Source organism: Planktothrix sp. PCC 11201, assembly GCF_900009135.1.
Classification (GTDB): Bacteria; Cyanobacteriota; Cyanobacteriia; order Cyanobacteriales; family Microcoleaceae; genus Planktothrix.
Map to the genome: position 1 here is coordinate 416,813 of NZ_LT797711.1, position 57,671 is coordinate 474,483.

Genomic DNA, 57,671 nt, shown 5'->3' on the forward strand with positions numbered 1-57,671 from the left:
GTCCCGTGTCCCAAGGTAGAATCCGTCGTGATCGCGCCCCGAATATCGGTTAAGCTGGTACGCACCACATCCATTCCCACCCCTCGACCCGCGAATTCATCCGCCACATCCTTCGTACTAAAGTTGGGCAAGAATAACAGGTCATAAATTTCTGGGTTACTCATACTTTCGGCGTCTTCGGCGGTAATGATTCCTTTCTGAATCGCCTTATTTTTCACCCGGTTGACATCAATACCACCCCCATCATCGGAAACCGCAATAATCGTTTGGTTTCCTTGGTGAAATACCCGAATCGAAATTCGGCCCACCGCCGATTTCCCCGCCGCCGTCCGAACATCCGCCGGTTCAATCCCGTGAGTAATAGCATTATTCACTAGATGAATCAAGGGGTCGTGGAGTTTACCCAGTAACATTTTGTCAATTAAGGTATCTCGACCCTCCACAAATAACTCCGCCTGTTTCCCACACTTGATCGAAATATCCCGCACGGGACGTTTCAGGGCGTCTGCCTCACTGCCAAAGGGTTCCATGCGGGCGCGATTTAACCCTTCTTGTAACGCTGTTGTAATCCGTCGCAACTCCCGAGTTACTTGGTCGGCTTCTTCAACTAAAAATCCAATATCTGCACTGGACTCCCGCACCCGCACAATTAACTCAATAATCTCTTGGGACAGGGTATGGAAGGGCGTAAACCGATCCAGTTCCGTTGAGTCTAAATCATTATTGGAATCATCATCATGAATCGAGGAACTGTCCGAAAACCAGAAGGGTTTGCGACGGTGGGACAGTAGGGAAATTTCCAAGAGCGATCGCTCATAAAAATCCTGCATCCGTTGACCCACATCTCCCAATAAAGAAACCTGATGCAGCAAATTATCCAAAAACTGTCGCATCCGTTCTTGGTCTTGTTCCAAACTGTTGCGGTTAACGACCAGTTCCCCCATCAAGTTACTCAGACCATCCAGTTGTTTCACCGGAACCTTGACAATTTGTTCGGCAATGGGTTTAGCAAATGTCCCCCTAGGAGGAGTGGTGGTTCGAGATCGAGGAGGAGCATCTTCAATCAATCGAATTAATGCGATAAATTCCGAATCCTCCTCCGAGAGTTGTGATTCTGTGTTAACGGCTTTGCGGGCGGTCTGGGAGTTAATATTTTTAGGAGGATCGGGTGTCCAGGGTTCAGCCACGGGGGTATGGAGCAGTTGATCCAAATCCAAGAAATCCTCATCTTCCACCGTCGTTTCAGCAGCCGTTGGCTGACTATCTGCCCCTCCTAAATTGAGTAGGGCATCCAAACTGGCAAAATCATCCTCCGGCAGTTCTAGGGTGGGCTGCACCGTCGCTACAGGTTCTAATTTTGGGGACATCCGGGGGAGTTGAGTGGGACTTGGCTGATCCAGGGTTACATCCGCGGCTTCTTCGAGTTCTCCTTGTAAAAGTTCTTCAAACCAATCTTCTTGAACATTCATCTGACCCGATGTGCTGCTGTCGGTTTCCCGACTGGCTTGGATTTTGGGGTCAAACTGGTCAAATAGATCATCTAAATTTTCCGCATCTTCCAATAACTCCGTAATTTGAGCCGGGGAAAGATCGACAGAACGGGCAGATGGCATCCCCTCTTGGGGATTAATCGCTAACAACTCATCAAATAAATCCCCAAAACCATCTACCGGGTCATGCTGTCGGGTTTCTACCGACATCGGCTTGGTTGCTGTTCCCGTTTCTGGGATGGCTGACTCCCCATCACTGAGGTGATCAAAGAAACTCAATAGATCATCATCGGCTCCAGAAGTCACTAAACCGGGTTTTTGTTTGGTTTTACCCTTCTGGGTTTGGGGTGGATAGCCAGAGGTTGACCGTTGATTGAACTCAGGTTTTTCGTCTCCCAACAAATCAAAAAAGTCCCCCGATATTGATTCTGTTTCGGTTTCCAAGGACGGGGAAGTTGACGCGGGGGCTTCTTCCGTCACCTCCTGCTCCCATTGATCCAAACCTTCAAATAAATCTCTGAGACTGTTATATTCTTCGGGGGTAATTTCTGGGCCGTTTTGTAAACGGGCTGGGGTATTACTGGGGTTGGTCACTGAATCTGACCAGTTCACATCGGAGAAAGAATTGTTGGGTGCTGCTACTTTAGGGTTTTTTTTCTTACTATTTCCCTGTTTCAACTGACCCGATTTTGTGGCTGTCTCCGTCGTAGTTTTAGGCGGTTTAGATTGACTTGGAGATGTTTCAGGAGATGATGTAGATGGAGGCGACGATTTGGTTTTTTTATCTGTTTTTGCCGGGCTAACCGTCTTGGGCAAAAGTTTTGTAATCCCTTCTGTTACAACAATTTCCCCCTCTCGATTCACTAAAACCAGTTCTTGGGCTTCTTTAATAGATTTAATCACAATCGGAGCTAGACTCCGATAAGTATTATCAGGATTGGCAATCACTTTTTCTAGGATCTCAATAAACTTAACCCAATTGGGCAAATCAAAGAGTTCCCCCGCCCGGGCTAAACTCCGACAGGTTTCGATTAACCCTTGACGAGTTTTTGGGGTTTCTGACTGTTTGAACTGTTGCAACATTTCTCGCAGACGTTCGGGAACATCACTGCGAAATACCAAGTCCTTCGCACTACTAGGAGGTTCTTTAGATATAACAGGAGTAGGAATGGGGCGATTAGATACAGAGGACGTAGGCCCGGTTTCTACTTCAGATGATCGCTTTGTCCCCTGTTGTTGAACCACTTTAATATGGTAATTTAAGGCTTCAAAAACAGGCTCAACATCCTGCAAAATAGCACTAGCTGCTTCTTCCGTTAAGCCATAGGGCCCTGATAACTGATCGATTAAGGCCTGTAATGTATCAAAAACCTGTAAAAATAATGATTCTAATTGTTGATCGATAAATTGAGTCGGAAGACGGTTTTCTTTCAGGATTTTAAAACTATCTTCTAACCTGTGAGCCGTTTGTTGAATACTATTAAGTCCCAACATCGCCGCCCCACCCTTGACCGAATGAGCCGCTCGGAAAACTTCATTGAGCAGTTCTGGATCTTCAATCGTCGTTTGTAGATTGAGTAATCCCTGTTCAATCGTATTGAGGTGGTCTTTCGCCTCCTCAATAAAATAGCCCATAATCCGTTGTTGCTGTTCAAGTTGCATATAAGTTATCCGTAATCAGTTATCAAAAAAGGCGGGCAATGGGGAATAGGGAATGGGCAATGGATAAGAGTTTTCTTCCAACAAATAACCGGGTCTGTTTCTTCCCTATTGCAAGAGTGCCCATTCCCCTATCTGCATTATCAGTAATCAGTTTGTCAATGGTTAATTAATTCGTAATTCATAATTCGTAATTCGTAATTTTCCGAGGCTAACCTTTCTCCGAGGAATCAACGCGGAAGCGTTCCACCGATGTCAGCAGGTCTCGCGCCACACCCACGAGTTTAGTTAAGGCACTGGACACCTTTTGGGCTTCGGTAGAAGTTTCTTGGGCGCTATGTTCCACCGCTCGCATCACCTGGGCGACGGCGCGGGCGGTTTCGTTTTGTTCAACGGTATCCGCCGTAATTGAACGGACGAGAACGTCAATCCGGTTGGTCACCTGAATAATGTCATCCAGGGCTCGTTTAGCTTGTTCCGCGAGGCGAGTCCCCTCAATCACCTGTTGATGACCTTGGGACATCGCCATCATCACCGTGTTGGTTTGGCTTTGAATTTGCATCACAATTTGTTCGATATCCTTTAAGGATTTCGCCGACTTATCTGCCAACTGTCGGACTTCATCGGCAACGATCGCAAATCCCTTACCCGCTTCTCCAGCCCTGGCTGCCTCAATACTAGCGTTTAAAGCCAGTAAGTTAGTCCGGGAGGCAATTTGAGAAATCAGCCCCACAATTTTAGAAATTTCCTGAGACGATTCTCCCAAACGCTTGACTTCTCGGCTAGTTTCTGCTACGGTTTCTCGAATTTTTAGAATCCCGGCCACGGTCATTTGTACCGCTTCCCCGCCTTTGGTCGCTAAGGCGGCCGCCGACCGAGCCACTTCTTCAGCTTCCCGCGCACTTTCAGCCACCCGTTGAATGGCATCGGTCAGTACCTGCACCGAGTTTAAGGTAGCAGCGAGTTCCTCCGCCTGGCGGAAAGCATCCCCGGCCACATCCTTGGCAAAGGTCGCACTATCGGTAGCTCCCTTACTCACCTGACGGGCGGCTTGTTTCACCTGTACCACAATTTCCCGCAGGTTTTGAATGGTTAAGTTAAAGGAATCCGCCACTGCCCCCAAAACGTTCGCCGTCACTTCTGCGGTTACAGTTAAATCTCCTCGGGCCGCCCCTTCCACGTCATCCAAGAGCCGAATCACCTGACGGTGTAAATCATCCCTAGCGTCTTCCTGTTCCTTAGCCTTGCGTTGGGCTTCTCGGGTAATACTTTGGATAAATTGGGCTGCATGGTTGAATTTAGAAGACATTTTCCCAAACTCATCCTCGGCAAAAACCGTGGCCCGGGCATCTAAATTACCCTTACTGATGGCATCAAACTGAGCTTGTAAATCGTCTGTGGCCTTAGAAATTTGTTGGGCACTGATCCGACCCAATCCCCAGGTCGCCAGAAAACTAGTCGCCCCAGCTACTGTGGTCAGCAGCCATCCGGTGCCTCGCAGATAGTCTACGACTTCGGACTTATTATTCAAGGAAGCGGTACGAGTCGCAATATTGGTGGCCGTTGCCACTAAAATCAGGGTCACCAGTCCCGTCCCCATCGCCATATACAAGGGTTTCCGCTTCAAGGAGGCATTTTCCAAGAAAGAGAATGGCCCCTGCTCGGTGGTGACCATCGTATCTATCCCTTCTCCGAAGTCTGGGGTTAGGGTGGTTACAGCCGATGCAGCGTAAGCCGTATTAAAAATCTCATCATCCCGAATCGCTGAACTGTCACTGTCGATGGTACTATTGCTGGTGGTATTACCAAATTTACTATCGACACTACTAAAATCTGAATCAACGTACAGGTCATTGTCCCCACTGTCGGTGATGCCAAAATCCCCAATATCATCAAATTCTTCAAAATCCTCTAAGAAATCATTGGGGGTCTGAGCCACCACCTGGCCATTTTGAGAACGGCCATTGGTATCATGGCTCTCCACCGTGACATCAAAGGAATCTCCAAAGGTATCTTCATCAAAGGTATCGAGATCAAAACTATTGGGAATGTCCGCCGAATCGAAAACCAGATCATCGGGTTCTTCATATTCTTCCGCATCAACATAATGGGAACGGTCGGCACCATTTATACCTGAGAGGGGGCCAGAGTCGTCGGGGTCGGACAAATAGGGATCATTGACCGCATTATTGGTTAATAGTGTTTCTTCTTCGTTGCTTTCTTCAGCATCCAGAACCTTATAGTTAGCCGTCATATTAGGAGTGTTCGGGGGTAGGGTAACAGCAATCTTGGCATCATCAACGAAGGGTTCATCTGAAAAACTAAAAGCTGAATCCAAATCAGGGTCAAACTCATCTTCCTCAAATAGTGGAGTTTCCTTGACGGAGACGAAACCATTTTGGGATGGGGGTTCATGATTAACAAACTCCTGATCTGAATCGGCTGCATCTTCTAAAGGGGCAAAAATATCATCAAGTTCTGCTTCAAAGTTCGAGGAAGCCATCACCCCTGTAGAGTTACCATTAGAGGACTCATGACTAGCACCGTTGAGTTCTCTTTGATCTGCTGGATGAGATCCATAGGCTTCTGGATCGTTTAACCCCCCCAATTCATCGTCATCCAAGCTATCAAATTCTAGGAATTCCGTCGGTTGAGATAAATAATCTGGGGATGACCCATTCAGAGTTTCCGGTGATTGGACTGAATCCGATTCGTCTTGGGGGTTTTCGGTTGGGGAATCGAGCCAATCTAAGACCTCATCCTCGGAAGAAAATAAATCCCCACTTAACTGTTCGAGATCACTGGTGTTCGATTCATCACTGGCAAAGTTTTGCCCCAAGAGGGGTTCATCTTCTTCTAGTGTAAACGGATCGGCTTCTAATTCAGTGAAAGAATTTTCTGGGTCTAGGGGGTTTAAAATTTCTGTACCTTCGTCTAAGTCTCCCCCTGGAGCAAAAGGATTATCTTCGGTGAAGGTTAGGGGAGATTGACTGCCATTGGACTGTATATAATCGGGTTCATCCTCTGAATTGTCGAACTCTAAACCGATGGCAGCATCCAGATTGGAAGTGGATAAATCCAAGTCAGCATCGTCTAAGTCTGGGAAATCAAAGTTATCATCCGGCAAATCATTAAAATCCGACCGGGTTCCTTCGGTGGCTGCCCCATTCAATCCATGGGTATCGGCGGATTCTAGGTCTAAATCAGGCATGGAGGATTCTTCTGATAGCCAGTCTAAATCTTGGGTTAAATCAACTTCCCCATCCTCGATTTCTTCATCTACTAAAGCATTAAAAATTTCTGGGGAATCGGAGCTATCATCGAAACTGCCCGCAGGAGATTCGAGTAAGTATTGATCTGTATCGGCTAAGGCTTGATGGGCTTGTTCGAGTAATTCGGAGTCATGGGTCAAGTTGATCACTGCCTCATACTGCTCACGGGCGACATCATACTGCTGCAACCCATAGCCATAGATGTGACCACAGAGAAGACGGGCCGATGGATCTTCTGGATAATCTTCCAACAGTTGATAAACCAGCGCCGCCGCCTGTTCGTAATTTCCCTGACAGTATGCTTCCTCGGTTTGCTGATACTCTTGTAGGAAGTCTGTGCTTGTTGCCATGAGCGATTCCCCTTTTGACTTTCAAGTTTAGTGTTGCTCGTGCTTAATAGTTAAGATTTCAATGTAGAAACACGGATCATAAGGATGTAACCCGGTCTGTAGTAGATTTTCTAATAATCCCGACCCTCGGCTGGGTGAGTGGGGATTGAAAGTTTAATCCTAGGGTAAAAAAACCGCTGGTGGGGGTTTTTGATTTCCCAGGTTAACAGCTTTAGCTTAAGCAGTTTTATAATCAATTGATAGATCGGTTTCCTCAACGGTTATAGGACGAAACCGGCTGCTGACGGGTCACGTTGCCCAACGAGCCGAGCGCAGAATGGCGATTTGGTCTAAAAGTCGCAGGACGCTGCCTTCGGTTCCAACTTGCCACTCTCCTTTGATAAAAGGAGTCATACTATCGCTGACTTGGGTGGGCATTTGCATTTTATCAGGGTCAAGCCATGCCATGTCATTGACTTCATCAACGGCTAATCCTAATATAATGTCTTGATCTTCAACGGCAATCACATGGATCTCTGTTCGATCCGTATTCAGGGGAGTTGAATCACCTAAAAACTGACCTAAATCGGCGACCCAAATCACTCGACCCCTAAGATTGAAGGTTCCCAGTAACAGGGGGGAAACATTAGGAATTGGGGTCATCCGGTCTGGCGATTGAAAGAGTACCTCCCGAATCCCGATGGCGGGAAGGGCAAACTCACTCCGTGAAGGAACGAAAAAGCGAAGATGGGGTTCACCTTCGGGGGTTTCCAGTTCTTGAAATCCTGGACTGTCTGTTCCTGGCCCGGTTAAAAAATCAGGATTCCCAACCATGGTTATTTTTCACCTATCCTCTAAGTAATTGTTTAACGGTTCCGACTAATTCTTCAGGTTGAAAGGGTTTAGCAATATAAGCATCTGCCCCTTGTTTCATTCCCCAATAGCGGTCAAATTCTTCCCCTTTAGAGGAACACATCACGATGGCAATATTACGGGTTTTGGGATCGGATTTTAGGCGACGACAGAGTTCATAGCCGTTCATCCTGGGCATGACAATATCTAGCACCATTAAATCGGGGCGGTTTTTTTGCACTTCTTCGAGTGCTTCCACACCGTCAGTGGCGATACTGACTTTTAACCCATTCTGCTTGAGAAGACCACAAATCATCTCCCGTTGAGTGACACTATCTTCCACAACCATAACTGTATTCATCTTTCTTCTCCCTTAGAAACTCCCAAATTACCTGTAGTCAGGTTGGCGGTTTGAGTCCAAGTGGAACGAGGTTTATGCTGCATTACAAATTCATCGTAGAGTGTAAGAAAACCTAAGTATCTCAAAAGATGTGATTCTATTTCGATTATACAAATCTTTGAGAGCCGAAATTGATCCGGCTGGGGGTTTTCTGTTTCAGGGGATGTCGCGGTCGCAGAAACGGTCAATGGATTCCATTGCCGGAGATCAGCCAGGTGATATTAGGTCAAAGGGTTTCTAACTCTGTCATAAATTCATCTTCTAAATCTGTATTAACAGAAGCATCTATTGTTTTTCCTGGCCCAATATAGGTTTCAACTAATGTTAATAATTCGGCATCTCCAAAGGGTTTTGTTAAATAATTTGTCGCCCTCACCATACGGGCTTTAAGTCGGTCAATAAATCCATCAATTCCTGTTAACATAACAATCGGAGTTTGACGGAAAGCCGTAGAATTTCTTAACATTGCACAGATTTCATACCCATTCAATTCAGGCATAGCAATGTCACAAAGAATTAAATCAGGTTTTAGCTGAAAAACTAAACTCAATGCTTTTAAAGGGTTGCCAATTGCTGTGGCTTCATAGCCCTGTTCTCTTAAAATGATTTCAACACTTTCCCGAATTACTAGATCATCATCAATACAAACAATTCTCGGAGTTCTATTCCTATCAGTAAAGGTTTCTGGCTCGTTAAAAATGTTTTCAGGATGGAGAGCCAACAATTGTACAAGTCCCTGTTGGACAAAGGGATAAATAGCCTTGGCTACCGTGACAATATCTCGGTGTAAGTAACGGGAAATTTGACGAATTGAGGTTTGACCATCCGCCCAATGATTTAGGCTTTCAAATACTTTGGGTCGGACTGTTTTTTGTAATTTTGACCGATCGGTGATCAAGGGACATTGGTTGGGGGAGGTAATATGGGGATGGAATTTTTTCCACTCTTGAACTTGTTTGAAAATATCGGCTAATAAGGGACTAATTTCTAAGGTGGTTAACTGGGGGGCTAATCCCGATCCCATTTCAAAAATAAAAGCACCTTGATGTAAACTCAGCAAGTCAAATAGGGTTTCTTGAACCATACAATGAATGATATTACGGGCGATGTTTGGGGTAATTACTTGATTTTCTAGCAACACCCATAAATATCCGTATTCGGGCGCATTGACCGACGTGATCGAAGGAACTTCTAACTCTGAAAGCACGGTTTCGGCCTGATAGCGCCGTAAGTAATCCCGTAATCTCTGGAGGCTTCCTTCGCTTTGGCCGGCATAGATAATTCGACCATTCCAAGAAAACACTAACCAACATTGTCCCGTGAGACGAATGGGATGGCGTTCCATTTCCATCGTCGTCTGGGATGAACTGTAAGCTTCTACCATGAGTTCCCCTGTCCTCTGGCCAAGCTCAATCAGTTGTAAAATACTACGAATATCAATTTCGTTTAAAGAGCCTTGCATTTAGCAAGTTGCCTCCTGCAAATCAGTTTCAGTTTATATATAGCAGGGAACATTCGCGGTGGAACATCCAAACGGCTTTTAGCCAATATTCCACAGCAAGTTGTCTTCAGGTTCAAATCATAGAGCCAAGATGCCCCTTTGTCCCGTCGCAAAGCCTATGGGTTCTAAGAAAGTTCTAAGAAAGTAGAACTCACATTGAGCATACCAGTCCGAGGCTTGGAATACAACTTAAAGGGATTGATAGTTCTGGTGTGGGAACTCCGATTTTCTGGGTATCTTTTCCCTAGCAAGGGTCTGATGCTGGTAATTCGGAGGTAACTTAGGGTGATTTGATGAAAAATTTGCGAAATATAGGCAGGGAATCTAGTGAAAAGTCCCTGGAGATGTTAACTTTTATAAACGCCCTCTGGAAACAAATTACGATTCTGACCGGGTAAACTGTCCATCCATCATGATTTTCAAGCAAAATGCAAGCAGCGATCAATCCCACCCTAGCTAATTTGTCCATTGTTCCCCAACGTCAGCCTCTGAAAGTTGTGGTATTAGGAGATAGTCTCGTCTATGGATTTGGTGATCCTGAAGGGGGTGGCTGGGTGGAGCGACTGCGGCGTCAATGGATGTCACCGGAGGCAGTTGGCCCGATTCTTTACAATTTGGGGGTACGGGGAAATCGGGTGATTCAAGTTTGCGATCGCCTAGACCAAGAATTGCGCCATCGGGGAGAATTACGCAACCGTTTACCTGACGTGAGTGTTTTTTCTGTGGGATTAAATGATTCGGCGCGGGTACAATCGTTTCAAGGTCGCAATTATACGGAATTTGATCATTTTGAAACCACCCTACATCGTTTATTGGATAAAGCTCAAAAAATGTGTCAGGTTGTATTTGTGGGAATGGTTCCGGTTGATGAAAGTAAAATGCCCTTTCAAGGCTGTTTATATTATACTTTGGCCGATCAATTTCGCTACAAAGATGCCACTCGTCTCGCCTGTTTAGAGCGCAATATTCCCTATTTAGATTTATTGGAAATTTGGCTAGATCGAGGGGAACATTGGTGGAAATCTCGGTTATGTTCGGATGGTTTACACCCGAATGTTGCTGGATATGAGGCGTTATTACAGGACATTCACCAATGGGAACCTATTCAGAAATTAGCCCATTAATCTAGGAACTCCAGGGGTAAAATCTTTCCCTCCGGTGTTCCCTATTCCCTATTCCCTATTCCCTGCTATAAACTCCGAATCACCCGACAAGGATTTCCCGCCGCTAAAACCCCAGGAGGAATATTATCAACCACCACACTCCCGGCGCCAATGGTGGTATTGTCGCCAATTTCTACCCCTGGACAAATAATCGCACCGCCACCAATCCAAACATTATCACCTATTTTAATCGGTGCTGCTAATTCTTTTCCGGTTAGGCGTAATTCGGGATCAATTGGATGATAGGCGGCATAAATTTGAACATTGGGCGCTAATAAAACATTATCCCCAATTTCAACATAATTGCAGTCTAGGATAATACAATTAAAGTTCATATAAACATTATTCCCCAGTTTAATATAACAGCCATAATCACAATAAAATGGGGGAGTAATGCACAGATTATTTCCGATTTTATCGAATAACTCCAAGAGAATTAGTTGACGAGTTTCTAACTCATCTTCTGTGGTACTGTTATATAAACGAGTCAGTTTAGAAGCGCGTTTACGTCCTAAAACTAACTCGGGATCGTTACCGAGATATAATTCTCCCGCCAGCATTTTTTCCTGTTCGGTTTTGGGTATATTATCCATACTAATCCGCATTAATCCAACGAAACACAGAAGCGATCGCCCGGTTCACAAAACTATTGGGTTTCTCCCCAATAATTTTACGTTGAGCTTGATCCCGTTCTAATTCTAATTTAGCAATTAATCGTTCTCCTTTTTGTTCACGAATCAAAGCCACCAAATAATCATGGGTAAGTTGATATCGATCATCGGGGATATCCGGGAGGTGTAGAATTAATCCTTCCTCTACTAATACTTCTAACAAAGGTTCAATTTTACTAAATTCTGTATTTAATTCTTCGGCGAGTTCTTTGCTAGTTTTCAGGGGACGGTGTTCTTGTTCACTGGTCAAAACATTGAGAATTTTAATTACTATTCGTTCATTTTTGGTACTACAATCTCGAATGATTTCATCCAAAAACTGCTCTAACATTTTTTGTCTGGGATATTCTCCCAGTTTTCTGTATTGTTCTAGGGTTTGAATATCATTGGATTGTAATTGGGTTCCAATCAATTGTAATTCAATCGGTCTAATTTGATCAATATTAACAGTTAAATCTTGAATTAATTGATTCATTAAATCAGGTTTTATATTAAATTGAGCTCGCTCAACTTGATTTTGAATTAATTTTTTTGCTTGAATTAAAGTAAAGTTATCTAAGCCATAAAGCACTTTTCTTGAGAGGATTTCAGCCTGAATAACATCTTCTAAATTAGTTCGGCGATCGCATTCTAACAAATAATGTAAAGCATCATCTCTTAATGAGAGTAAAATCTTAATTGAATCCAAGCTCAAACTTTCTTTTAAAAATTCATAAAAGGGTAATCGTTGTTCTAACTGTTTACACACCACAAAAAATTCTTCAAATTGATCAAAAATTAATATCGTGGGAATTTGATTTTGATCATTGCGTTTGAGTAAATTGATCACTGAATTTAAGTTCCAGGTTTTCGGGTTGGGTTCGCGTAACCAGTCGGTATAAATTCTGAGTAAAATTGGTGTAGCAACTTGAGGATTACGCCCCTGTTCTTCTAAGAGCTTGGGTATAATTCCTGCATTCAGTAATGAACTTTTTCCTACCCCGGACTCTCCATGCAAAATAATCAGTTTATGTTGCGGGTCTTGAATCCGTTCAAATAGGGCTTGAACATCCTTTAAACGGTCGGAATTTTCAATTTCTACAGCGATAGATTGTTGTTGTTCATTCGGTTTAGATTGGGCTTGTAAGGTGCGAACCCCAATAAAGGCGCGTAACCCATATTGATATTCTATTTTAATTTTTTCTTCCTTTAAACGGGAGGCTTGAATATATAAATCTTGATCAAAATAAAGTTTGTGTAAAGCGGTCAAAATTCTGAGATAACCCTTGGGATCATCTTCAAGACTGGTTCTTTTTAAGGCTTCTTCGAGTTGACTAACCGTAGTTTCCCACTGTTTTAATTCCTGTTTGGATTCCGTGAGTAAATAAAGATAGGAATTATTAGAACTGGCGGTGGTGCTCATCGGGTCACTGTAGGTAGATTGACCTTGAATGGCTAAGGCTAACTCCGCTAATTGATTGGCGTGCGCCCATTTAGATTCATGTAACGCAGCTTCGGCCAAGAAACCATAATCCTTGGCTAACTGGGTTTCTGAACCATAGGAAATATGTAATTCAATGGCTTTTTTGGCTGCTTTTTGCAGTGCGTCCCATTCCTCTAATTGTCTTAAAACCGTGGTTAATTCCCCAATAAATTTAGACATTAAATCAGGGCGATTGACTTTATCAAAAATTTCTAAGCTTTTCTCAAAATAGTTTCTAGCTTCTTGCAAGTTTTGAGTATTTTTTGAGGGATTATCGGACTGACTTAGGGTGACAAAACATAACCCCAAATGGAATAAAACCCCCCCCATTTGTTCGATAAATTGATTGGGTAAAATGGTTTCTCGGTTAGCCATAGAAAGCATCTCTAAATTGCCTTTAGCTAAAGCCGATGGCCAATATTCCAAACTGCGACGATAATGGTAAAGAGTCGCTTCTAGGTCGTGATTATCGTAGGCTTCTCGACCCAAAATAAATTGTAATCCGGCGATTAAGGTGGGTAATAATTGCTGGTAGTTGTTTTGTCGAACTTGCTGAAGAATGACTTTAAATTCAGCATAGGAGTCTCCCAAAAGCGTAGCATTGCTTTGGAATAGCTCCGTATTGGGATCTAAAATTCCGGTAAACACCTGCTCAACACAGCGATTGAGAAATAGAATAGATGGGGAGGAAGGATTACCAGGAACAGTTTGGGGGGGAGTAATGTCGCTCATACGATTGCCTCAGACTGGGTGTAGTCTTAGAAGTATTAATAGTGTGGCATTTTTTGGATTAAAAAACAATAGTTGGGAAAAGCATCGAGGTATCCCTGGATATTTTCAAGGATACCCGTTTAAAGATTAAACCTTGGGGTGGGTTGGGCTAGAAATTTTGCCTGTTTATGGTAAACATTTATTATGAGCCGCTTCGAGGGTTTTTACATAATCTGAATCTTTTCCATATAGTCCCGTTAAAATATTAACTGTTTCTTCGACTAAGATCAAAGAATTTACCGTATTAATCCAAGATATATCTCCGGCGGGAAGAATCATGCCATAAAATTCACAGGTTAAGGGTTCCTTGGGAATTAAAGCATAATCTTGAGGTTTGATGGCTGGATTTCTCAGCACTTCTCCAATTAATAATAATCCGTCACTGGCGAAGGCATTTAAACGACCCTGAACCACATCTTCCACGGCATTTTTTCGACCGTCAACTCCTGGGTATTCTACAACTTTTGCTAAGGAATAACGACTGCTAATAAACTGTTGGGTTAAGGAAGCGGGTAAGACCCCAATGGAAATGGCTTCTAAAGCTCCCGAGGGTTGAATATAAGATTGATTATCCGGTCGAACTAATAAATGAACACCTGTGGCTAAAAACCGATCAGAATAGGTAATACCGGATTCTGGATTCCGCAAAATTGTATTAGGGCCACATTCTAAATGAACTTTTCCTTCCCTGACCAGTTGTTCCCGATTTTGCAAATTTGAGGGAATTAATTGTACTTCTATGGGTTTACTTAGTTTTAACTGTTTTTGCAATCTTTCTCCTAATAAATCCATTAATTTAATACAATATCCCTCCCATTTACCATCGGCGGAAACAAATCCTAATGGGGGTGCATCTTCTCGAACTCCTACTTTTAAAACTCCGGTTCTTTTAATTTCTTCTAAAACTGTTCCAGCAAAACTTTGTGCTGGGAAAAGTACCGATAAAATCAGACTTAATGTAATAGTCGCGAGTTTGGTTTTCATGTGATAATCAGGGTGAAAAACACAGTAATCGAGTCTAGCTTACCGCAAAAAGCCGGGGGCAGACCAAATAATCTGGCTTTTGTAAAGGCGATTGAGTTGGCAAGGGACAGGGAAAACGGTAATATTTTTTAATCCCAATAGAGTAGTAACAGAATATGGATTACGATTTAGTGATTATTGGTGCGGGAGTGGGCGGACATGGTGCTGCTATCCACGCCGTTGGTTGTGGCTTGAAAACCGCAATTATTGAAGCGGGGGACATGGGGGGAACTTGTGTTAACCGAGGCTGTATTCCCTCTAAAGCCCTATTAGCCGCATCGGGACGAGTGCGAGAATTACATAATACCCATCACTTAAAAAATTTGGGCATTCAGTTAGGACAAGTCAGTTTTGATCGCGAACAAATTGCCAACCATGCTGATAATATTGTAACTAAACTTCGGGGTGATTTAACCAATAGTTTGAAGCGGTTAGGGGTTGATGTAATCCAAGGTTGGGGCAAAGTTTCAGGGGCGAATAAAGTGACCATTGAAACCACTAATGGGGAAAAAACTATTACCGCTAAAGATATTATTTTAGCCCCGGGTTCTGTGCCCTTTGTTCCCCCTGGAATTACGATTGATCATCAAACAGTTTTTACCAGTGATGATGCGGTTAAATTAGAATCCCTACCCCCATGGATTGCTATTATTGGAAGTGGCTATATCGGATTAGAATTTTCTGATATTTATACGGCTTTAGGTTGTGAAGTTACCATGATTGAAGCCTTGGATCAATTAATGCCAACCTTTGATCCTGATATTGCTAAATTAGCTCAAAGGGTTTTAATTAATCCCCGGGATATTGAAACCAAAGTCGGAAAATTAGCTTTAAAAGTAACGCCGGGTTCTCCGGTTATTATTGAGTTAGCCGATACCAAAACTAAAGAAGTAGAAGAAGTCCTAGAAGTGGATGCTTGTTTGGTCGCCACTGGACGCATTCCTGTGAGTAAAAATTTAGGTTTAGAATCGGTTAATGTTGAACCTATTCGGGGCGGTTTTATTCCTACAAATGATCATTTAGAGGTATTATCCGGGGGTGAACCTGTTCCCCATTTATGGGCGATTGGAGATGTGACGGGTAAAATGATGTTAGCCCATACCGCATCCGCCCAGGGGGTCGCCGTTGTGGAGACTATTTGCGGACGTCCTCGGGCTGTGGATTATCGGAGTATTCCGGCGGCGGCTTTTACCCATCCTGAAATTAGTTATGTGGGTTTAACTGAACCGGCGGCGAAGGAATTAGGACAAACAGAAGGGTTTGAAATTGCAACGGTGAAAACCTATTTTAAGGGGAATTCTAAAGCCATTGCGGAGGGAGAAACCGAAGGGATGGCTAAAATGATTTATCGTAAAGATACGGGGGAACTTTTAGGGGTTCATATCTTTGGTCTTCATGCTTCTGATTTAATTCAGGAAGCGGCAAATGCCATGTATCACCGTCAATCTGTCCATGATTTAGTGTTCTCGGTTCATACCCATCCTACCCTTTCTGAAGTGCTTGATGAAGCCTACAAACGGGCTGTTTTTAGTGTTGGGGGTCATTAGAAAATATCAAAATTATCCTGTAGGGGTGAGGCGCGCCTCGCCCCTACAACGAATGGGATGTCAAACTATTGATCCAATTGATTTAGACTTGCTATATATCTTGATTAACGTTAAATTTCATATCATGATATCATTGATTTTAGATCAATTAAGAGGATTAATCTATGTCTTTTTACTATCAAAACCTAGAGGCTTTTTTGAAATTATTAGAAGAACAGCCTCAATTATTTAATAACTCACACCGTCAAGATCTGATTGAGTTGATTGAACCCTTACCCGATGATATTGAAACTTTGTCAATTGCGATCGCCAGTTGGTATGAAAACTATGATGATATTGTGGATGCTCAGTTAGAAATTCTGAATAGTGCTATTTTAATTAATAACGATTCTGAACAAACAGCAACTTCAAAATTAGCATTAGCTCGTTTACCCCTAACTAATATTAGTTCTGTTCCCAAACCCAAACTTGAGTTAAACAAGGAAACTTTAAAAAATGCCATTCAACCCTTATCGGGAACAACTCCTCCTCAATTATAATTGATGGCGTAAAAAATCTCGGTTGATTTCATATCAATCTATTCGACAAATGATTGAAGTTTACGCTAAACTATATCTATCTTAATTGGGTTAACCTGTTTATGTTTATTGTTGATCACGAACCCGCTAACCTTCAAAGATTAGAACAACCGGGAGAATTTGATGATATTATATTTCCACCTAGTGATTTATGGAGTGAGGAACCTCCCGTGGAAAGTGATTTACACCGCAGACAAATTGATCTCCTGATTCATCTTTTAGAGTGGTGGTGGCGAAACCGTCAAGATTTTTATGTTTCTGGAAATTTAACTATCTATTTTAACCCGAATCAAAAAAAATCACAGGATTTTAGAGGGCCAGATTTCTTTGTGGTTTTAGACACAGAACGCAAACCCCGGCGGAGTTGGGTGATTTGGGAAGAAGGCAAATATCCTAATATTATTATTGAACTTTTATCCCCATCCACCGCAGAAATTGATAAAGGATTAAAGAAACAACTCTATCAAGATAACTTTCGCACCTTTGATTATTTTTGGTTTGATCCTGATACCTTAGAATTAGCCGGATTTCATTTAGTAGAGGGTAAATATCAACCCCTTGAACCTAATGCTCAAGGATGGTTATGGAGTCAACAATTAGAATTATTTTTAGGTCTTTATAACTCCCAATTGCGTTTTTTTACCTCAGACGGTCAACTCCTCCCCACTCCCGAAGAAGCAGCAATAGCAGCAGAAATATTATTAGCAAAATATCGCGAACAATTTGGGGAGTTAACCTAATCTTTTAAGTCGGTGGTCATAAAACGTTGTTGGGTTTTAGCCCTCCCCTGAACACCCAAGCCCCACCCCTGACCAAGATTAGCCGAATAATTTTGCTCATTTAAGATTTGTTACGAAAATTAAGGTCTAATCAAGGTAAAATAAATTCCGTTCAGAACCCGCAGTTTAGGTTATTATCCCCAACCCTGATATTTGCGATTCAGTTTGGGGTGAAAACACAACTCGGGACTACTCATTCAGATTCAATTACAATATCTGTGCAATCATCCAATAAGTCTAACCAGGCCACCCTTAGTGCCTCAGCAACCAGAAAATCAGAGTTACCCTTTACTCTCCAAGATATCAAAGCGGCCATTCCCGCCCATTGTTTTGAACCCTCAGTTGGGAAATCTCTAAGTTACTTCTTCATTGATATTTCGATCATTGCCGGTCTGTATTTTGTAGCCTATAAACTCGATTCTTGGCTGTTTTTCCCCATTTTTTGGGTGATGCAAGGAACGATGTTTTGGGCGTTATTTGTTGTGGGCCATGACTGCGGCCATGGGTCTTTCTCCAAAATCAAATGGCTGAATAACTTAATTGGCCATCTGTCCCATATTCCGATTCTAGTTCCCTATCACGGTTGGCGCATCAGCCATAGAACCCATCACGCCAATACCGGAAATATTGATACCGATGAAAGTTGGCATCCGGTAACGGAAAGTACGTTCAATAATATGGTTTGGTATGAAAAGCTGTTGCCCTTTTATATCCCCTTAGTCGCCTATCCGGTTTATCTGTTCCGAAGTTCTTCTCCCCTTCGTAAAGGCTCTCACTTTTTGCCGAGTAGCCCTATGTTTAAAGAGTCCGAAAAATGGGATGTTATTACCAGTACATCTTTAATGATTGTAATGGTTAGCTTTTTAGGGTTGATCACTTATCAGTTTGGATGGGTGTTTTTCCTGAAATACTATTTCATGCCCTATTTCGTGTTTGTGATGTGGCTGGATTTAGTCACCTACTTACATCATACCGAGGCTGATATTCCCTGGTATCGGGGGGAAGATTGGTATTTCCTCAAAGGAGCTTTATCCACAATTGACCGGGATTATGGCTTTATTAATCCCATTCATCATAATATCGGAACTCACGTTGCTCATCACATTTTCTTGAGTATGCCCCACTATCATTTAAAAACAGCAACAGAAGCGATTAAACCCCTACTGGGTGAATATTATCGGTCTTCTAATGAACCGATTTGGAAAAGTTTTATTAAATCCTATCGGTCTTGTCATTTTGTTCCTGATAACGGTTCAAAAGTCTATTATCAATCGGCTTGGAATTCTGACAAAACCGTTGATTAGATCCTGTAAATCTTTAAGAAACCGAGTTTTAAAACCATTGTTTAGAACCCGGTTTTTTTCTGGGAATTATTGAATTTTAACGGTTAATTGATAACTAGCATTCCCCCGAGTTCCACCAACGATAATTTCATAATTTCCGGTGGCGGGTAATTTCAAACTAGACTGGGTGGCTTCAGTTTTCAAAACCTGCCCATTGGGAGCAATCACATCAAAAACAGCATTATTTTCTAAAGCGGTAATTTTTAGATCCATTCTTTGACCCTGGTTGGCTTTTAATAAATAGATATTGCGAGTTCCTCGCACCACCGACTGACTCACAGTTGCCGAATTTTTCCCTGGGGCAAAACGAACTTGAGAGACTAAACAGGGTTGTTTTTTATAAACTGTTCGTCCCGTATTTAAAGAGTCTGAATTTAATGTCCAAGTTTCCTTGGTTTTTTGAGTATCTAACTCAATTTTTGTAGTGATATTTAAGTTTAATTTATTGCCATTTTTCGTCCCTTCTAATATTTGAGTATAGGACGTATAATAGGATTCTTTTTTGTTATGAATGGTGGCTTCAACTCGACCCGTGACTTTATTCCCATCAATATAAATCCGGGCAGTAGAGTCCATATTATCATCAGCAACAGAAAAACAATATCCTTGAATTGAGGAAGCAGAATTAGAATTTTGAGCTAATTGGACTGAAGAATTAGAGATCACAGAATCCAATGTTAAACTATTAAGATTAGGACTCAAGCTAAGAATTGTTCCAGTCAAAACAACAAAATTGAATAATTTGATCATAAAAAATTTGGGTAGAAACTCCGTATTTTGGGGTTTAGGGGGATGGCTTTTTCCATTATATAGCAATCCGTATAGGATTTGTGATCAAAACCTGTAGGGGTTTGGTCTCCAAACCCTCTTTACGCCTGGGTTTGGAGACCAAACCCCTACGATAAAATATTTAGGATTGCTATATCTTAAAAATGATTATTTCACCCTAATCCGATCGCCCGATTTCATATTAATTTCCGATTGCTTTTTAATATAATCAATCACCACATCCGCCAATAAAAATCCGGTGTCAACTTGATTTTTTCCTGATTTCATCACTTCATAACCATCTCCTCCGATGGACATGAAATTATTGGCAACCACTCGATAGGTGGCGGTTAAATCCAGGGGTTTTTCTTGCCCTGATTGATCAATAATGGTAACGGAAATAACCCGAGAACCCGCCGGAGCTTTTGGATCATAAATGAACCTTAATCCTGAAACTTGGGGGAATCTTCCCTCTCCTAATTCTACTTGACTGACGCCATGTTCTAAGGCTTGTTTGAGTTGTTCTCCGGTTAAATCTAAGCGAGCAATTGTATTCCCAAAAGGCATGACTTCAATCACTTGACTCACACTAATATTTCCGGCGGGAATACTAGACCGAATTCCTCCAGAATTTAATAGGGCAATTTCAGCGCCATCGGGTCTTAATTTATTTAACATAGCATCGGTAATTAAGTTCCCTAAATTAGTTTCTTGAGTTCTAACTAAATCTCGACTTCCTTCTAAGGGGGTGAGGGTTTTTCCAATAATAGTTTGGCGTAGGACTTCTAGGGAAGCGGAAAATTTTGCTAACTGTTGGGCAAAGCTGGCATCCGGCTGAATTTGAACATCAATGGCGTGGGGTGTGCCTGTCCAAGAAGTTACTTCCCCTCGGCGATTAAATTTAACTTGTAAATCCCCTAAATATTTGCCCCATTCCCAAGACGTCACCACTAAAACCTTCTGACCTTTCGGGGTGGTTTCAACAATAGGATAGGGTTGTTTAGCATTGGGCATGGAACCTAACGGCGTGTGGCTATGTCCCCCGATAATAATATCAATATCATTGACGGTTTTAGCCAGTTCTAAATCCGATTCTAAGCCAATATGAGTTAATCCAATAATTTTATTCACTCCTTGTTTTTTTAACTCAGAAACCGCCTTTTTTGCCGCTTGAATAGCATCGGTAAAACCCACTCCTTCCCCGGGACTCGACATATTAGCCGTGGCTTCTGTGGTTAAACCAAATACCCCGATTTTTTTCCCTTTAACCGATAGAATCACCCAAGGTTTTACTAACCCAGCCAAGGGAGAATTAGGTGCGATTTCCAGATTGGCCGAAAGCATAGGAAACTTAGCTTTTTTAATAAAATTAGCTAAAACGGTTTGTCCTCGGTCAAATTCATGGTTTCCCAGGGTAACCGCCTGATAATTCATCTGATTATAAAAGGGTAAATCCGCTTGACCTAAATATTGGTTAAAATATAAAGTGCCTTGAAAAATATCCCCCGCATCTAGGAGGAGAGTTTCTCGGGGATTTTGGATTTTTAAGCGATCAATTAGGGTTTTACGTCGGACAATGCCTCCTAGTTCTGTCTCATTAACGGTGATGGGTTCTAGGTGGGCGTGATGATCATTGCTATGGATAATTCTCAGGTCAAATCCAGGATTGAATAATCCTAAACTGGGGGGAGCGATCGCTAAAATTATCCCGACAAAAAATAGAATAAAACTGTATTTTAGTATTCGTTTCATAAGTTTAATAAAAATTGAGATTTCTCTACAGAATGAATAATTTTAAACACTCCGTAGAGAAATGTAGCATAATTCTGAGACAGTTTTAGCTAAAATTTTAACTGAGGGTGATTTGAGTGTGATTCTACTCCTGAGTCGGTTTTTCTACTGGGGTTTCTGGAGAATGGGATTGTTCATTACCAACTTGGGGAACTTCATAACTAATATCGCCAAACACTGAAATAAAATTCCCCATTTCCGGGGTATCATTAACGACAGAAAACTGATCAGGATACAAAATTACATTCTCATATTCAAAACCCGATTCTCCAGTTTCACTAAGAATAGTTAGGTCAACCGCATATCCCTCTTTAGGACGTTCATAACATTCGATTATTGTTCCAATTGTTCCTTTGGGAATTAGGGATTTTCCAAAATCTGCGGGAATATCCACTAATGTTTTAATCCGATCATAGGCTTGTGCTTTCATTTTAAATCCTAAAATGGAGTTAATCTATCATACCGGATCGGATATGAAGCAGCCAGAAGTATTATCCCCATTCCCTATTCCCTATTCCCTATTCCCCATTCCCCATTCCCCATTCCCCATTTCTATGACCTTATACAAAGTTGGTGGTAGCTTAGAAAATCATGATCCTACTTATGTGATGCGAAGTAGTGACCAGCACCTTTATCATGCCTTAAAAGCGGGACAATTCTGCTATGTTTTTAATTCCCGACAAATGGGCAAATCTTCCTTAATGGTTAGAACTAAATACCAACTCGAAGCGGAAGGATATGCTTGTACAGTGATAGATATGACCCTAATTGGTAGCCAAGATACCACTCCGTTACAATGGTATAAAGGAATAGTAATGGATTTATTACGGGGATTTGGATGTTTTGATAAACTTAATTTAAAGATCTGGTGGCAGGAACAAGAAGGAATTTCTTTATTACAAAAATTAAGTGAATTTTTAGAAATTTTATTAGTCCAGCAATTTCCTGAACAGAATCTCTGTATTTTTATTGATGAAATTGATAGTATTCTGAGTTTAAACTTTCCCACGGATGACTTTTTTGCCCTAATTCGAGCCTGCTATAATCAACGGGCGATTAATCCCGCCTATAAACGTCTAACCTTTGCCTTATTTGGTGTGGCGACTCCTTCGGATTTAATAGCTGATAAAAACCGAACTCCCTTTAATATTGGCACAGCAATTAATTTAAGCGGATTTACCTTAACAGAAGCTGCCCCTTTAGTCCAAGGATTAACTGGAATTTTTGAACAACCGGAAGCCATGCTTCGAGAAATCTTAGCCTGGACAAATGGGCAGCCATTTTTAACCCAAAAACTATTAAGATTATTGGTGTTAAATCGGCAACTAAAAAATGATCTGATTGCTCAAAATAGTCCGATATTATGGATTAAAAAGATCGTGCGATCGCAAATCATTGAAAAATGGGAATCCCAGGACGAACCCGAACATTTAAGAACCATCCGCGATCGCTTACTGCACAACTCCCAGCACACCGGACGCCTGTTAGGAATTTACCAATCTATTCTACAAGAAATAAAAATAGAGATCGATGACAGCCCCGAACAAGTAGAGCTTTTATTATCTGGTTTGGTACTCAAAGATCAGGGATTTTTAAAGGTCAAAAACCTAATTTATAAAGAAGTCTTTAATTTAGTTTGGGTACAACAGCAATTAGCAAAAATTCGTCCCTATTCCCAGACCTTTGAGGCTTGGATCACTTCAAATCAAAAAGATGAATCACGGTTATTAAGAGGACAAGCCTTAAAAGATGCTCAAATTTGGTTCCAAGGAAAAAGTTTAAGCGATTTAGATTATCAATTTTTAGCAGCTTCAGTAGAATCGGATAGAAAAGGAGTCCAACTAATTTTAGAAGCTGAACGTGCTAAAGCCATTGAAGCCAAATTAGCCGAGGAAAAACAAAGATTATTACAGGAACAAAAAACTGCTAAATTACAACGATTATTTTTAGGAGCAATGAGTATTGCTTTTCTAATTGCTTCCGGCCTAGGATTATTCGCCTTCAAACAATACAGAGAAGCCAGAGTTAGCGAAATCAAAGCCTTAACTTCCTCCTCAGAAAGCTTGCTTGGTGCTAATCGTCAATTAGATGCCATGATCGCCGCCATTAAAGCCAAACGCAAATTAGAAAGTTTAGGGAATGTTGATCACCAAACCACTAAAAATGTTGAAACTGTTTTAAATCAAGCGGTTTATGGCAGTTATGAATTTAACCGTTTAAACGGACATAAAGACAGTGTGATGGCGGTTGCTATTAGTCCCGATCTTCAGTTAATTGCCACAGGAGGGGAAGATCAAACCGTGAGAATTTGGAAACCCGATGGCAGCATTCTGCATATCTTAAAACATAGCGGAGCAGTCTGGCGGGTTGTATTTAATCCTGATAGTAATTTGATCGTTTCTGCTAGTTTAGATGGCAGTGTCAAACTTTGGCGGGTTGATGGTACATTAATCAAAAGTTTTCAAGCCCATAAACTGCCAGTTTGGGGCGTTGCTTTTAGCCCTGATGGTCAACTCATCGCCTCATCTGGTGGAGATGCAAAGGTTAAATTATGGACGTTAGATGGGCGACTTTTAAAAACATTTATTGGTCATCAAAATTTTGTGAGAAGTGTGGCTTTTAGTCCAGATGGCCAGATGATTGCTTCCGGCGGAGCCGATAATACTATTAAATTATGGAGCGTTGATGGTAGATTACTCAAAACCCTAGAAGGACATCAAAAAAACGTCTGGCATTTAAGTTTTTGCCCCTCTAAAAATTTACTGATTTCTGCCAGTCAGGATCTCACCGCTAAAATCTGGAAACTGGACGGAACTTTAGTTAAAACAATTACCAATGATCGGCCATTTTTTGGGATTTATTGTCAGGATAAACAGATTGTCACTATTGACGAAGAAAACATCATTAAAACTTGGAAATTTGACGGCACATTGATTCAAGAATTAACCCAGTTTCGCAGTTTTATTGGATATGTGGCAATAAGTTCAAATGGTTTAATCGAAATTTCTGCTAATAATGAGGGCGTGATTAAACTCTGGCATCTCAATAACAATTTATTAAAACCTCTCACCGGACATCAGAATACAGTTTGGGACGTGGCGACTAGCCGGGATGGTCAATTAATCGCCTCAACCAGTGTAGATCAAACCCTGAAATTATGGCGCTCAGATGGTACACTTTTGCAAACCCTCAAAGACCAAGGATCTCCGGTTTTTCGGAGTGTGGTTTTTAGTCAAGACAGTCAAATATTAGTCACGGGTAGCCTAAATCAGAAGCTGCAACTTTGGGATATCCGTAATCCTGAAACCTCCGAGATCAAACTTCTAAAAACCTTGGTCGGACATCAAGCTCCGATTAATGGTTTAGCGATTAGTCCCGATGGAAAAATGATTGCTTCTGGAGATCATAAAAGCATCAAACTTTGGAATTTTGACGGGAAATTGCTGCACAGTTTTCCAGCCCATAATGAAATTATTTGGAAGTTAGCCTTTAGTAATGATGGACAATTTATCGCCTCTGCTAGTGCCGATCGCACGGCTAAAATTTGGACACGAGAGGGTCAATTAGTAGCAACACTTCCCCACAATAGTTCAGTTTGGGGAGTCGCTTTTAGTCCTCAAAATGATTTTGTCGTCACTTCTAGCCGAGATGATACCCTCAAATTTTGGCAGTTGGATGGAAAATTAATTAGAAGTATATCCGGTGAAGGTAAAGGGTTTAACCGCCTCGCCATTAGTCCTGATGGTCAAACCATTGCCACCGCCGGAGTTGATACGAATGTTAAGTTATGGAGTGCTACCGGAGACTTACTGGCGACTTTACCCGGACACCAAAGGATGGTTTTTAGTGTAGCGTTTACTGCTGATGGGAATTCCTTAGTTTCTGGATCGGATGATCAAACACTAATTATCTGGAATTTAAAAAATATTCGCACTCTTAATCAACTTAATTATGCTTGTAATTGGGTGCGGGATTATTTAAGAACTAATATTGAGGTTGAGGAAAGCGATCGCTCTTTATGTCAGTAGGAAATAGGAAATAGGCAATAGGCAATAGGCAATAGGCAATAGGTTGTAACATTTTAATACTGACATGAAACAGCCAGAAGTGTTACCCATTACCTATTCGTAATTCGTAATTTGTAATTCGTAATTCCCTATTCCCTATTCCCTATTGCCTATTCCCTATTCCCTATTCCCTATTCCCTATTCCCTATTTCCTATTATTGTTTAAATAGGTTATAATAGTAAATATAAATTTAATAAGAGGGCAACATGACCAACTCCGAAACAACAGGGAAAACCCTTAACCCTAACCCAGAGCATCGTAGCGACGGTAGCGAACTCATTCCTGCCGAAATTGCAACAAATGATCCTCAATCTCCTGATGTAGTTCCTGGAACTGGCTACACTAAAGATGATGAAGGTCTGATCAATAACTTCGCTGTTGAACCTGATATCTACCCCTCGGAATATCCCTCACCTGGACAACAAAAACGATATATTTTTCTAGGGGCGGGAGCAGTTTTGTTCGTTGTTATTTTGCTAATGATTACCTTTTCTGTTAGCTAAATATTAATGGACGATGGTCAATAGGTAGTGAGCAATGAGCGATCGAGAATGGGCGATAGTCAATCTTGGAATAGGTCATAGGTAGTCCGTATAATGTTGATATAATTGAACCGTAGCCAACTCAATTAGGATAAAATCATGGAAACTACTACAATACCCACACCCTTTGAGTTAACTATTGAACTAACAGATGACCAGTTTTTTCAGCTATGCCAAAACAACCGGGATTTGAGATTTGAACGCAGTGCATCGGGAGATTTAACTGTTATGCCACCTACAGGTAGCGAAACGGGCAACCGGAATATCAAAATTAGTGCTCAATTAGAAATCTGGAGTTCTCAAAATAATTTAGGATTAGCCTTTGATTCCTCAACGGGTTTCAAACTTCCAAATGGGGCAAATCGCTCCCCCGATGCCGCTTGGGTCAGTAACCAAAGATGGGAGGTTTTAACCACAGCAGAAAAAGAAAAATTTGCTCCCCTATCTCCAGATTTTGTCGTCGAATTACGCTCAAAAACTGATTCCTTAGAAAAGCTACAAGCGAAAATGCAAGAATATATAGAAAATGGGACAAAATTAGGATGGTTGATTGATAGACACCATCAGCGTGTAGAAATTTATCGTCCGAATCAAACAGTAGAAATTATTCTATCTCCCCAATTTTTATCGGGAGAAAATATCTTACCAGGATTTGTATTAGATTTGAAAAATATTCTCTAAAGTCTTGTACCATTAAGGAACAGTTACCATGAATATTCAATTAGTAGAATCTTTGGCAACAATTATTAATACTTTGAGTGTAGAAGAACGCCAACTATTACAAAAAAAAGTAAAAATTAATGGCGAAATGTCTCCAGCTAATATTACTGTAGATCATCAATCTGCCCAAGATTGGATAGAAAAACTACAGAATTGGAGTATGAGCCATCGGCAAAATACCCCGTTATTATCAGATGAAGCTGTGAGCCGTCAAGGAATTTATGAGGAACACACGAGATAATAGATTATGAGTCTGTTTAAGGATAAAAAATTCTGGCAAAAATAATTAAATAAAAATTAAGTTTGTTGACAAAAGTGTTTATTTGAGTTATTATTTTATTTTATTTTATTTTATTTTATTTTATTTTATTTTATTTTATTTTTTGAAAACCATTTGTTGATGTGTTCATAGAAAGTTATCTGACTAATAAATAAAATTTTAATTCCTGTACCAATCCCTTTTAATTACCTTCCTTAATATGACACAAAATACCCAGAATAATAGCCCTGAAACGCCAGAAAAATTTTTTGTGGTAGCCATGGGTGCGTCAGCCGGGGGTTTACAACCTTTAGAAGAATTTTTTACCCATTTACCGAATAATCCCGGTGCCGCTTTTGTGGTTTTACAACATCTTTCTCCCGATTTTCCCAGTTTGATGCCCGAATTAATTCAAAGACGCACCTCAATGCAAGTTGAACCGATAAAAGATGGGGTACAGTTACATCCAAATCATATCTATGTATTGCCACCGCGTCACACTTTAACAGTCGAAAAAGATTGCTTACGATTAGAACAACATCTTTCTGAGCGGGTAAATTATCCGATCAATATTTTCTTCAAATCCCTCGCCACCGAATGGGGGGAAAAAGTGATCGGAATCCTGCTATCGGGAACGGGAAACGATGGCACAGAAGGATTACAAGCTATTAGTCAAAAAGGCGGAATCACCCTAGTTCAATCCCCAGAAACCGCCCAATTCACGAGTATGCCAAGTAGTGTGATACCTTGTGATTGCTTGGATGGGATTTTATCCCCTGAAGATCTAGCCCAGGCCGTTTATAGTTTAGTGGGCTATTCCCTGAACTATCCCATTTCTCAAGTCAAAGGCGGAGATTTAATTCCCGTAGAACAATTTGAACAAATCCTGGGGATTTTATCCAAATATGAAAAGATTGATTTTTGTCAATACAAAATTAGCACCCTCAGTCGTCGGATTCTGAATCGTTGTGGTGTCACCCAATCCCCAAATTTAACTCAGTATATTACCTTATTAAATCAATCGGAAACGGAAAGAAAATTACTCCGTCAAGATTTATTAATTAGTGTTACCCAATTCTTTAGAGATCCTCCCGCCTGGGAATTAATAGAACAGCAGGTTTTACCGGAGTTGATCAACTCCTTAGCACCCCAGGAACAATTGCGAGTCTGGGTTCCCGCCTGTGCGACCGGAGAAGAAGCCTATTCCTTAGCCATATTAATTGATGAAGCAATTCAGGCGGCTAATAAAGAGATCACCGTCAAAATGTTTGCCACCGATATTGATAGTAAAGCCCTGGAAGTAGCCTCTCAAGGAACTTATAACGAAAGCATTAAAAATAATATTACTCCTGAACGTTTAGAGAAATACTTTATCTATAAAGCCGGCTGTTATCAAGTCAAACGGCATTTACGCGAGATGTTAATTATTGCCCCCCATAATTTAACTAAAAATGCGGGTTTTTCTAAAATGAATTTGATTAGTTGCCGAAATGTGCTGATTTATATGCAGCCTCTACTTCAGCAACAAGTATTACGCTTGCTGCATTTTTCTTTAGCTTCCCAAGGGATTTTATTTTTGGGAAATGCCGAAACCTTGGGAGAAATCGAAACAGAATTTATTAATATCGATCAAAGATGGAAAATCTTCCGCAAACACCGAGAAATTCAACTGAGTTTAATGCCCGTATCCCAGCTACCCCTATTAGCTCCAGTCACGATACCACCCACCTCTAATCGAAATTTATTTCAGTATGAACGGATTTTAGATTCAGTTTTTAATCTTTGTTTTACAGAACAACATTTGACCTGTGTATTAATTAATCAAGACTGCCAATTACTGCATATCTTTCATAATGGTGCAGATTTGCTATCCTTCTCCACAGGCAAGCCTAAATTGGATATTACGGAACTGGTTCCCACCCCTTTACGATTACCCTTGAAAACCGCTATCCATCGAGCCAAACGGGAACAACAAAATGTTCTGTATACAGGCATTAATTTGTTCAGAAATGGGGTGAATGAGATCCTCAGTTTAAAAATAGCATTTCCCAATAAATACCCAATCATAAATGAATTTCTATTGGTTTTATTGGAGATAAAAACCACAGTAGAAAACAAATCTAATCAGATTGAGTTTCAGGTTGATATTGAAACCGTCAAACAAATCACCGAATTAGAATATGAACTGCAACAAACCCGAGAAAATTTACAAGCGACTATTGAAGAATTAGAAACGACCAATGAAGAACAACAGGCTACCAATGAAGAATTACTGGCTTCTAATGAAGAATTGCAAAGTACCAATGAAGAATTACAGTCGGTAAATGAAGAACTTTATACCGTTAATTCAGAATATCAGATTAAAATTCAACAACTCACCGAACTAACGAGCGATATTGATAATTTACTTCGCAGTACCGATATCGGGGTGATCTTTCTGGATAATGATCTGAATATTAGAAAATTTACCCCGACGACCAGTAATATTATTAATATTCTTCCCACTGATATTAACCGCCCCCTCAGCCATTTTACCCATAATTTAGACTGTCCTAACTTAGTTGAAATTTTATCGAATTTTGTCGTGACTCAAATTCCCTTAGAATTAGAAGTGATCAACCAAAGGACTCAAAAACAACTGTTGATGCGAGTGAACACCTATAAAGGGGAAAATAATAACAATAATGGATTAGTTGTTACCTTTGTTAATATTAATGAGTTGAAAAAAATTCAAAATCAACTCCAAGCTAGTAATAATTGGTTAGAGAATATTTATATTAATAGTCCTGTGGGGTTATGTTTACTGGATCAAAATCTAAAATTTGTTAAAGTTAATGAAAACTTCGCCAAGATTAATCATTTGTCCGTAGGAGAACATATTGGCAAAACCGGGCAAGAGTTATTTCCTGAATGGGCAAGTATTTATGAACCCTTGATGCGTCAAGTCTTAGAAACGGGTGAAACCCTGAGAAATGTCGAATTTCAAACCCTAACCCCTGTCTTTTCACAAACTCGATATTGGGTCAGTAGTTTTTATCCAGCTTTATTACAAGATGGACAGTCTGGAGTCGGAGGAGTCATTACAGAAATTACCGAACAAAAAGAGACTCAGAAAGAGGTAAAAAGAGCAAAAGATCGCCTAGAAGAAGCTCAAAGTATTTCCCAGATAGGAAATTGGGAATTGAATCTTCAGACTCAAAAAATGCGCTGTTCAAAGGAATTATTTAAGATTCTTGGCTTTGATTTTAATTTAGGAGAACCCACATTATCCCAGTTAATTACTCGCATTCATGTTCAGGATCAACCTAAATTTTTAGAGGCTTTAGAACAACTCAAAACCCAAGGGATTAGTTATGATCTAGATCTCAGAATTATTCGTCATAATGATGGGGTAATTCGATATATTAATGCTATAGGTAAGGCTGGTTATAATCAACAGCATCAGATTACCGATATCTATGGCACAATGATGGATATTAGCGATCGCAAACAAGCAGAAATCGCCCTATCTGAAGCCAAGGAAGGCGCGGAAGCCGGAACCAAAGCCAAAGGTGATTTTTTAGCTAATATGAGTCACGAAATCCGTACCCCGATGAATGGTGTGGTGGGGATCGTTCAACTTTTGTTGATGACCGATCTTTCCCAGGAACAAAAAAAATTAGTCGATATGATTCAAGATAGCGGGAATCTGCTTTTAACCATTATTAATGATATTCTTAACTTCTCAAAAATTGAATCGGGGAATTTGGAACTAGAAGAAAATCCTTTGGTTTTAAGAACTATATTCCAGTCGGTATGTGATCTCTTACACAAAAAAGCTGTAGAACGAGAAATTGACCTCACCTATTTAATTGATTCTGATATTCCTAATTATTTTTTAGGAGATAGTTCTCGTTTGAGACAAATTTTATTAAATCTAATAGGAAATGCGGTTAAGTTTACTAGTCATGGCAGTGTTTCTATTCGGGTAATGGGTCAACCTATTTCTGGTCAGAAATATGAATTAATCATCTCAATTCAAGATCAGGGGATTGGGATTAATTCTGATCAAATTAATCAACTCTTTCAACCCTTTACCCAGGGAGATATTTCCATTAATCGTAAATATGGCGGTACGGGTTTAGGATTAGTGATCAGTCAGAGTTTAGTTAATTTAATGGCAGGAACAATTTGGGTGGTAAGTCAGGGTGAGATTGGGGGAAATCCTCCCCCGGATTTTTTCTTAGATCCCGAACAACCTCAGACCCAAGGTTCAACTTTTTATTTTACCCTGCAATTAAAACTCGCTGCTGAGAGCGACATTAATTTACTAACAAATCCCGCTTTACCTCAAGTCGAAAAAATTTATGATCAATCGCAATTAAAAGTTTTGATCGCCGATGATGATCAGATCAATCAAGAATTTGGATTATTACTTCTGAAATTATTTGACTATGATGCGGATATTGCTAACAATGGATTAGAAGTATTAGAAATGTTAGAAAAACAATCCTATGATATCATTTTGATGGATATGCAAATGCCAGAAATGGATGGTTTAACCGCAACAAAAATAATTCGTGAATCCGCCCAAACCCAACCCTGGATTATTGCGGTGACGGCTAATGTTTTAGAGCGCGATCGTCAAAGATGTTTGGAGATAGGGATGAATGATTATCTGAGTAAACCGATCATGATCGAAGATTTTAATAAGGCTATTTCTAAATATTTGGAAAGTTTAGGGAATGGGGAATGGGGAATAGGGAATGGGGAATAGGGAATGGGGAATGGGGAATTACGAAGTGATTTCTTGCCAAAATCAGCTATAGTATTTATTTGATTAACCCAAACCTTCCCTATCGAGCACAGGATTAAAACATTCAGTCAACTGTAAATCCAATTCAGTCTCTAATTTAACTAACACCGCCGGGAAGTCCCCCGCTCTACAATAACCCAGGTGAGCGGTGGGATGAAAGGCGGGTCAACGTAGGTACGGAGTTGACCAAATCTTTTTTATTATGTAGTAAGATATTCAGACCAGGAGGTGATATTGAGTGCCACACAAAGCTGTACAAGTCCGTCTGTATCCAACTGCATTGCAAGAAGCACTACTAGCCCAAACATTTGGATGTTCGCGGTGGTGGTGGAATTATGCTTTAAATAAATCGATTCAGGTTTATCAAGATACGGGGAAAGGGCTGGGACAGGTAGCACTCAACGCCCTACTACCTAAGCTCAAAAAAGCCGAAGATACTATTTGGTTAGCTGATTGTTATAGTCAGGTTTTACAAGCTACAACACTTAATCTAACCACAGCATACAAAAACTTTTTTGATAAACGTGCAGGTTTCCCTAAGTTTAAGTCTAAACATGGCAAACAGTCAATTCAATACCCTCAAAATGTCAAAATTGTTGATGGTAATGTCAAACTTCCTGGCAATATTGGGATAGTCAAAGCTAAAATACATAGACCAATTGCCGGGAAAATCAAGACTGTAACTGTTAGTAAAACTCCTTCTGGGAAATATTTGGCATCTATCCTAACAGAAATTGAAGGGGAAAATCCCACTATTTCAGAAGGTAAAATCTATGGTATTGACTTAGGAATCAAACACTTTGCCGTTGTCACTGATGGCGAAAATGTTTCTAAATACGATAATCCCAAACATCTTGCTAAACATGAGAAAAATCTCAAACGCAAACAGAAAAAATTAGCGCGTAAAGAAAAGGGGAGTAAATCCAGAAATAAATATCGTCAAGTTATTGCCTCCTTATACGAACGAGTGAGTAATTCCCGGCAAGATTTTCTACACAAACTTAGTCATAAGTTGGTCAGCGATAGCCAAGCTGTCATAGTAGAAAATCTTCATGTCAAAGGCATGGTTCGTAATCACAATTTGGCAAAAGCAATATCTGATTGTGGATGGGGAACTTTCACTAATTTTCTAGCTTACAAACTAGAAAGAAAAGGCGGTAAGTTAGTGGAGATTGATAGATGGTTTCCTAGTTCCAAACTCTGTTCTAATTGTTTCTATCAAGTCAGTCAAATGCCATTAGATGTTCGTGAATGGACTTGTCCTAATTGTGGTACTGATCATGACCGAGATGGAAACGCAGCTATAAATATTAGAGCAGAGGGCATCAGAATGCTTGCATTGAGCGCAGTCGAAATGCTAAAGACGGATGGTGCAGCCGTCTCTGCTGTAGGAGGGGAGGTAAGACCAAAAGGGGGATGCAAGTCCGTCTTGAGGCATTCCCCTGTGAGTACAGAAGCCGACACTGTACTTGGTACTCCAAGTCAGTGTGGGTAGTTCACTCTGTTAACCTGATTCGCCTAAATATGAAATCTTCTCGATTCCAAAAACTGATAGAGTATCTGCGTCCCCATAAAAAAGCTACAATATTAGGAATTGTGGCGTTATTTCTGGTTAATGCGTTGGGGGTTTATATTCCGATTTTGATTCGGGATATTGTGAATGAACTGCAAGTAGCGATTAACTTTGATACGGTACAAAATCAGGTATTCTTGATTTTTATTTTAGCCTCAATTATGTGGGTGATTCGGATGATCTCACGGACTATCATTTTTGGGGTAGGTCGTCAGGTTGAATTTGATTTAAAACAAAAGATTTTTAATCATTTATTAACCCTAGAATCCTCCTATTTCTCCGAAAGTACCATTGGAGATTTAATTAACCGTGCCACCAGTGATGTTGATAATATTCGCCGTTTATTAGGTTTTGCGGTTCTCAGTATTGCTAATACCATCTTTGCCTATGGTTTAACCCTGCCAGTAATGTTAGCAATTAACTTCCGCTTGACTTTATTATCTATTTCTGTTTATCCCTTCATGTTGATTTTAGTGCAGGTTTTTAGTGGGAAACTCAGAGATCAACAAATGACAGTTCAGGAAAAACTCTCGAATATTAGCGATCTGATTCAAGAGGATATGAGTGGCATTTCTTTAATCAAGATTTACGCTCAAGAAGAAAACGAACGCCAAGCTTTTGCCGAAAATAACCAACAATTATTTTATGCTAATTTAGATTTAGCTAAAACCCGAAATCTTTTGTTTCCCATTTTAGGGGGAATTGCTAGTTTAAGTTTTTTAATTTTATTGGGAATTGGGGATGAATTTATTGCCAATGGAGAACTGAGTATTGGTGATTTTGTAGCCTTAATTTTATATGTGGAACGTTTAGTATTTCCCACGGCTTTATTAGGATTTACGATTACAGCCTATCAACGGGGAGAAGTGAGTATTGATAGAATTGAAGGGATTTTAAGTGTTGAACCTCGGATCAAAGATACCTTAGAACCTTTACCTTTACCCACTCCCATTCAAGGATGGTTAAGTGCATTTCATCTGAGTTATACCTACCCCAGAAGCCAAGTTCCGGCTCTGAATGATGTTAATTTCACGATTAAACCAGGGGAAACCGTTGCCATTGTTGGTCAGATTGGTTCTGGAAAATCGACTTTGGCTAATGCTATTCCTAGGTTATTAGATATTAAGATAGATCAATTATTTGTGGATGGTCAGGATATTACGCAGTTAAAGTTATCGGATTTGAGAAGTGCGATCGCCTATGTTCCTCAAGAGAGCTTTTTATTTAGTACCAGTATTCAGAATAATATTGCCTATGGTAATCCCCTAACGGAACAATCAGAAATTGAAATGGCGGCTAGAATTGCTAAAATTCATGAAGAAATTTTGAATTTTCCTAAACAATATGAAACCCTAGTGGGTGAAAGGGGAATTACCTTATCCGGTGGACAACGACAACGAACTGCCTTAGCCAGAGCACTATTAGTGGATGCACCAATTTTGATTTTAGATGATGCTCTTTCGAGTGTAGATAATCAAACTGCCACGGAAATTTTACGAAATTTAAAAATCGGAGTCCAACGGAAAACCGTGGTTTTTATCTCCCATCAAATGTCGGCGGCTGCCATGGCGGATCGGATTTTAGTGATGGAAAAAGGGAGTATTATTCAAACTGGAACCCATACCGAATTAGTAGGAATAAAAGGACTATATCAGACCCTTTGGAATCAACATAAATTAGAAGAATTATTGGTTTAATTTAATTTTTGATTTGGGGTTGGGCGGGTTTATTTAGGTTGTTTTTTTGTATTCAAGATGGTTACGGAACCCGCCCCTACGGGTTAATATTAACAAAAATTTCGTCATACCGCGTAGGGGCGGGTTCGCGTCAACCAAGAAAAAGCACCCCAAAACTTTATAAACCCGCCCCGACCCCGACAATAATTAATGGTTAATTGAATATGGTTAATTGAATTTTGGGTTTGCGGTGGGGCGGGTTAATTATGCCGACTCATGTTGTCGATGCCAAGCGGGATGCCATAATACCTCGGCGGTAGAACGTTTTTCTACCATTTCTTGGGTAATTACACAGTGAACAACATCTTTTCTGGAGGGAATTTCATACATGACTTCTAACATTAATTCCTCCAAAATTCCCCGTAGAGCTCGCGCCCCGGTTTTCCGACGGAAGGCTTCCTTGGCAATCGCTTTTAACGCCTCGGGTTCAAATTCTAACCGGACATTATCCATGCGTAATAGCTTTTTATATTGTTTAACCAAAGCATTACTTGGTTCGGTTAAAATTTGCATCAAAGCCCCTTCATCCAAAGGAGAAACCCTAGTTAAAACTGGAAGTCGGCCAATAAATTCAGGAATTAATCCAAATTTAACTAAATCTTCCGGTTGAACATGATACAAAACTTCGTCGGACTGGAGGGGAACAATCGGAGTTTTATGATCTTCTCTTGACTGCACAAAACCCAGGGATTTTTTGCCCAAACGTTGTTCAATCAGTTTTTCTAAACCCACGAAAGCCCCGCCACAGACAAATAAAATTTTGCTGGTATCAATTTGGATAAAATCCTGATAGGGATGCTTGCGTCCGCCCTGGGGAGGAACATTCACCACCGTGCCTTCTAACATTTTTAATAGGGCTTGTTGTACCCCTTCTCCAGACACATCTCGGGTGATGGAGGTATTTTCACTTTTACGCGCTATTTTATCAATTTCATCAATATAAATAATCCCCTGTTGTGCGGCTTCAATATCAAAATCGGCAACCTGTAATAACCGCAATAAAATATTTTCCACATCATCCCCAACATAACCGGCTTCGGTTAAAGTGGTGGCATCGGCAACGGCAAAGGGAACATCTAATAATTTTGCTAAAGATTGGGCGAGTAAGGTTTTACCACAACCCGTTGGCCCCATCAAGAGAATATTCGCTTTTTGTAATTCTATCGCATCATCAGCCTCGGCATCAGAAGCTTTTAACTTTTCTACACTCAGACGTTTATAGTGGTTATAAACTGCAACGGATAGAACTTTTTTTGCCCCATCTTGACCGATGACATGATCATCTAAATAGTTTTTAATTTCGATGGGTTTAGGAATGGAAGTCAGAGAAAATCCTTTATTGGCAGACTGTTTGGCAGAACGGGCTGGCTGCCCTCCAACGGAAACCGAGGCTGAATTTCGATCTGAAAATTCTTCTTCCAAAATCTCGTTACAGAGTTCGACGCATTCATCACAGATATAAACACCAGGGCCTGCAATTAATTTGCGAACTTGCTCTTGAGATTTACCGCAGAACGAACATTGTAAGTGAGAGTCATATCTGGACATATTGAATTAATTTTTAATTAACTGCTGGTGGCTTTTCCCTAAATGGGGAAGATAGACTGAATTGCGTCACGACCTAGACCGGGGCAACTTTCCTGGGTGAACATCCGCACGCGAGATCCATACTATCTTTCCCTAAACTAACACTAAATGAAGAAAACGTGGGAATTATTGTTTTGTAACGTTTAGATTAAACCGGGGCTGTTGGGAGATAAACTGTAAATTTAGAACCAACTCCGAGTTGGCTAGAAACGCTGATTTGTCCTCCCAGCATTTTGCAATAGTGATGGGTAATTGCTAAACCCAAACCCGTGCCGCCATACTCACGACTTAAAGAATTATCAACTTGGGTAAAGGCTTGAAATAAATTTTTCTGCTGTTCACGAGAAATACCAATTCCGGTGTCCGTGACTTCAAAACAAATCCAGTCTAAATCTTCATTCTGTTCTCGCTTCAGGGTAAGGGTTACTTTGCCCTGATGGGTAAATTTCAGAGCATTACTGATTAAATTATAAAGAATCTGTCGAATTTTAGTGATATCTCCTTCCATGATATCCAAATTGTTTTTACAACAAATTTGTACTGTGTTTTGATTTTGCTCGGCGAGGGGCTGTAAGGAAGTTACCACCTCATGAACAAAACTAGCCACTTCAAAGGTTTCTAAAGATAAAGGCATTTGTCCAGCTTCAACTTTACATAAATCTAGAATGTCATTAATTAAGGTAAGCAAATGGTGGCCGGACTGATGGATTTTTTCCACATCGGGTAATAGGTTATAGAGTTTTTGATCTACTACTTCTTCGAGTAACAAATCGCTAAAGCCGATAATGGCGTGTAAAGGAGTGCGTAACTCATGACTCATGTTTGCTAAGAAGGTACTTTTAGCTTGGGAAGCCGCTTGAGCTTGATGTAAAGCCGTTTGTAAAACCCCTTCTACCTTCAACCGTTCTACCATTTCCATTCGTAACTGTTGGATGGCTTCTTGTAATTCTGCCGTGCGTTTTTTAACTCTAATTTCTAGCTCATTCTTGACTTGAGCCAATGATCTTTCAGCTTTAATCCGTTCAAATCGTTCAATTGCTAGGGCAACTAAATTTGCTAAGGAATCAATAAATATCCGATCTTCTAGGCTACAGTCTTGTTGCTCGATGGGATATTCAACACAAATAAACCCAATAATTTTTCCGTTTAACCAAATGGGTCTATCTAAACAGTGACTAAAAAAAGAGGCGAGACTTTTGTCAATTAATTCGGATGATTCAGATAAAGATTTAGTTAATAAATCGAGAGGATAAAATGAGAATTTTTTCAAATTAAAAGGATTTGAACACAGGGAAAAGTTGTGATTAATAATCGATGATTCATCGGGGGAATGGTGATGGGTTTGACGTTCATACAAATCTAAACAATTCCATTCTAAAGCATTTTGTTTAACCCAAATTTCATCCCCATAACCTGGGTTTAAATCATTAACTTGCTCTTGATCTGACAGAGAATCACCCAGGCCACTATGGAGCCAAACACTCACTCTGTCAACGTCTAAAGTATTCGCGGCGGTTTCAGTAATTTGGCGAATTGCTGTATCAATATGATCATAATTGCGGGTTTGTTCTCGACTTAAATCGCGTAGGGCAACATTTTGACGATAGAGGCGTTCTGTACTTAATTGTAGGGTGGTTTCGGTTTTTTTTCGCTCCGTAATATCATGGAAAATAGAAAGAACAGCTTGTTCACCTTGAAAGGGTATAATTTGGAAGGAACCCATCACCCAAAAGGGAGTCCCATTGTTTTTTTGAACTTGCAGTTCATGGTTATGAATATAGCCTTCTGCGATAATTTTATCAATTAATTTTTGTCGCTCTGAGGCAATAGGATAAAATCCTAGGGTTTTGATAGTTTTGATCTGATCAAGGGGAAAATCAAATAAATCACTGGAAAAGGAATTAGCATATAAGATTAAACCATCGGATAGACGGCTAATTATGATGGGAATGGGTGTGAATTCTGCGATCGCTTCAAAAATTTCTCGTTGTGGAATCATGGATTCAAAACTATCGGTAAAAACCGGAGGTTTATTATTCTGTTTTTCATGCCAAACCTTGAGGCTGAAAGTTGTATTTTTCCAGTTTTCAGCATCTGAAAAAATAGGATTTTTTTGAGTTGCAAAAGATTCTTGAAAAAAGTTTTTTTCTAGCATCATTCAAGGGTTTAAGGGTTTAATCAAAGATTTATTAACTGGTTTTTGCCAATTGTAAGTTAGGGAAAATAGACCCGTAACCAACTTAGCCGTGTCAATCCAATATTCTCTGGTTAATGCTTCATAGAAGCCAGATTCCTATTTTGCCGACACCCATTACTTTGCGGGCGAAGTCGGAGTAAATTTATATTGTCTTCTACATTTTCCCTGCACCCTGGAGATTCCAAATAGTGTAGAACAGGATAGTCTGATTTGGGCAAAGATAGTCAAATTTTGTTATAGCGCTACGCATTACAGTTAGGAAACTTTTAAGTCCTGAAACTTTCACTGCTTACGGTTCTGTTCCGGTGTTCCGGTGTTCTAAGAGTGCGTGGCGCTATAGAAGTAATGTTCCTCTAATTCCCAAGCTGTGGGATATTAATTCTTGCACTCTCACCGGACGGATGTTTGCTGTGTCGTTAACCTATGCAATGGTTCATGAATGGTTAACACCCCTGGCGACGGGAGGTTCAGAACTCGTTGTTCAGGAAATTCTCAACCATATTCAGGCGGATGTTTACTCCCTGATTGATTTTGAATCCACCAACCCCGATAGCTATTTATATCAACGCTCCATTGGTACAACCTTTCTTCAGCATTTCCCCAAAGCCCGCTCTGGGGTGCAGAAATATCTGCCCTTACTGCCTCTGGCCATTGAACAACTCGATGTCCGAGGGTATGACGTGATTCTCTCCTCCTCCCATGCGGTGGCTAAAGGAGTTCTCACCAGTCCCCATCAACTGCACCTCTGTTACTGCCATACACCCATGCGCTACGCCTGGGATTTAACCTTTGACTACCTGAACAGCAGTTTAGCTGGAAAGGGGCTGCAAGGGGTGTTTACCCGCTATCTGTTGCATCGTTTGCGGCAGTGGGATGTGGTCTCGGCGAACCGGGTTGATTATTTCATGGCGAATTCCAAACATACAGCCCGACGAATTTGGCGCTGTTATCGTCGCCCGGCTAGGGTGATTTATCCCCCGGTACAGGTAGAACGCTTTCAGTTTCAACCGCAAAAACAGGATTTTTACTTAACGGTTTGCCGTTTGGTCAGTTATAAAAAAATAGCCTTGATTGTCCAAGCCTTCAATCGCCTGGGATACCCATTAATTGTTATTGGGACAGGAGCCGAATTGAATGCTATTCAGCAGATGGCTAAACCCAATATTCAGGTTTTGGGGTGGCAACCAAATGACGTCGTAGACCAGTATATGAGGGATGCCAAAGCCTTTGTCTATGCCTCCTGTGAGGATTTTGGTATCGCCTTAGTCGAAGCTCAAGCCTGTGGGACTCCGGTAATTGCCTACGGGGGGGGAGGGGCTTTAGAAACCGTGCGAGATCTGCGACAATATCCAGATTCTGCAACGGGTTTATTATTTTCCGCCCAAACTGAGGAGGCCTTAGTGGAGACCATAGAAGCCTTTGAGCAGTCTCAAGACCAGTTCAATCCCGATATGGCCAGATTAAATGCCACTCAATTTAGCCCGAAACAATTCCAAGAACATTACTGGGGATTCGTGGAGCATTGCTGGCAACAGTTTCAATCGGGCAATATCAGCTAAAATGCCAATTAATTTCGGACTTATAAAAATCCCTTCCCGATTGCAGAGGCTTGAAAACCCAGGAATACTTAGATTTGTGGGTAACAAATTTAGCCGTTTCCCCCTGCTGTACTTGAGTTTTCCCGTCCTCAGAGGAACGATTTTCTATCCGAATTTTGACGAACTAAAGCCGAATTACCTATATTGGGTGTCTTGAGGCTTTATGATCAGGACTGTGTGTGGTGTGAATTGAAGGAGTAAGATGACCGCCAATAGCCAACTCATCTTTGGTAAGGGACTTCGGCGTGGGTTCACAAGGCAAGGGGTTCTGCCCTTGGCCTATCGAGCAATACCTGAACGCCTCTCTCTACAGCGTGTAGATGAGGAATTTTGGAAGCGATTGTTTGATATTGTCTTCTCTCTGTCTGTTCTGATTTTATTCGCTCCGGTCTACTTAATTTTGGCTCTGCTGATTGCCTTAAGCTCTCCAGGGTCAGTTTTTTATGTACAGGAGCGCGTCGGAAAAAACCGCAAGTTATTCGGCTGTATTAAATTCAGAACGATGGTGAGTAATGCCGATGAAATGTTAACGCAAATCATGGAAACTTCTCCCCATTTACGAGAAGAATTTCAGAACAATTTCAAGCTCAAACATGATCCTAGAATTACTTGGATAGGTCGGTTTCTGCGGGTGACCAGTTTAGATGAATTTCCCCAATTTTGGAATGTTTTAATCGGAGACATGAGTGTAGTCGGCCCTAGACCTTTGGTTGTGGAAGAACTACACAAATATGGTCGTCACATGGATAAAATCCTAACGATTAAACCCGGTATTACTGGATTGTGGCAAGTTTCGGGACGCAATGATATTCCCTATCCTCGGCGAGTTCAGATGGATTTATACTATGTCACTTTCAAGAATTTTTGGACAGACCTGGGAATTGTCGTTAAAACTATTGGGGTTGTGATTTTTCCTAAAAATAATGGAGCCTATTAGTTCAAACAGAAACATACAGAGATGATTCTCTTTCCCCTTAACTCTTTTAATCGACGGGTTTAGGGGTTTTATTTTGAGTCTAATATAAGTAGACTGGAAGATTTAAGTTAGGTTTAGATCTCCGGTTTCTAAACTCAAAGGGTAGAAGTAGGAATTGAGCCTAACCTTGAATTAAACCTGATCTAAGGTTAATTTGGTTGTAGCTACGATCCTAAAACTCAAGGGTCTACAAGATCACGTTGACTCCCAAATTGCTGAATGTGTTTCAGGGTGCAGATTAACACAATCCCTAGATTAGTTATTAGGTATAATTAAACTCGGGAATATTAACCCACAAAACTCTAAGGAATAGTTTAAATGACAGAACGGAAACGGGCATTAATTACTGGAATCACGGGTCAAGATGGCTCATACCTAAGTGAATTGTTACTAGAAAAAGGCTATGAAGTTCATGGAATTATCCGCCGATCTTCTAGCTTTAATACCAACCGCATTGACCATATTTATAAAGATCCTCACAATGCTGAAGCTCGGCTATTTCTACACTATGGAGATTTAACCGATGGTACCACTTTACGGCGGATTATCGAAGAAGTTAAACCCGTAGAAATTTATAATCTGGGCGCTCAATCCCATGTTCGAGTTAGTTTTGACTCCCCAGAATATACCGTTGATGCCGTTGGAATGGGGGTATTACGTCTCTTAGAAGCGATTCGAGACTATCAACAACGTACCGGAATTGAAGTTCGATTCTATCAAGCGGGCTCCTCGGAAATGTTTGGGAAAGTGTTAGAAATTCCCCAAAAAGAAACCACACCCTTTTATCCCCGTAGTCCCTACGCCTGCGCTAAGGTTTACGGACATTGGCAAACCGTAAACTATCGAGAATCCTATGGTTTATTTGCCTCTAATGGGATTTTATTTAACCATGAAAGTCCCCGTCGTGGCCCCACTTTTGTAACTCGAAAAATTACCCGGGCGGTGGCTCGAATTGTTAAAGGAAAACAAAAGGAAATCTATTTAGGAAATCTCGACTCAAAACGGGATTGGGGCTATGCTAAAGATTATGTTCGAGCCATGTGGCTGATGCTCCAACATTCTGAACCGGATGATTATGTGGTTGCTACCAATGAAACCCATTCGATTCGGGAATTCCTAGATATTGCCTTTGGTCATGTTAATTTAGATTGGCAAAATTACGTCAAATTTGATCAACGTTATCTGCGTCCGGCGGAAGTTGATATTTTAATTGGTGACCCCACTAAAGCCAAAGAAAAATTAGGCTGGGAACCCAGTGTCACCTTTGAAGAATTGGTGAAGTTAATGGTAGATTCCGATCTCAAAGCCTTAGAAGAAACTCAAGAAGCAACCCATCAATTTGATTAATTACGGATACAGTAGAGGCTAAATTTATGAGTCCCTTAGATTTGACAAATAAACGGATTCTAGTCACAGGAGGGGCAGGTTTTTTAGGGCGTCAAGTGGTCGCTCAACTGCTCCAGTCCGGTGCCGATCCAAATCACATCATGATTCCCCGTTCTCGGGAGTATAATCTTTGTACCTTAGACGCTTGTCAAAAAGTCGTTCAGGGTCAAGATATTGTGATTCATTTAGCAGCCCATGTGGGTGGAATTGGTTTGAATTTAGTCAAACCCGCCGAACTTTTTTATGATAACTTGATGATGGGGACTCAATTAATTGAAAGTGCCTATCGGGCGGGGGTGAAAAAGTTTGTCTGTGTGGGGACAATTTGCGCCTATCCCAAATTCACCCCAGTTCCTTTCAAAGAAGATAATCTTTGGGAAGGTTATCCCGAAGAAACTAACGCACCTTATGGAATTGCTAAAAAAGCTTTATTGGTGCAGTTACAATCCTATCGTCAACAGTATGGTTTCAATGGTATCTATCTGTTACCCGTGAATTTATACGGCCCAGAAGATAATTTTGATCCGAAAAGTTCCCACGTTATTCCCGCATTAGTTCGCAAGGTTTATGAAGCTCAAAAACGGGGAGACAAAACCCTTCCCGTCTGGGGAGATGGCAGTCCGACCCGGGAGTTTCTCTATTCAACGGATGCGGCCAGGGGTATTGTGATGGCGACTCAATTATATAATGAACCCGACCCAGTGAATTTAGGCACAAATCACGAAGTCACAATAAAAGACTTAGTAGAAACGATTTGTGAATTGATGGAATTTCAGGGAGAAATTGTTTGGGAAACCGATAAACCTAATGGTCAACCTCGGCGCTGTTTAGATACAACTAGAGCTAAAGAAAAGTTCGGGTTTGTGGCAGAAGTTGGCTTTAAGGAAGGGTTAAAAAATACCATTGAGTGGTATCGTCAACACGGGGAATAATTGTTAACCCATAGGGCTTAGTAGGATGGGTCATGCCCATTCTACTATTAAAAAACGTCCTTAAAATTTATCTATGAAGTTGCACTGAATAAAGCAAAAATAATTTAATATTACTCCCAAAATTGGCTTTTAAAAAAAAGTTTTTTATCAGATAAAATATGTTTGTAAATCTATAATATATCCTCTATTTATTAATAGGTAATCGCATTTTTTTATCAATGCAGGCGGTACATATCCATAATGAAAAATATTCATATTACAAAAAGATAAATTTATAAAGTTATTCTGTACTATCAATTCTTAACCAATATTATTAGAGAGCAAAAATTAATGAGCGATTCCTTGGGACTTAACGCCGATACCTCGACTAATCCCATAGTCAGCGTCAAAGTCAATCGAACTATCATCTCTGAAAATGGTGGGATAGGGGCTTTCATCATCCGACTCAGTGAGCCTGCACCCAGCACCGGGCTGAAGCTGAATATCAGTGCCCTCGACAGCGATAATGCCGGGCCAGATGTCACCAATGAAAAGAGTACAAATCTAAGCATTCAAATGGATCCGGTCACCAAGAAACCTGCTGCCCTCACCATTGTCCCAGGTGCCACCGAAGCCAGACTCATCCTGACAGGCATACCTGATAATGTAGTCGAAGGGGATGAAGTCAGTACCCTCAGCTTGTTACCCGGTACAGGCTATACCGTTGCACCCGGCTTTAGCACCGATGCGATTACAGTGACTGAGAAACTCGTGGTGAGTGTCACGGCTAGTCCAAATGCGATCGCTGAAAATGGTGGGGTAGGGACTTTCACCATCAAACTCAGTCAGCCTGCACCCAGCACCGGGCTGAATCTGAATATCAGTGCCCTCGACAGCGATAATGCCGGGGGAGATGTCAGCAACACTAAGAGTGAAAATCTAACCACTCAAATGGATCCGGTCACCAAGAGACCTGCTGGCCTCACCATTGCCCCAGGTGTCACCGAAGCCAAACTCATCCTAACTGGGATACCTGATAATGTAGTCGAAGGGGATGAAGTCAGTACCGTAACCCTGTTAGCCGGTGAAGGCTATATAGTTTTACCGAGCCAGAGCACCGATGGGATTACGCTAATTGATGGTATTATCAGCAATCCCAGCTTACGGACTGCGACTCAATCACCTTCCTTTACAACTGGTGCTGCTGATCCCCTGACCGGTGAAAACCTGGGGATTCGCTTAATGAACTTAAATACAAACAGAGGTACAGAAGTTGACTTTGATAATATTAGTCTAAAAGCTCAAAGTTTAATTACTAATTCGATTACACCTAATCAAGCATTACTCAGTCGCCCTGAAGTTATGCTCAGTAGTCTTCAAGATAATGACATCCTCTATAGCAAAGCCCTGTCTCCCATGATGTTTAGTAGTAACGGGAATAATACAATTTACCCTAATAATGGGAGTGAATTTTTTGTGTAATTAGGGTATTTTAAAATTAAGTTTCGCACCTTTTTTTACAAATATCAAATAAACCCCTTGTTGTTGGAATGAGTGTCCCCAAAAAAGACATAATTCAAGCCCAACAACTGGGGGATTTTGTTTGTTACTGTTAAGACCCCTAAAAAAGACAGGGCTAAAGCCCAACAACGAACAAGGATAATTAGCTTGAGATCAAGAAGTTTGATTAGCAAAATAATTGTAACAAATTATTGTCAATTATTGTTGATTTAAGAGGGATAGTTTATAATACTATAGTGACGTGAATTAGAACTAAAACAGAATTAGTTATTCCTTCAGGTTCCTGACTGCTGCGGTGAGTAAGAGTGTTCGTTTTGAACAAGGAGCAAACCGTGATTACTACAGCGATTTTCCCAGCCCGATATGTTCAAGGCATTCATGCCATCCGGTTCCTGGGTGAAGAATTGAGTCGTTTAGGTCGCAAAGCCCTGGTAATAATGGGGCCAGTAATTTTTCCGAAATTGCAACCTGTTGTTGAAGAATTCACCCAGGGAAAAATAGAGATTTATCTGGAACGTTTTGGAGGTGAATGTTGCGATCCTGAAATTGAACACATGGTCAGTTTAGGTGCAACTCAAGAAGTAGATTTAATTGTGGGAATTGGAGGCGGAAAAACCATCGACACGGCTAAAGCGACCGCCTATCAACTCAAACTTCCCGTGGCGATTGTTCCGACCATTGCTTCCACCGATGCCCCCTGTAGTGCCCTATCTGTGATTTATACCCCGGAAGGGGTGTGGGAGCGTTATCTAGTCTTGCCGCGCAACCCCGATTTAGTTTTGGTCGATACCGATATTATTGCCCAAGCTCCGGTGCGGTTCTTGGTGGCGGGGATGGGAGATGCCCTGGCAACTTGGTTTGAAGCCGAAGACTGTCAGATCAAACGCGCCAAAAATATGACCGGACGGATGGGGCCAATGACCGCCTTTAGTTTGGCCCATTTGTGTTATGAAACCTTGCTCGAATATGGGGTTTATGGCAAAATTGCCTGTGAACAACAGGTAGTAACTCCGGCTTTGGAACGGATTATCGAAGCGAATACCTTGCTGAGTGGGTTGGGTTTTGAAAGTGGCGGACTCGCCGCGGCCCATGCGATTCATAATGGGTTTACGGTTTTGGAAGAAACCAAGAAATTCTGGCACGGTGAAAAGGTGGCTTTTGGGGTTTTGGCGATGTTGATTTTAACTGATCGCCCCAGTCAAGTGATTGATCGGGTGTTCAGTTTTTGTGAATCCATCGGACTGCCTACGACTTTAGCCGATATCGGACTGGAGGGAGTCAGCCCTGATCGCCTATTCTTAGCCGCAGAGCGGGCTTGTAGTACGGGTGAAACCATCCATAATGAACCCTGTGAAATCAGTCCCGAAGCTGTGTTCGCAGCCATGTTAGCTGCGGATGCCCAAGGACGAAGACGGAAACAATTCTAGGTTGATTTTCTGATATTTAGGAGCGATCGCTTTTTTGGGAGGTAAAAGAGCGATCGTCTTAATGATATTCTTCCTCACAACTATTAATTAATTAGAGTTCGGCGTTTAATTCCCTTCAATACAGATGCCTGGTAGAATGGTTAAGATTTGTATGATCCTCGTCCAATTTTAGGGGTGTGGAGTTGGAAAGACAGAGAATCCGGCAGAATTAAAGGTTTAGCTCCAAAAAAGGGCTTGATAGTTCTGTCTATTTATGGTATTTTACCTAAATTGATTTTATCATTAAAAAAACAATATAAACCAATGGTTCAACGGCGATCACAAACGTTTTTCCAACAGATTATCCTGGGAACTCTTGCCAGTACAATTTTACAATTATCAATTCCCCTAACTTGCTTAAGTCAAATAAATACCCCATTAGGGGTAATCCGTGATTCAGAACAAACCACAGAATGGAATAGCATTGAACAACGCTTAAAAGCCAGTCGAATACCTTATCAAACCCTGGATTTAAACAATATCAAAAGCCTCGCCGATCTTCAGGGAATTGGAATTTTATTTTTACCTAATCTAACTGTTATTAAAACCGAACAAGCTAAGGTTCTGCAAGAATGGGCAAAACAAGGGGGACAGGTGATTGCCAGTGGCCCGATCGCAGAAAAATCTACCCCTTTAGTTCGTCAATTATTGCGATCAATTTTAGGTTCCTATTGGGCTTTTCCCCTGACAGTTCCCGCTAAACCCCAAATCGCGAAAAATCGCTGTCGCACTCAAGATCCTATCTGTGCTTCCCTAACAACTTGGGGGCCAATTCAAGCTAATTCTAACGCCGTTGACGGGGGGGTTTTAATTCCCACTACCTTAGAAAGTTATACCGCCGGAATTTGGGAAGCTAGTGGGAGTTCTCCCGCCGTGATTACGACTCAAAAAGCCACCTATTTAGGCTGGCGCTGGGGAAATCAATCTTCGGCGGAGGTTGATATTGCTTGGTTGCAAGCGGCGCTTAGTCGTCATGGTTTGGCTGGAAACCCGACAACGACTCCCGTCGCCACTGCGACCGTCCCCGTCCCGCCCCCAACAGCCCCAGCAACAGTCATCCGTCCGGTTACACCACCGCCCCCAACATCTACCCGTCCGGCTCCTACAGTCCCTATAGCAGAACCCCGTCCAGTTCCCCCACCGCCCCCAATAGCCACTCGTCCCGCTTCTGCACCCCTATCCCAACCTACGACGCCCAGGGTACGGCCAATGGCTACCATCCCATCTCCACGTCCGGTTACACCTGCAATAGTTCCCCTGACTCCGGTTTCCCCCCCCCGTTCAACCACACCACCCCCCGCCCCCAGCTTAACAGCGACTCGGACATTACCTAATACTCCGGCGGTTCCCAGTGGTTTTATTGACCCTTCCGAACAAATCGCCCCGGCGGGTTTAGAAGTGCAGCCCGGAAATCAACCTATTGAGGAATTAACGGCGATCGCCATGCGTCAGGAATTAATAGATTTATTGGGACGTTTTGAAAATGCTTTAATTGCCTCAAATTCAGGTAATATTCCGATTAATTTACAAGTCGCATCCACTCAATTAATCGCAGGAACCGGGGGAAGTCTAGCCAGTGCTAATTTCAAAAAATCCGATCAAATTATTACCAAAGCCAGAGAAATAATTAAGAATTTTCCACAATTAGTCGCTCAACAAAATTGGGCAGAAGCTCGCCATCAATGGTTAGAAATTCGTCAACAATTATGGCAAAATTATCCCACAGAAGGAGAACGATTAGGGGCAGAAATTCGGGCGGTTTGGTTAGACCGAGGAACTATTGTTAAAGCCAGAAGTGAGGCGGGACTGGCGCAAGTGTTTGATCGGTTAGCGGCGGCGGGAATTAATACGGTTTATTTTGAAACAATTAATGCGGGTTATCCAATTTATCCCAGTCGAATTGCGCCTGCACAAAACCCTTTAACACAAGGTTGGAACCCCTTAGAAGCGGCGGTGAAATTAGCTCACCAACGGGGTATGGAATTACACGCTTGGATCTGGGTTTTTGCGGTGGGAAATGACCGCCATAATCAACTTTTAGGACAACCCAGTAGTTTTTTAAGTCCGGTAATTCAAGCCCATCCTGATTGGATCAATATTAATAATTATGGGGAGTTAAGAAATACCCGCGATCGCAAAGTTTATCTCGATCCCGCTAACCGGGAAGCTAGGGCGTATTTAATGCGTTTAATTAATGAAATTACCGCCTATAATGTCGATGGATTGCAGTTAGATTATATTCGCTATCCTTTCCAAGATCCCAGTGGAAGTTACACCTATGGTTATGGAAAAGCGGGACGGGAACAATTCCAACAATTAACAGGAGTTGATCCGGTTAATATTACGCCCAAGAATAATCAATTGTGGAATCAATGGCTACAATTTAAAACCCAACAGGTGACATCCTTTGTCGCAGAAGTTTCGCAATTTTTGAAGCAACAAAAACCTAATGTAATTTTATCCGTTGCGGTGTTTTCTAATCCTGAACAGGAAAGGATTATGAAAATTCAACAACAATGGGAAGTTTGGGCAAAAAACGGTTATGTGGATTTAATTGTTCCGATGACCTATGCAATGGATACCAACCGTTTACAACGTATTACTCAGCCCTTAACCCAGGAACAAAAGTTAGGGTCGGCGTTAATTAGTCCGGCAATTAAGTTATTAAATATTCCTGAAATTGTAGCGATTGATCAATTACAATCCTTACGGGATTTACCCACAGGTGGATATTCAATTTTTGCTGTTGATAGTATTGGTAATAATCTCCAAAACTATTTTCATAGAACTCAAAATAATTCCTCGAAAACTCAACCTCCCATTCCCTATCGACAACCCTTTGCTGCGGCGCATGATCGCTATTTAGCCTTAAAAAGAGAATGGAGTTTCCTGTTAGGAAATGAACAACTTTGGATTCGAGATGGGGAACTAAAAGCCTTGAGTACCCAAGCAGAAGATTTAGCACAAACCTTAAAACAATTAGAGGATAATCCCTCACCTCAAACTTTAGAAATAGCTCAACAAAAGTTAACAACCTTCCAAAAACAATTCCAAATATCTATGCGTTTACAAGCCTTAGAACGTCCTTATCAAGTCTCTAGTTGGGGCAATCGTTTGGCGAGTATTAATATGTTATTGCGTTATGGAGAAAGAAGAATAAAAAATTAATCAGAAGATAGTTTATTGTTGGGCTTTAGTATTCTGGGCACTCGGGAGTCTAAGTCCAACAATGTTATACTTAATAAAATAGCAAAGGGATGTTACAAAGTTGAGGTAACAACATGACTCAAACCCCTATAAAATTAACTTTTGAAGAATATTTAACTTATGATGACGGAACAGATAATCGTTATGAACTTGAAGATGGGGTGTTAATTCCGATGACACCTGCGAGTCCGATTCATTCTGATATTATCGGGTTTTTGTTTATCTGTTTTTATCAGGAAATTCAAAGACGGAATTTAGACTTAAAAGTAAAACAGGGAGATGTGGGGATACGAACTAGATTAAGTCGCTCCCGACAACCAGATATTGCGATTATTCAAGGAGAAGATTGGCGACGGTTACGAAAGTTTAAAAAATCAGCCATTCTGGAAGTTCCGGCTTTATTAGTAGTAGAAGTTGTGAGTCCTGGGGAAGATAACGAAAACCGAGATTATGTTAAAAAGATGACTGAATATGCGGAATTTGGGATTTCCGAATATTGGATTATTGATCCTTTAACGGAGCAAGTTATTGTTAATTTTCTGATGAATGGAAGTTATCAGAATACTATTTTTACAGGTCAACAAAGGATTATTTCTCAACTATTCCCAGATCTTAATTTAACCGTTGAGCAAGTTTTAGTTGTAGAATAAAAGTTTGAAGGAGTGACCAAGAAAGCTAAAGCAAGTTTAAGTGAGTTGTACAAAAAAATGTCAAGTCAAGATTATTAATCTTAAAAAATATTGATATTCCCGTGTAGGGGCGAGGCGCGCCTCGCCCCTACGATGGGATGAATTTGATTTTAAACCATTTATACAACGGATTTAGACTTGCTATAAAAGTTAAGAACACCGACCTGTATACTTCATGAATGCTGTAGGATCTGAGGAAATTCGCTTAACAAGAGGAGCGTTATACCGTTGTCTATATTCCAGTTGTACTTGAGGGTTTGGAAAGCCACAAAAGCTACCATTACCAAAACTGAAATACCCTGAATTGCCAAAATCAAAAAAGGCTCTAGGAACTGGACAAAGCCCAATATACTTATAAGTTGAAATGGCGGTTATGTTCAAGCCGGGAGCAGGTCTTGAGCGTCTAAATATCTCAACGTGCCCAGGTGTTCTCATGTCGCAAATTGTTCCACCTGCTTTAGCATACACTATCCCGTTAATGGCAAAGTATCCATCAACCCACTCTGGCATTGTCTCAGCAAAACCTGGTTTTTGTTGTGCAGAGACTGCTATAATACCAATGATTACTGAACTCAGGAAATAACGATTCATATTGTTTTTAAGTGAGTTAATTCAAATCATAGTTGCTATAACTTGCATAAGTTCAGTCAGATTTACTGTGACTGTTCCAAATGGAGTATCAACTCCAAAATGTAATTTGTTGGGGTCGGGGTTGCGAGGATTAATATCGCCAGTAGCATGGGTTGTCAAGCTATAAGTAATAATGTTCTTATTTCCATTAAATGGAATGTGAATAGTTGTGACTTGTCTATGTCGAATTTGAACATCGTAGCTTAATATTCCACTGTCACTCAACTGTAGTTTTTTTATTTCTGAATCACCATCATTGCCAATACAGATTGAGTCAAAGTAATTTTCTAAAGCACTAGCAATTCCTGTACCCCGTAAATCTCTTGACATTGTACCTCCAAGGTCTAACTATTGATGCAACCACTGGATGTAAGATAATATTCCTTTTGGTTAGCTTATCCGCACATCCGTGTGTTACTACAGTCATAAACGAAAACCAATTGCTCTGTCAGTCGGATCGTGTCGGAACTTTTTCCTAAAAAATTTCTAAAATGTCGGAAAAAGATCGGAAAAATCGGATAAGATCAGATAAAACTACCAGTCTCACCTCGCTATGGATATTGCAGAAGTATTGAAACTTGCCGATCAACTGCTTTTCACCCATACAGGCGAACATTTAGACCTTCTGCAAGAAACAATTCTTAAAGGGACATTACAGGGCAATAAATACACTGAAATTGCATCGGAAAATCATTTAAGTGAAGGTCATGTTAGAGATACTGCATCGGAATTATGGCAAACTTTATCGAAAACTTTAGGGGAAGATATTAATAAATCAAATGCACGGTCTATTTTAGAAAAAATTACTATCTATAACAGTGTTTCCTCTGGAAATTTTATTAGTTTTCATCAAATCAGTATTTGTTCAAAACAAAAGAAAGAGCCTAAATCTTGTCCTCTATTCAAACCATCCGAAAACAACCATTTAGACTTAGATGCAACTCCAGAAATTACCGATTTTTATGGGCGGGAGGATGAACTAAATACTTTAAAAACATGGTTAATTCAAGACCATATCCGTGTTATTACTTTGGTTGGTATGATCGGAATTGGCAAAACTACGCTGGCTGTCAAACTGATTGAAGAAATCCAAACGGAATTTCAATATATTATTTATCGCAGTCTGCAATATTGTCCAACCATAGATGTTTTTTTAACAGATTTACTGCAAAGTGTTGTCTCTCCTCCTGTTTTTCCGAATACCCTAGATCGTCAAGTTGATTTATTGCTGAAATTTATTAGAAAACATCGCTGTTTAATTATTATTGATGATCTGCAAATGCTCTTTGAAACCGGACAATATGCAGGTCAATATAAACCCGAATTTGAAGGGTATTATTTATTATTTAAACAAATTGCTGAATTGTCTCATTTCAGTAGTTTTTTATTAATTACCAGCGAACAACCCGAATATTTAACAGTCGATCATCTTAAATTTTTTAGATCATTAAAACTTTCAGGATTGGGAGATTGTGCTACCAAAATTTTCAGAGATAAAGAATTATTAGATCAAGACAATTGGTATGATTTAATTGAAAAATATCAAGGACATCCTTTATGGTTAGAAATGACAGCTACGATGATTCAAGAACTATTTTCTAGTCGAGTCACGGATTTTTTAGCTTATCCTTCCTTAGTATTAAGTAATGAAATCACATTTCAATTGAGTCGTTTATGGAGTAGATTAACTGAGTCAGAACAACAGGTGATCAATTATTTAGCCAAACAAGAAAATGGGGTTGCTTTGATGCAGGTTTTACAAGAAATCCCTGATAAACCCACAGATATATTAAAGGCGATACAATCGTTAAAAAGACGTTGTTTGTTAGAAGATAATAGCCATAAAGATCAGCATAGCGCTTCTTTACTAAAAATTAATTCAATTTTAAAAAATTATATTATATTACAAAGTTGAGGTAAGACATGACTCAAACCCCTGTAAAATTAACGTTTGAAGAATATTTAACTTATGATGACGGAACAGATAATCGTTATGAACTTGAAGATGGGGTGTTAATTCCGATGACACCTGCGAGTCCGATTCATTCTGATATTGTTGAATTCCTCTATGATACTTTCAAAGCTGAGGTAAAAAGACTAGGGTTAGACTTAAAAGTAAAGCAGGGAGATGTGGGGATACGAACTAGATTAAGTCGCTCCCGACAACCAGATATTGCGATTATTCAAGGAGAAGACTGGCGACGGTTACGACAGTTTAAAAAATCAGCCATTCTGGAAGTTCCGGCTTTATTAGTAGTAGAAGTTGTGAGTCCTGGGGAAGATAACGAAAACCGAGATTATATTAAAAAGATGACTGAATATGCGGAGTTTGGGATTTCCGAATATTGGATTATTGATCCTTTAACAGAACAAGTAATTGTTAATTTTCTGATGAATGGAAGTTATCAGAATACTATTTTTATAGGTCAACAAAGGATTATTTCTCAATTATTCCTCGATCTTAATTTAACCGTTGAGCAAATTACCCAACCTTGGTAGGTTTTAGAGTGAAACTTTTATACTTGTGGTATTTACTCGGTGACTGACGCCTATCAATCCAACTTCAAACGGTAATTGCAGATGTTAAAACTGAACTTTGGTTGAGTCCTATTAACCTATTTTGTCGAGCATCATTGATACGATTGATAAACTTTTTCCTCGGCAATTATCCTTGACTTTTCCTAAATCAGAGACTATTATTACTGGTGAGTCATAGTTTTAGGTAATCTAAAAGTTAAGATAAGAAAAATTACCTAAATTTAACTGGTCTTATTTCTTAACCGACACAATTCGATTATAAAAAATATGCTCTCACTTTCACCCCATAAATTGCCTAGAACTTTAAGTGCGTTAGAAACCTATGGTTTTGGTTTAACAGGATGGCCAGGGTGGATTGGGGTATTTGCGGCGATGAACTATGCTCTTGGCGCATCAGCTATTTGGGTATGGATACCCGCAACTTTAGTGGGAATACTGATCACCTATCAAGTTAAACAACTCGGTTTCCATCGGTTAGAAATAGCGGGTGGAACTCCCAACTACACTACAAACTTACTCAAACATTATCCCCTCCTAGGCAGATATGCAGCGATCGGCTACCTGAATGGCTGGGCAAGCGTTATTGCTATAAGTGCTGTAGTCCTTTCAGACTTAATTCAAAACAATTTAACAGTAGTCGGTTTGAGCATTCCGCCCACTTTCCTCAAAATCTGTCTCCTCTTGCTTCCCTTCATCGTCGCCTTTAGCGGCACTCGCGCCATCAGTATTCTCAATCTTTTTCTGGTAGTAACAGCTACTGGCTCTATAGTGATTTTTACCTTGCAGGGGCTGGGTTGGTTAATTTTTTCCCCAGCTAGTCCAGGAATTGTCCCGTTAAGCTGGAAACCCTTGGGCTTTACTGATTGGGCAAAGTGGTTCTTAATTGCTACTTATACCACCTATTCTTCAGAAACCGCCTCCTCCTTTGTCGCAGATAGCCGCGAACCCATCAAAACTTTGAAATTTCTGAAGATTGCGGCTTGGTTGCAAGGCGGGATCTTTCTGGGTGCATCTTGGGTGGCGATCCAGCTTGCCTTTGACCCAAACCATAGGGACGATCCCTACCTCCATCTAATTGCCGCTTCCCAACCATTCTGGGGCAGTGGAGCCTCAATGATGGCAACATTTTTACTCACCACTATCGCTCTGTTACCATTAACAACAGCAGTTTGTAACTGTTCTCGCATTCTCTATCAATTGTCACAAGACCGCTACATGGCTCCTGTATTTGGGGTGGTTTCTCGGCGGGGAGTTTTTGGCCCAGCATTAGTTTGGCTATTTGTAATTTCTTTAGTCTATTTAGCTTGGGGAAATTTAACCCAGATTGTTTTTATTGCTACTGTGGGTTGGTTTAGTTCCTATATTTTGCTTCACCTTGCCATCTGGTTGCGCCGCAAGAGAGATGATGTTCTGTTCCCCCATCTGTCTTTGGGTTTATTCTTAATGGAAGTAGTGATTTTATGCGTAGGTGGTATTGCTTGGGGCTGGGGTAATTTCCTCTTGGGCTTGATATTTCCCCTGGGGGTTATGGCGACCGATATTGTGATTCGACGACTTCCTTTCAAAATATTTCGCCCCAGTTGGTGGCATCAGCTTTATCAACCCAAAGATCAGCAAATTATTAGGGAATCGCTGATGTTTCAGGTGTCCACCCTAATTTTTCTCTTATCGGGTTCAGTCCTAATTGGTTGGGGATTTCGTGCTTTATTGGATACTCAAACGATTGGTCGAGGAGAGAATTTAATTGTAGTATTGTTGCTGATCGTGGTGTTTGTGGGAGTAGCGATCGCTTCTTGGACGAGCCTGCCCCAGATTGCCGCCTTTGAATCTCAGATTGCCGCCTTTGAAGCGATTGAAGCTAGGGAAAAAGCGGAGAGTGCTAACCAAGCTAAAAGTGAATTTCTGGCTAACATGAGTCACGAATTGCGAACTCCCTTAAATGGCATCCTGGGTTACGCTCAAATTCTCGGACGCTCCAAAGCTATACCGGAAAAAGAACTTCAGGGAATTAACATCATTTACCAATGCGGTTCCCATCTACTCACCTTAATTAATGATATTCTCGATATCTCAAAAATTGAAGCGCGTAAACTCGAACTCACCCCGAATGCCATTTATTTGCCTTCCCTAGTCCAAGGTGTTGTCGAAATTTCTCAAATCCGCGCTCAACAGAAAGGTATTGATTTCCACTACCAACCCGATCCTAAATTGCCCAGTGGTATTATCGCTGATGAAAAACGTCTGCGACAGGTATTAATTAACCTCTTGGGTAATGCGATCAAATTTACCGATCGAGGCAGCGTCACCTTGAAAGTCGAACAATTAGGATCAAATAGCAATCAACTCTTTGATAATCTTCAAAAACCGCTTTCTTTGACTCGTTTGCGCTTTTCAATCATAGATACGGGAATTGGTATTAGCAACGAAGATATACAGAAACTATTCCAAGCTTTTGCACAGGTAGGAGAACGTAGCCGTCAAGCTGAAGGTACAGGTTTAGGACTAGCGATTAGTCAGCAAATTGTTCAATTAATGGGAGGGAAAATTCAGGTCGAGAGCGAACTAGGAATAGGCAGTAAATTCTTTTTTGAAGTGGAATTACCCATAAATAATGAATGGGTAGAGGAACAAACAAGTAGGGCTGGTAATATAATCAGCTATCAGGGAGCGAAAGAAAGAATTTTAATTTTAGTTGTAGATGATCGCTGGGAAAATCGCGCCGTGATTGTCAATCTATTAGAACCCCTGGGTTTTGTACTGATTGAAGCTGAAAATGGACAAGAGGGTTTAGATAAAATGCGAGAAACTTTACCCGATATAGTAATTACAGACTTGGCAATGCCCGTCATGGATGGCTTTGAAATGCTCAAACAATTACGCAGTGATCGGCAGTTAAAAGCATTGAAAATTGTGGTTTCATCAGCCTCGGTATCCCAAGTAGATCAGCAGATGAGCCTCAATGCCGGAGGTGATGATTTCCTGACTAAACCAGTTGATGCTCAGGATTTATTTAATGCCTTAGCCAAGCATTTACAACTAACTTGGAACTATGAAGAAGTAGGAAATACAGTACCAGTATCCACTTTAGAAATTATTCCTCCGGCGGCTGAGGACTTAGAAGTCTTATTGGAACTGACTAAACGAGGAAAAATTAAAAATCTGGTTTTGATGGCAGAACAGATTGGTCAAAAAGATGCCCGTTATCAACCTTTTATTCAAGAACTCTTAGAACTTGCGAATCAATTTCAGTTGAAAAAGGTCGAGCAATTAATTCAAAAGTATAGCAACCACCAAGGCGGTTAAGCCATTAGCTTCTATTGCATCCCTTGATCAAGATGAAACCCAAAACATTCCTTTAATCCCGTTAGGATCGGTAATAAACCCTAAATTATGATAGAAATTAACCGCTTTATTCCCAGCAAATAACGTAATATTTTCAATATTTTGCAATTGTAGCTGTTCTAAGGTATACTGAATTAAGGACTTTCCTAATCCTTGACTTTGGAAGTTAGGATGGATGACTACATCCCAAAGGGTCGCGTTATAAACATGATCGGAAACAGCCCGGGCAAACCCAATTAATTGTTTTTGGGTGGGGGTAATAAACCACAGGGTAACGACTAAAAAACTGTGTTCTAGGGCGATTTTCATGTGTTTGTGATCCCGAGTCATCCAATTCACGGCTTCAAACAGTTGATCGAGTTGGTCTAAGTCAAAATCAATATCGGTACTAAAAATAAAGGGTTCGAGTTGTTGATAGGTTGCTAAGGGAATATCAAAATTATTGGTACTGATATCAGTTGTCAGACCTTGATCATATTTAGACCATTTCTGGGAAGTTTTATTAATATTTTGATGTTGTAAATTAATTGA

General features: G+C 40.7%; 39 protein-coding genes (2 of these 39 running past the window's edge). 23 read left to right on the plus strand and 16 right to left on the minus strand.

Going from position 1 to position 57,671, the window contains the following annotated elements:
* The 5 genes from PL11201_RS24155 to PL11201_RS24175 all read right to left on the minus strand — a co-directional run.
* On the minus strand, window positions 1–3,152 hold the 5' portion of the coding sequence (locus tag PL11201_RS24155) for a hybrid sensor histidine kinase/response regulator (protein ID WP_079681393.1). Its footprint begins 946 nt before the window's first position; 3,152 of the gene's 4,098 nt are visible here — the first part of the coding sequence; it begins with the start codon at window positions 3,150–3,152; its stop codon lies off the left edge, out of view.
* Between the two features lie 208 nt (window positions 3,153–3,360).
* Entirely contained in the window at window positions 3,361–6,771 is a 3,411-nt protein-coding gene (locus PL11201_RS24160; RefSeq protein ID WP_079681394.1) for a methyl-accepting chemotaxis protein, read from the minus strand.
* 288 nt (window positions 6,772–7,059) lie between these two features.
* Window positions 7,060–7,584, minus strand: coding sequence for a chemotaxis protein CheW (locus tag PL11201_RS24165; RefSeq protein ID WP_079681395.1), 525 nt, complete (start codon window positions 7,582–7,584; stop codon window positions 7,060–7,062).
* Between the two features lie 13 nt (window positions 7,585–7,597).
* Window positions 7,598–7,963, minus strand: coding sequence for a response regulator transcription factor (locus tag PL11201_RS24170; RefSeq protein ID WP_079681396.1), 366 nt, complete (start codon window positions 7,961–7,963; stop codon window positions 7,598–7,600).
* Between the two features lie 265 nt (window positions 7,964–8,228).
* Complete coding sequence (locus PL11201_RS24175) at window positions 8,229–9,464, minus strand: response regulator (RefSeq protein ID WP_079681397.1); 1,236 nt, start codon at window positions 9,462–9,464, stop codon at window positions 8,229–8,231.
* A gap of 467 nt (window positions 9,465–9,931) precedes the next feature.
* Here PL11201_RS24175 and PL11201_RS24180 point away from each other — a divergent pair, with 467 nt between their 5' ends.
* On the plus strand, window positions 9,932–10,627 hold the full coding sequence (locus PL11201_RS24180; protein ID WP_079681398.1) for a GDSL-type esterase/lipase family protein: 696 nt from the start codon (window positions 9,932–9,934) through the stop codon (window positions 10,625–10,627).
* A 65-nt stretch (window positions 10,628–10,692) separates the two neighbouring features.
* Here PL11201_RS24180 and PL11201_RS24185 read toward each other — a convergent pair whose 3' ends face one another.
* The 3 genes from PL11201_RS24185 to PL11201_RS24195 form a co-directional block, all read right to left on the minus strand.
* Window positions 10,693–11,259, minus strand: coding sequence for a maltose acetyltransferase domain-containing protein (locus tag PL11201_RS24185; protein WP_079681399.1), 567 nt, complete (start codon window positions 11,257–11,259; stop codon window positions 10,693–10,695).
* A 1-nt stretch (window position 11,260) separates the two neighbouring features.
* Window positions 11,261–13,531 (minus strand): ATP-binding protein, encoded by a 2,271-nt coding sequence (locus tag PL11201_RS24190; protein ID WP_079681400.1) that lies wholly within the window; start codon window positions 13,529–13,531, stop codon window positions 11,261–11,263.
* Between the two features lie 165 nt (window positions 13,532–13,696).
* Window positions 13,697–14,554 carry an amino acid ABC transporter substrate-binding protein gene (locus PL11201_RS24195; RefSeq protein WP_079681401.1) on the minus strand — a complete coding sequence of 286 codons (858 nt, stop codon included), beginning with the start codon at window positions 14,552–14,554 and terminating at the stop codon, window positions 13,697–13,699.
* A gap of 155 nt (window positions 14,555–14,709) precedes the next feature.
* On the opposite strand from PL11201_RS24195, the gene lpdA reads away from it, so the two are divergent.
* The 4 genes from lpdA to PL11201_RS24215 all read left to right on the plus strand — a co-directional run bounded on the left by lpdA (window position 14,710) and on the right by PL11201_RS24215 (window position 18,801).
* On the plus strand, window positions 14,710–16,140 hold the full coding sequence (gene lpdA, locus PL11201_RS24200; RefSeq protein ID WP_079681402.1) for a dihydrolipoyl dehydrogenase: 1,431 nt from the start codon (window positions 14,710–14,712) through the stop codon (window positions 16,138–16,140).
* 164 nt (window positions 16,141–16,304) lie between these two features.
* Window positions 16,305–16,679, plus strand: coding sequence for a hypothetical protein (locus PL11201_RS24205; protein ID WP_079681403.1), 375 nt, complete (start codon window positions 16,305–16,307; stop codon window positions 16,677–16,679).
* Between the two features lie 101 nt (window positions 16,680–16,780).
* On the plus strand, window positions 16,781–17,458 hold the full coding sequence (locus PL11201_RS24210) for a Uma2 family endonuclease (RefSeq protein WP_079681404.1): 678 nt from the start codon (window positions 16,781–16,783) through the stop codon (window positions 17,456–17,458).
* Between the two features lie 257 nt (window positions 17,459–17,715).
* Entirely contained in the window at window positions 17,716–18,801 is a 1,086-nt protein-coding gene (locus PL11201_RS24215; RefSeq protein ID WP_079681619.1) for a DUF3474 domain-containing protein, read from the plus strand.
* Between the two features lie 66 nt (window positions 18,802–18,867).
* Here PL11201_RS24215 and PL11201_RS24220 read toward each other — a convergent pair whose 3' ends face one another.
* The 3 genes from PL11201_RS24220 to PL11201_RS24230 form a co-directional block, all read right to left on the minus strand.
* Entirely contained in the window at window positions 18,868–19,590 is a 723-nt protein-coding gene (locus PL11201_RS24220; protein ID WP_079681620.1) for a hypothetical protein, read from the minus strand.
* A 186-nt stretch (window positions 19,591–19,776) separates the two neighbouring features.
* The gene (locus PL11201_RS24225) at window positions 19,777–21,360 is read right to left on the minus strand and encodes a bifunctional metallophosphatase/5'-nucleotidase (RefSeq protein WP_079681405.1); all 1,584 of its coding nucleotides are present in this window, start codon (window positions 21,358–21,360) and stop codon (window positions 19,777–19,779) included.
* Between the two features lie 124 nt (window positions 21,361–21,484).
* Window positions 21,485–21,829, minus strand: coding sequence for a DUF4926 domain-containing protein (locus PL11201_RS24230; protein WP_079681406.1), 345 nt, complete (start codon window positions 21,827–21,829; stop codon window positions 21,485–21,487).
* Window positions 21,830–21,842: 13 nt separating this feature from the next.
* On the opposite strand from PL11201_RS24230, the gene PL11201_RS24235 reads away from it, so the two are divergent.
* From PL11201_RS24235 to PL11201_RS24265, 7 genes are all read left to right on the plus strand, one after another.
* On the plus strand, window positions 21,843–25,427 hold the full coding sequence (locus PL11201_RS24235) for a WD40 domain-containing protein (RefSeq protein ID WP_234996828.1): 3,585 nt from the start codon (window positions 21,843–21,845) through the stop codon (window positions 25,425–25,427).
* 246 nt (window positions 25,428–25,673) lie between these two features.
* Window positions 25,674–25,970 carry a photosystem II assembly protein Psb34 gene (gene psb34 / locus PL11201_RS24240; protein ID WP_079681407.1) on the plus strand — a complete coding sequence of 99 codons (297 nt, stop codon included), beginning with the start codon at window positions 25,674–25,676 and terminating at the stop codon, window positions 25,968–25,970.
* Window positions 25,971–26,108: 138 nt separating this feature from the next.
* Complete coding sequence (locus PL11201_RS24245) at window positions 26,109–26,690, plus strand: Uma2 family endonuclease (RefSeq protein WP_079681408.1); 582 nt, start codon at window positions 26,109–26,111, stop codon at window positions 26,688–26,690.
* 28 nt (window positions 26,691–26,718) lie between these two features.
* Complete coding sequence (locus PL11201_RS24250; RefSeq protein ID WP_079681409.1) at window positions 26,719–26,970, plus strand: hypothetical protein; 252 nt, start codon at window positions 26,719–26,721, stop codon at window positions 26,968–26,970.
* Window positions 26,971–27,208: 238 nt separating this feature from the next.
* A complete protein-coding gene (locus PL11201_RS24255) occupies window positions 27,209–31,744 on the plus strand; it encodes a chemotaxis protein CheB (RefSeq protein WP_079681410.1) in 4,536 nt (1,511 codons plus the stop codon).
* A gap of 277 nt (window positions 31,745–32,021) precedes the next feature.
* Window positions 32,022–33,278: an RNA-guided endonuclease InsQ/TnpB family protein gene (locus PL11201_RS24260; protein WP_079681411.1), complete on the plus strand. Its 1,257-nt coding sequence runs from the start codon at window positions 32,022–32,024 to the stop codon at window positions 33,276–33,278.
* A gap of 29 nt (window positions 33,279–33,307) precedes the next feature.
* On the plus strand, window positions 33,308–35,053 hold the full coding sequence (locus PL11201_RS24265; protein WP_079681412.1) for an ABC transporter ATP-binding protein: 1,746 nt from the start codon (window positions 33,308–33,310) through the stop codon (window positions 35,051–35,053).
* A gap of 243 nt (window positions 35,054–35,296) precedes the next feature.
* Here the strand turns inward: PL11201_RS24265 and clpX are convergent, their stop codons facing one another.
* Both clpX and PL11201_RS24280 read right to left on the minus strand, forming a co-directional pair.
* Window positions 35,297–36,640 (minus strand): ATP-dependent protease ATP-binding subunit ClpX, encoded by a 1,344-nt coding sequence (gene clpX / locus PL11201_RS24275; RefSeq protein WP_079681414.1) that lies wholly within the window; start codon window positions 36,638–36,640, stop codon window positions 35,297–35,299.
* A 187-nt stretch (window positions 36,641–36,827) separates the two neighbouring features.
* Entirely contained in the window at window positions 36,828–38,837 is a 2,010-nt protein-coding gene (locus PL11201_RS24280) for an ATP-binding protein (protein WP_079681415.1), read from the minus strand.
* Between the two features lie 440 nt (window positions 38,838–39,277).
* On the opposite strand from PL11201_RS24280, the gene PL11201_RS24285 reads away from it, so the two are divergent.
* The 8 genes from PL11201_RS24285 (at window position 39,278) to PL11201_RS24320 (ending at window position 50,591) form a co-directional block, all read left to right on the plus strand.
* A complete protein-coding gene (locus PL11201_RS24285) occupies window positions 39,278–40,435 on the plus strand; it encodes a glycosyltransferase (RefSeq protein WP_079681416.1) in 1,158 nt (385 codons plus the stop codon).
* A 241-nt stretch (window positions 40,436–40,676) separates the two neighbouring features.
* A complete protein-coding gene (locus PL11201_RS24290; protein ID WP_079681417.1) occupies window positions 40,677–41,411 on the plus strand; it encodes an undecaprenyl-phosphate galactose phosphotransferase family protein in 735 nt (244 codons plus the stop codon).
* A gap of 357 nt (window positions 41,412–41,768) precedes the next feature.
* Window positions 41,769–42,797: a GDP-mannose 4,6-dehydratase gene (gene gmd / locus PL11201_RS24295; RefSeq protein WP_079681418.1), complete on the plus strand. Its 1,029-nt coding sequence runs from the start codon at window positions 41,769–41,771 to the stop codon at window positions 42,795–42,797.
* Between the two features lie 26 nt (window positions 42,798–42,823).
* Window positions 42,824–43,768, plus strand: a complete 945-nt coding sequence (locus PL11201_RS24300) for a GDP-L-fucose synthase family protein (RefSeq protein WP_079681419.1) — start codon at window positions 42,824–42,826, stop codon at window positions 43,766–43,768.
* A gap of 330 nt (window positions 43,769–44,098) precedes the next feature.
* Complete coding sequence (locus PL11201_RS24305; RefSeq protein WP_079681420.1) at window positions 44,099–45,229, plus strand: hypothetical protein; 1,131 nt, start codon at window positions 44,099–44,101, stop codon at window positions 45,227–45,229.
* A gap of 371 nt (window positions 45,230–45,600) precedes the next feature.
* Window positions 45,601–46,695 carry a glycerol dehydrogenase gene (locus tag PL11201_RS24310; protein WP_079681421.1) on the plus strand — a complete coding sequence of 365 codons (1,095 nt, stop codon included), beginning with the start codon at window positions 45,601–45,603 and terminating at the stop codon, window positions 46,693–46,695.
* A 303-nt stretch (window positions 46,696–46,998) separates the two neighbouring features.
* Window positions 46,999–49,902 (plus strand): glycoside hydrolase family 10-like protein, encoded by a 2,904-nt coding sequence (locus PL11201_RS24315; protein ID WP_079681622.1) that lies wholly within the window; start codon window positions 46,999–47,001, stop codon window positions 49,900–49,902.
* Window positions 49,903–50,015: 113 nt separating this feature from the next.
* Complete coding sequence (locus PL11201_RS24320) at window positions 50,016–50,591, plus strand: Uma2 family endonuclease (protein WP_079681422.1); 576 nt, start codon at window positions 50,016–50,018, stop codon at window positions 50,589–50,591.
* Between the two features lie 189 nt (window positions 50,592–50,780).
* Here the strand turns inward: PL11201_RS24320 and PL11201_RS24325 are convergent, their stop codons facing one another.
* Both PL11201_RS24325 and PL11201_RS24330 read right to left on the minus strand, forming a co-directional pair.
* Window positions 50,781–51,221 (minus strand): hypothetical protein, encoded by a 441-nt coding sequence (locus PL11201_RS24325; protein WP_079681423.1) that lies wholly within the window; start codon window positions 51,219–51,221, stop codon window positions 50,781–50,783.
* 21 nt (window positions 51,222–51,242) lie between these two features.
* Window positions 51,243–51,590, minus strand: a complete 348-nt coding sequence (locus tag PL11201_RS24330; RefSeq protein ID WP_079681424.1) for a hypothetical protein — start codon at window positions 51,588–51,590, stop codon at window positions 51,243–51,245.
* 223 nt (window positions 51,591–51,813) lie between these two features.
* On the opposite strand from PL11201_RS24330, the gene PL11201_RS24335 reads away from it, so the two are divergent.
* From PL11201_RS24335 to PL11201_RS24345, 3 genes are all read left to right on the plus strand, one after another.
* Entirely contained in the window at window positions 51,814–53,175 is a 1,362-nt protein-coding gene (locus tag PL11201_RS24335) for an NB-ARC domain-containing protein (protein WP_079681425.1), read from the plus strand.
* Between the two features lie 8 nt (window positions 53,176–53,183).
* Complete coding sequence (locus PL11201_RS24340; RefSeq protein ID WP_079681426.1) at window positions 53,184–53,759, plus strand: Uma2 family endonuclease; 576 nt, start codon at window positions 53,184–53,186, stop codon at window positions 53,757–53,759.
* A 306-nt stretch (window positions 53,760–54,065) separates the two neighbouring features.
* Complete coding sequence (locus tag PL11201_RS24345; protein ID WP_079681427.1) at window positions 54,066–57,101, plus strand: ATP-binding protein; 3,036 nt, start codon at window positions 54,066–54,068, stop codon at window positions 57,099–57,101.
* Window positions 57,102–57,128: 27 nt separating this feature from the next.
* Here the strand turns inward: PL11201_RS24345 and PL11201_RS24350 are convergent, their stop codons facing one another.
* A protein-coding gene (locus tag PL11201_RS24350; protein ID WP_079681428.1) for a GNAT family N-acetyltransferase crosses the window boundary here: on the minus strand, window positions 57,129–57,671 show its end. 795 nt of this gene lie beyond the right edge of the window; only the last 543 of its 1,338 coding nucleotides appear in the window; its start codon lies beyond the right edge, outside the window — the gene reads right to left on this strand; it ends in the stop codon at window positions 57,129–57,131.

Coding starts and splice junctions, on each gene's coding strand:
- PL11201_RS24160 (WP_079681394.1), bottom strand. CDS start 6,771: ATGGCAACAAGCACAGACTTCCTACAAGAGTATCAGCAAACCGAGGAA.
- PL11201_RS24165 (WP_079681395.1), bottom strand. CDS start 7,584: ATGGTTGGGAATCCTGATTTTTTAACCGGGCCAGGAACAGACAGTCCA.
- PL11201_RS24170 (WP_079681396.1), bottom strand. CDS start 7,963: ATGAATACAGTTATGGTTGTGGAAGATAGTGTCACTCAACGGGAGATG.
- PL11201_RS24175 (WP_079681397.1), bottom strand. CDS start 9,464: ATGCAAGGCTCTTTAAACGAAATTGATATTCGTAGTATTTTACAACTG.
- PL11201_RS24180 (WP_079681398.1), top strand. CDS start 9,932: ATGCAAGCAGCGATCAATCCCACCCTAGCTAATTTGTCCATTGTTCCC.
- PL11201_RS24185 (WP_079681399.1), bottom strand. CDS start 11,259: ATGGATAATATACCCAAAACCGAACAGGAAAAAATGCTGGCGGGAGAA.
- PL11201_RS24190 (WP_079681400.1), bottom strand. CDS start 13,531: ATGAGCGACATTACTCCCCCCCAAACTGTTCCTGGTAATCCTTCCTCC.
- PL11201_RS24195 (WP_079681401.1), bottom strand. CDS start 14,554: ATGAAAACCAAACTCGCGACTATTACATTAAGTCTGATTTTATCGGTA.
- lpdA (WP_079681402.1), top strand. CDS start 14,710: ATGGATTACGATTTAGTGATTATTGGTGCGGGAGTGGGCGGACATGGT.
- PL11201_RS24205 (WP_079681403.1), top strand. CDS start 16,305: ATGTCTTTTTACTATCAAAACCTAGAGGCTTTTTTGAAATTATTAGAA.
- PL11201_RS24210 (WP_079681404.1), top strand. CDS start 16,781: ATGTTTATTGTTGATCACGAACCCGCTAACCTTCAAAGATTAGAACAA.
- PL11201_RS24220 (WP_079681620.1), bottom strand. CDS start 19,590: ATGATCAAATTATTCAATTTTGTTGTTTTGACTGGAACAATTCTTAGC.
- PL11201_RS24225 (WP_079681405.1), bottom strand. CDS start 21,360: ATGAAACGAATACTAAAATACAGTTTTATTCTATTTTTTGTCGGGATA.
- PL11201_RS24230 (WP_079681406.1), bottom strand. CDS start 21,829: ATGAAAGCACAAGCCTATGATCGGATTAAAACATTAGTGGATATTCCC.
- PL11201_RS24235 (WP_234996828.1), top strand. CDS start 21,843: ATGGAGTTAATCTATCATACCGGATCGGATATGAAGCAGCCAGAAGTA.
- psb34 (WP_079681407.1), top strand. CDS start 25,674: ATGACCAACTCCGAAACAACAGGGAAAACCCTTAACCCTAACCCAGAG.
- PL11201_RS24245 (WP_079681408.1), top strand. CDS start 26,109: ATGGAAACTACTACAATACCCACACCCTTTGAGTTAACTATTGAACTA.
- PL11201_RS24250 (WP_079681409.1), top strand. CDS start 26,719: ATGAATATTCAATTAGTAGAATCTTTGGCAACAATTATTAATACTTTG.
- PL11201_RS24255 (WP_079681410.1), top strand. CDS start 27,209: ATGACACAAAATACCCAGAATAATAGCCCTGAAACGCCAGAAAAATTT.
- PL11201_RS24265 (WP_079681412.1), top strand. CDS start 33,308: ATGAAATCTTCTCGATTCCAAAAACTGATAGAGTATCTGCGTCCCCAT.
- clpX (WP_079681414.1), bottom strand. CDS start 36,640: ATGTCCAGATATGACTCTCACTTACAATGTTCGTTCTGCGGTAAATCT.
- PL11201_RS24280 (WP_079681415.1), bottom strand. CDS start 38,837: ATGATGCTAGAAAAAAACTTTTTTCAAGAATCTTTTGCAACTCAAAAA.
- PL11201_RS24285 (WP_079681416.1), top strand. CDS start 39,278: ATGTTTGCTGTGTCGTTAACCTATGCAATGGTTCATGAATGGTTAACA.
- PL11201_RS24290 (WP_079681417.1), top strand. CDS start 40,677: ATGACCGCCAATAGCCAACTCATCTTTGGTAAGGGACTTCGGCGTGGG.
- gmd (WP_079681418.1), top strand. CDS start 41,769: ATGACAGAACGGAAACGGGCATTAATTACTGGAATCACGGGTCAAGAT.
- PL11201_RS24300 (WP_079681419.1), top strand. CDS start 42,824: ATGAGTCCCTTAGATTTGACAAATAAACGGATTCTAGTCACAGGAGGG.
- PL11201_RS24305 (WP_079681420.1), top strand. CDS start 44,099: ATGAGCGATTCCTTGGGACTTAACGCCGATACCTCGACTAATCCCATA.
- PL11201_RS24315 (WP_079681622.1), top strand. CDS start 46,999: ATGGTTCAACGGCGATCACAAACGTTTTTCCAACAGATTATCCTGGGA.
- PL11201_RS24320 (WP_079681422.1), top strand. CDS start 50,016: ATGACTCAAACCCCTATAAAATTAACTTTTGAAGAATATTTAACTTAT.
- PL11201_RS24325 (WP_079681423.1), bottom strand. CDS start 51,221: ATGAATCGTTATTTCCTGAGTTCAGTAATCATTGGTATTATAGCAGTC.
- PL11201_RS24330 (WP_079681424.1), bottom strand. CDS start 51,590: ATGTCAAGAGATTTACGGGGTACAGGAATTGCTAGTGCTTTAGAAAAT.
- PL11201_RS24335 (WP_079681425.1), top strand. CDS start 51,814: ATGGATATTGCAGAAGTATTGAAACTTGCCGATCAACTGCTTTTCACC.
- PL11201_RS24340 (WP_079681426.1), top strand. CDS start 53,184: ATGACTCAAACCCCTGTAAAATTAACGTTTGAAGAATATTTAACTTAT.
- PL11201_RS24345 (WP_079681427.1), top strand. CDS start 54,066: ATGCTCTCACTTTCACCCCATAAATTGCCTAGAACTTTAAGTGCGTTA.